Source organism: Corallococcus sp. Z5C101001 (assembly GCF_007352635.1).
Classification (GTDB): Bacteria; Myxococcota; Myxococcia; order Myxococcales; family Myxococcaceae; genus Corallococcus; species Corallococcus silvisoli.
Genome location: NZ_VKLU01000001.1, coordinates 566,834 through 624,504 on the forward strand (window position 1 = coordinate 566,834; position 57,671 = coordinate 624,504).

The 57,671-nt window shown below is 68.8% G+C and carries 43 protein-coding genes, 2 tRNA genes and 1 pseudogene (2 of these 46 running past the window's edge); 21 read left to right on the forward strand and 25 right to left on the reverse strand.

What is annotated here, in order from left to right:
- The 3 genes from FOF48_RS02395 to pru form a co-directional block, all read left to right on the forward strand.
- Positions 1–640: the final stretch of a fimbria/pilus outer membrane usher protein gene (locus FOF48_RS02395; RefSeq protein ID WP_143898318.1), read on the forward strand. The gene continues 1,706 nt to the left of window position 1, outside the view; the window shows 640 of its 2,346 coding nt (coding positions 1,707–2,346); the start codon falls outside the window, past its left edge; it ends in the stop codon at positions 638–640.
- A gap of 43 nt (positions 641–683) precedes the next feature.
- Positions 684–1,106 carry a spore coat U domain-containing protein gene (locus FOF48_RS02400; protein ID WP_235685297.1) on the forward strand — a complete coding sequence of 141 codons (423 nt, stop codon included), beginning with the start codon at positions 684–686 and terminating at the stop codon, positions 1,104–1,106.
- A gap of 274 nt (positions 1,107–1,380) precedes the next feature.
- Positions 1,381–1,908 (forward strand): fruiting body spore coat protein U, encoded by a 528-nt coding sequence (pru, locus tag FOF48_RS02405; RefSeq protein WP_143898322.1) that lies wholly within the window; start codon positions 1,381–1,383, stop codon positions 1,906–1,908.
- Between the two features lie 183 nt (positions 1,909–2,091).
- Here pru and FOF48_RS02410 read toward each other — a convergent pair whose 3' ends face one another.
- Together FOF48_RS02410 and FOF48_RS02415 are read right to left on the reverse strand one after the other, a co-directional pair.
- A complete protein-coding gene (locus tag FOF48_RS02410) occupies positions 2,092–2,907 on the reverse strand; it encodes a LytTR family DNA-binding domain-containing protein (protein ID WP_143898324.1) in 816 nt (271 codons plus the stop codon).
- The gene (locus FOF48_RS02415) at positions 2,900–3,991 is read right to left on the reverse strand and encodes a sensor histidine kinase (protein ID WP_143898326.1); all 1,092 of its coding nucleotides are present in this window, start codon (positions 3,989–3,991) and stop codon (positions 2,900–2,902) included. The genes FOF48_RS02410 and FOF48_RS02415 overlap by 8 nt, the downstream gene beginning before the upstream one ends.
- A gap of 622 nt (positions 3,992–4,613) precedes the next feature.
- On the opposite strand from FOF48_RS02415, the gene FOF48_RS02420 reads away from it, so the two are divergent.
- Positions 4,614–5,321, forward strand: a complete 708-nt coding sequence (locus FOF48_RS02420) for a hypothetical protein (RefSeq protein WP_143898328.1) — start codon at positions 4,614–4,616, stop codon at positions 5,319–5,321.
- A 39-nt stretch (positions 5,322–5,360) separates the two neighbouring features.
- On the opposite strand, the gene FOF48_RS02425 is transcribed toward FOF48_RS02420, so the two are convergent.
- A complete protein-coding gene (locus FOF48_RS02425; RefSeq protein ID WP_143898330.1) occupies positions 5,361–7,217 on the reverse strand; it encodes an SBBP repeat-containing protein in 1,857 nt (618 codons plus the stop codon).
- A 400-nt stretch (positions 7,218–7,617) separates the two neighbouring features.
- On the opposite strand from FOF48_RS02425, the gene FOF48_RS02430 reads away from it, so the two are divergent.
- Entirely contained in the window at positions 7,618–7,881 is a 264-nt protein-coding gene (locus FOF48_RS02430; protein WP_143898332.1) for a hypothetical protein, read from the forward strand.
- A gap of 109 nt (positions 7,882–7,990) precedes the next feature.
- On the opposite strand, the gene FOF48_RS02435 is transcribed toward FOF48_RS02430, so the two are convergent.
- Positions 7,991–8,488: a hypothetical protein gene (locus tag FOF48_RS02435; protein ID WP_143898333.1), complete on the reverse strand. Its 498-nt coding sequence runs from the start codon at positions 8,486–8,488 to the stop codon at positions 7,991–7,993.
- Between the two features lie 221 nt (positions 8,489–8,709).
- Complete coding sequence (locus tag FOF48_RS02440) at positions 8,710–9,588, reverse strand: aldo/keto reductase family oxidoreductase (protein WP_143899084.1); 879 nt, start codon at positions 9,586–9,588, stop codon at positions 8,710–8,712.
- 94 nt (positions 9,589–9,682) lie between these two features.
- Between FOF48_RS02440 and FOF48_RS02445 the strand changes: the two genes are divergently transcribed.
- From FOF48_RS02445 to FOF48_RS02490, 10 genes are all read left to right on the forward strand, one after another.
- Entirely contained in the window at positions 9,683–10,591 is a 909-nt protein-coding gene (locus FOF48_RS02445; protein ID WP_143898335.1) for a LysR family transcriptional regulator, read from the forward strand.
- A gap of 366 nt (positions 10,592–10,957) precedes the next feature.
- A complete protein-coding gene (locus FOF48_RS02450; protein WP_186001731.1) occupies positions 10,958–11,485 on the forward strand; it encodes an RNA polymerase sigma factor in 528 nt (175 codons plus the stop codon).
- Entirely contained in the window at positions 11,485–14,475 is a 2,991-nt protein-coding gene (locus FOF48_RS02455) for a CHAT domain-containing protein (protein ID WP_143899085.1), read from the forward strand. Before FOF48_RS02450 ends, FOF48_RS02455 begins: the two co-directional genes overlap by 1 nt.
- Positions 14,476–14,560: 85 nt before the next feature.
- Positions 14,561–15,232, forward strand: a complete 672-nt coding sequence (locus FOF48_RS02460) for a hypothetical protein (RefSeq protein WP_143898340.1) — start codon at positions 14,561–14,563, stop codon at positions 15,230–15,232.
- Positions 15,233–15,281: 49 nt separating this feature from the next.
- Complete coding sequence (locus tag FOF48_RS02465) at positions 15,282–16,751, forward strand: hypothetical protein (RefSeq protein ID WP_143898342.1); 1,470 nt, start codon at positions 15,282–15,284, stop codon at positions 16,749–16,751.
- 63 nt (positions 16,752–16,814) lie between these two features.
- Complete coding sequence (locus FOF48_RS02470; RefSeq protein ID WP_143898344.1) at positions 16,815–18,767, forward strand: SAVED domain-containing protein; 1,953 nt, start codon at positions 16,815–16,817, stop codon at positions 18,765–18,767.
- Between the two features lie 38 nt (positions 18,768–18,805).
- On the forward strand, positions 18,806–19,885 hold the full coding sequence (locus FOF48_RS02475) for a nucleotidyltransferase (RefSeq protein WP_143898345.1): 1,080 nt from the start codon (positions 18,806–18,808) through the stop codon (positions 19,883–19,885).
- Positions 19,882–21,624, forward strand: a complete 1,743-nt coding sequence (locus FOF48_RS02480; protein WP_143898347.1) for a ThiF family adenylyltransferase — start codon at positions 19,882–19,884, stop codon at positions 21,622–21,624. The genes FOF48_RS02475 and FOF48_RS02480 overlap by 4 nt, the downstream gene beginning before the upstream one ends.
- A gap of 3 nt (positions 21,625–21,627) precedes the next feature.
- Positions 21,628–22,107 (forward strand): Mov34/MPN/PAD-1 family protein, encoded by a 480-nt coding sequence (locus FOF48_RS02485; protein ID WP_143898349.1) that lies wholly within the window; start codon positions 21,628–21,630, stop codon positions 22,105–22,107.
- Positions 22,108–22,444: 337 nt separating this feature from the next.
- Positions 22,445–22,696 carry a hypothetical protein gene (locus FOF48_RS02490; protein WP_143898351.1) on the forward strand — a complete coding sequence of 84 codons (252 nt, stop codon included), beginning with the start codon at positions 22,445–22,447 and terminating at the stop codon, positions 22,694–22,696.
- Between the two features lie 154 nt (positions 22,697–22,850).
- On the opposite strand, the gene FOF48_RS02495 is transcribed toward FOF48_RS02490, so the two are convergent.
- The gene (locus tag FOF48_RS02495) at positions 22,851–25,712 is read right to left on the reverse strand and encodes a YncE family protein (RefSeq protein ID WP_235685298.1); all 2,862 of its coding nucleotides are present in this window, start codon (positions 25,710–25,712) and stop codon (positions 22,851–22,853) included.
- A 335-nt stretch (positions 25,713–26,047) separates the two neighbouring features.
- Between FOF48_RS02495 and FOF48_RS02500 the strand changes: the two genes are divergently transcribed.
- From FOF48_RS02500 to FOF48_RS02510, 3 genes are all read left to right on the forward strand, one after another.
- A complete protein-coding gene (locus FOF48_RS02500) occupies positions 26,048–28,762 on the forward strand; it encodes a LuxR C-terminal-related transcriptional regulator (RefSeq protein ID WP_143898355.1) in 2,715 nt (904 codons plus the stop codon).
- A gap of 78 nt (positions 28,763–28,840) precedes the next feature.
- On the forward strand, positions 28,841–30,451 hold the full coding sequence (locus FOF48_RS02505) for a sigma 54-interacting transcriptional regulator (RefSeq protein WP_143898356.1): 1,611 nt from the start codon (positions 28,841–28,843) through the stop codon (positions 30,449–30,451).
- 77 nt (positions 30,452–30,528) lie between these two features.
- Positions 30,529–30,957, forward strand: coding sequence for a hypothetical protein (locus tag FOF48_RS02510; protein ID WP_143898358.1), 429 nt, complete (start codon positions 30,529–30,531; stop codon positions 30,955–30,957).
- Between the two features lie 12 nt (positions 30,958–30,969).
- Here FOF48_RS02510 and FOF48_RS02515 read toward each other — a convergent pair whose 3' ends face one another.
- A complete protein-coding gene (locus tag FOF48_RS02515) occupies positions 30,970–34,581 on the reverse strand; it encodes a serine/threonine-protein kinase (protein ID WP_143898360.1) in 3,612 nt (1,203 codons plus the stop codon).
- Positions 34,582–34,863: 282 nt separating this feature from the next.
- Between FOF48_RS02515 and FOF48_RS02520 the strand changes: the two genes are divergently transcribed.
- Positions 34,864–35,259: a hypothetical protein gene (locus FOF48_RS02520; protein WP_143898362.1), complete on the forward strand. Its 396-nt coding sequence runs from the start codon at positions 34,864–34,866 to the stop codon at positions 35,257–35,259.
- Between the two features lie 256 nt (positions 35,260–35,515).
- Here FOF48_RS02520 and FOF48_RS02525 read toward each other — a convergent pair whose 3' ends face one another.
- From FOF48_RS02525 to FOF48_RS02535, 3 genes and pseudogenes are all read right to left on the reverse strand, one after another.
- The gene (locus FOF48_RS02525) at positions 35,516–35,986 is read right to left on the reverse strand and encodes an NUDIX hydrolase (protein ID WP_143898365.1); all 471 of its coding nucleotides are present in this window, start codon (positions 35,984–35,986) and stop codon (positions 35,516–35,518) included.
- The gene (locus FOF48_RS02530; RefSeq protein WP_370456540.1) at positions 35,983–37,173 is read right to left on the reverse strand and encodes a DUF2380 domain-containing protein; all 1,191 of its coding nucleotides are present in this window, start codon (positions 37,171–37,173) and stop codon (positions 35,983–35,985) included. Before FOF48_RS02530 ends, FOF48_RS02525 begins: the two co-directional genes overlap by 4 nt.
- A gap of 385 nt (positions 37,174–37,558) precedes the next feature.
- Positions 37,559–38,335: pseudogene (locus FOF48_RS02535) on the reverse strand (hypothetical protein); the annotation flags it as partial.
- Between the two features lie 522 nt (positions 38,336–38,857).
- Here FOF48_RS02535 and FOF48_RS02540 point away from each other — a divergent pair.
- Positions 38,858–39,442 (forward strand): hypothetical protein, encoded by a 585-nt coding sequence (locus FOF48_RS02540; RefSeq protein WP_143898368.1) that lies wholly within the window; start codon positions 38,858–38,860, stop codon positions 39,440–39,442.
- A 126-nt stretch (positions 39,443–39,568) separates the two neighbouring features.
- Here FOF48_RS02540 and FOF48_RS02545 read toward each other — a convergent pair whose 3' ends face one another.
- The 11 genes from FOF48_RS02545 to FOF48_RS02595 form a co-directional block, all read right to left on the reverse strand.
- Entirely contained in the window at positions 39,569–40,189 is a 621-nt protein-coding gene (locus tag FOF48_RS02545; RefSeq protein ID WP_143898370.1) for an HMA2 domain-containing protein, read from the reverse strand.
- Positions 40,190–40,201: 12 nt separating this feature from the next.
- Positions 40,202–40,441 (reverse strand): hypothetical protein, encoded by a 240-nt coding sequence (locus FOF48_RS02550; protein WP_143898372.1) that lies wholly within the window; start codon positions 40,439–40,441, stop codon positions 40,202–40,204.
- Positions 40,438–43,410 (reverse strand): HAD-IC family P-type ATPase, encoded by a 2,973-nt coding sequence (locus FOF48_RS02555; protein WP_143898374.1) that lies wholly within the window; start codon positions 43,408–43,410, stop codon positions 40,438–40,440. The genes FOF48_RS02550 and FOF48_RS02555 overlap by 4 nt, the downstream gene beginning before the upstream one ends.
- 165 nt (positions 43,411–43,575) lie before the next feature.
- A complete protein-coding gene (locus FOF48_RS02560; RefSeq protein ID WP_143898376.1) occupies positions 43,576–44,823 on the reverse strand; it encodes a hypothetical protein in 1,248 nt (415 codons plus the stop codon).
- 245 nt (positions 44,824–45,068) lie between these two features.
- A complete protein-coding gene (locus FOF48_RS02565) occupies positions 45,069–46,466 on the reverse strand; it encodes a hypothetical protein (RefSeq protein ID WP_255441827.1) in 1,398 nt (465 codons plus the stop codon).
- Between the two features lie 612 nt (positions 46,467–47,078).
- A complete protein-coding gene (locus tag FOF48_RS02570) occupies positions 47,079–47,288 on the reverse strand; it encodes a hypothetical protein (RefSeq protein ID WP_143898379.1) in 210 nt (69 codons plus the stop codon).
- A 26-nt stretch (positions 47,289–47,314) separates the two neighbouring features.
- Positions 47,315–47,388: transfer RNA gene (locus FOF48_RS02575), tRNA-Leu, on the reverse strand.
- Positions 47,389–47,415: 27 nt separating this feature from the next.
- Positions 47,416–47,490, reverse strand: a tRNA-Pro gene (locus FOF48_RS02580).
- A gap of 321 nt (positions 47,491–47,811) precedes the next feature.
- Positions 47,812–48,435, reverse strand: coding sequence for a hypothetical protein (locus FOF48_RS02585; RefSeq protein WP_143898381.1), 624 nt, complete (start codon positions 48,433–48,435; stop codon positions 47,812–47,814).
- Between the two features lie 114 nt (positions 48,436–48,549).
- Positions 48,550–49,134 (reverse strand): ThiF family adenylyltransferase, encoded by a 585-nt coding sequence (locus tag FOF48_RS02590; RefSeq protein WP_143898382.1) that lies wholly within the window; start codon positions 49,132–49,134, stop codon positions 48,550–48,552.
- Positions 49,135–49,142: 8 nt separating this feature from the next.
- Positions 49,143–49,391: a hypothetical protein gene (locus FOF48_RS02595; RefSeq protein ID WP_143898385.1), complete on the reverse strand. Its 249-nt coding sequence runs from the start codon at positions 49,389–49,391 to the stop codon at positions 49,143–49,145.
- A gap of 295 nt (positions 49,392–49,686) precedes the next feature.
- Between FOF48_RS02595 and FOF48_RS02600 the strand changes: the two genes are divergently transcribed.
- Positions 49,687–52,188 carry a carboxypeptidase regulatory-like domain-containing protein gene (locus FOF48_RS02600; RefSeq protein WP_186001732.1) on the forward strand — a complete coding sequence of 834 codons (2,502 nt, stop codon included), beginning with the start codon at positions 49,687–49,689 and terminating at the stop codon, positions 52,186–52,188.
- A gap of 17 nt (positions 52,189–52,205) precedes the next feature.
- Here the strand turns inward: FOF48_RS02600 and FOF48_RS02605 are convergent, their stop codons facing one another.
- The 4 genes in view from FOF48_RS02605 to FOF48_RS02620 are tightly spaced (at most 21 nt apart) and all read right to left on the reverse strand, a layout consistent with a single transcriptional unit that may run on beyond the window.
- The gene (locus FOF48_RS02605; protein WP_143898389.1) at positions 52,206–52,904 is read right to left on the reverse strand and encodes a S8 family serine peptidase; all 699 of its coding nucleotides are present in this window, start codon (positions 52,902–52,904) and stop codon (positions 52,206–52,208) included.
- Positions 52,901–53,164 carry a hypothetical protein gene (locus tag FOF48_RS02610; RefSeq protein WP_143898391.1) on the reverse strand — a complete coding sequence of 88 codons (264 nt, stop codon included), beginning with the start codon at positions 53,162–53,164 and terminating at the stop codon, positions 52,901–52,903. Before FOF48_RS02610 ends, FOF48_RS02605 begins: the two co-directional genes overlap by 4 nt.
- A 21-nt stretch (positions 53,165–53,185) precedes the next feature.
- Complete coding sequence (locus tag FOF48_RS02615; RefSeq protein ID WP_186001733.1) at positions 53,186–54,967, reverse strand: peptidase domain-containing ABC transporter; 1,782 nt, start codon at positions 54,965–54,967, stop codon at positions 53,186–53,188.
- Positions 54,968–54,984: 17 nt separating this feature from the next.
- A protein-coding gene (locus tag FOF48_RS02620) for a DUF1611 domain-containing protein (protein ID WP_143898395.1) crosses the window boundary here: on the reverse strand, positions 54,985–57,671 show its 3' portion. Its footprint extends 301 nt past the window's final position; the window shows 2,687 of its 2,988 coding nt (coding positions 302–2,988); its start codon lies beyond the right edge, outside the window; the stop codon is at positions 54,985–54,987.

Genomic DNA, 57,671 nt, shown 5'->3' on the forward strand with positions numbered 1-57,671 from the left:
GGTGGACTACGAAGGCGACGTGGGCCACTACGCGGCGGGCCTGGAGTTGCAACAGGGCAAGGCGGTGGGGCTGGCCGAGGTCTCCGGCGGACTGGTGGCCATTGGCGGTGGCATCCACGCCACCCGCGCGGTGGACCAGGGGTTCGCGCTGGTGCGCGTGGACGGCGCGGAGAACATCGGTGTCCTCCTGAACAACCACCTCATCGGGAGGACGGACTCCCAGGGTGAGTATGTGGTGACGCGGCTTCAGTCCTACAGCCCCAACCGCCTGTCCGTGTCGGACGAGGAGCTGCCGCTGGAGGACTACCTCCCGACGACGGAGCGGATGGTGGCGCCCTGGTTGCGCGGCGGCGTGGTGCTGGACTTCCAGAAGGAGTCGGTGCGGGCCTTCCGGGGCCGGGTGGTGCTCGCGTCCGGCACCGGCGCGCTCGCGTATGGAGAGCTGCGCGTCGACGCGGACGGGAAGCAATGGCTCTCGCCGGTGGGGGCGGGCGGGGAGTTCGAGCTGGTCGGCGTGCCCCCGGGCCGCTACGCGGCGACGGTCCGCCACCCCATGGGCCGCTGCTCCGTGGCCCTGGAGATCCCCTCCAAGGCGGGTTCGGTCATCGACCTGGGAACGGTGAGGTGTGTCAATGAATAGGCGCGCGGTCGTGACACGAGTAGGAGCCCTGGCTTTGGCGGGGATGTGCGGGTTGTTCCCCGGGACTGCCGGGGCCACCTGTCAGTTGAAGAGCATCGTCGGGGTGTCGTTCGTCAACTACACCAGCAGCGCCGTGTTGCCGCTCGACTCGGACGGGAGCATCAGCTTTCGCTGCGATGCCCAGCTCATCCCTGTCACCATTGACTTGAGCCAGGGGAGTTCGGGCAGCTACGTGTCCCGCACCCTGAAGGGGCCCTCCAGCAGCTCCCTCAACTACAATCTCTACACGGATGTGACGCGACTGCTTGTCTGGGGCAACGGGCTCTCAGGTACCGCGCACTACGGCCCGGTCATCCCGCTGCTCGGCGCGGACGTGACGCTCCCTGTCTATGGACGGATTCCCGCCGGGCAGAGCGTCGCCGCGGGCAGCTATACCGACACCCTCGTGGTGACGATGACCTTCTGAGGTCGCGCCGCTTCAGGGCGGGGGCGAGCTCGCTCCAGTGACGGCGGAAGCGGGGGCTGGGTGTCCAGCTCCAGACGGCCCTGGAGGACGAGTCTTGATTCAAAAGACAAATCAACCCCGAGAGTCAGCGGCGAAATACAAAGGAACGAACGCGCCGAGCGTGAAGTGGCGTGCTCCGCGCGGGGTTGTCCCTGGGCGCGGGTGACGCAACGTCCCAGGTTGCCATCGCCAGATGCGAACCGGAATCCACCGGCCGGCTGGTGGAGCGTGGTCAATGAAAGCATTCAAGAACACCCTCGCCGTCCTCGCAGTCGCCTCGTCACTCGCCGCCGTCTCGTCCGCTCACGCCGCCACCGCGACGGCCAACCTCACGGTGACGGCCACGGTGGGCTCCAGCTGCAGCATCAACTCCGGCGCGCTCAACTTCGGTAACTACGACCCCATCATCCTCAACGCGTCCACGGGCGTGGATCTGCTGGGCTCTGGCACGCTGAACGTGCAGTGCACGCTGCTCGGGACCGCGGTCGTCACGCTGGGGCAGGGGGCGAACGCGGCCGCGGGGTCGACGGACGCGGCGCCGTTGCGGCGGATGCTGAACACGTCGTCGACGAACTACCTCAGCTACTCGCTGTTCCAGGACGTGACGCGCCTCATCGTCTGGGGCAACACGGCCGGCACGGGCCTGCCGTACCTGGGCACCGGCTTGAGCACCCCGGTCATCGTCTACGGCACCGTGCCCAAGGGGCAGAACGTCCCCTCCGGCACCTACAACGACACGGTCGTCGCCACCATCACCTTCTGATTCGGGACGGCGAACATGCGTCCAAGGCTTGGGGCGCATGCCGCTCGCGCCGACGCAGGAGGTGTTCTTCCTTCCTGCGAGGGGGGCGCTGGAGCCGGGAGGGTCCCACCGCGGCCGGGTGGGGCGCTCCTCGGCTCCACGGGACAAGGAGCGCCCCCGAGGACCCTCTGCCTGCGTGCCTCTTCAGAATGACTGGCGCAGCAGGGCCTCCACCGCGGCCTTGCGGCCCGGACTCAGGCGCAGCCGCGTGCCGTCGCGGAGCACCACGACCCAGCCCTTGTCCACGTCGGGTTCGAGCTCGCGGATGCGCTCCACGTTGACCAGCGCGGAGCGGTGGACGCGCACGAAGCGCCGGGGATCCAGCCACGCCTCCACCTGCTGCAACGTCTCACGCAGCATGGGCTTGCGCGCTCCGGCGTGCAGCACCACGTAGTTGCCCTCCGCCTCGCACCAGTCCAGCTCCTCCACGGGGACCAACAACACCTTGCCGCCTGTCCTCACCGCGATGCGCTCCACCGGGCCCTGCGCGGCCGGGCCCGGCGGGGGTGGGGGAGGGGCCCGGTGCTGTTCGAGCAGGGACGACAGGTGCTTCAGCAGCGCCTGGTCCTTCCCCACGGCGCGCTGTCTGCGCGCGCGCTCCAGCGCGTCCCGGAAGCGCTGGTCGCTGAAGGGCTTGAGCAGGTAGTCCAGCGCGTTCGCTTCGAAGGCGCGCACCGCGTACTGGTCGAACGCCGTCACGAAGATGACGGGAGGCATCCGCTCCACGCCCACCGCGCGCAGCACGTCGAAGCCGTCCACCTCCGGCATCTGCACGTCCAGGAAGACGAGGTCCGGCGGCTCGCGCCGGAGCAGCTCCACCGCTTCACGGCCCCCCGCGCACTCCCGCACGCAGACGGACTCCGGAGCCTGGGCCAGCAGTTGTTTCAAGGTGTCCCGGGCCAGGGGCTCGTCGTCCACCACCAGGACGCGCCATCCCTCCCGGCGGTCAGGCTCATGCATGGGAAGGTCTCTCCAGGTCCGCCATGTCTTTCTTCCACTCCAGGAAGGGCAGCTCCACCTTCGCGACCACGCCCCCCTCCGGCAGGTCCTCCAGGGTCAGGCCATAAGGCTCACCATAGAGCTGTCGGATGCGGGCGCGGGTGTTGGTCACGCCAATGCCCGTGCCTCCGGCGCCGCCCGCCCCGAGCCCCGGTCCGTCGTCGCGCACCTCGAGCAGCAGGCGGTGCCCCTGCCGCGCGCTGCTCACGCGCAGGTGGCCGTGGGCCGCGCGCCGCGCGATGCCGTGCTTGATGGCGTTCTCCACCAGGGGCTGGAGGATGAGCGCGGGCACGCGGGCCTTCAGCGTGTCCGGCGCGGGGGCCAGGTGGACGTCCAGGTGCGCGCCGAACCGGAGCTGTTCAATGCCCAGGAAGCGCCGCACCAGCTCCAGCTCGTCCTCGAGCAGCACCTCGTGGTCGCCACGTCCCTCCAGGCTCGCGCGCAGCAGGTGTCCCAGCTCCGCGATGGCCTCCACCGCCTCCGGGTTTCGCTGCTGGCGGACCAGGCCCGCCACCGCGTTCAGTGTGTTGAAGAGGAAGTGCGGATCCAACTGGGCGCGCAGGGCCTGCAACCGGGACTCCGCGAGCCGCACCGCGAGGCGTGACTCCGCCAGCTCCCGTTCGCGCAGCCGGCGCGTCGTGCGCAGCGCGGTCCACGCCGCCAGGAAGAGCAGGTACTCGAAGTAGCCGAGCGCGCCCCGTTCGAGCAGCAGCCTCCAGGTTCCTTCGAGGAAGGGTACGCCCATGGCCCCCCATCGTTGGAGCGCCGCGAGCGCCCCCGCGAGCAGCAGCAGGTGCACCTGGACGAAGCCGGCCCCCGCCACCAGCAGCACCCCCAGACCGCGGCCCAGCCGAGGGCGCTCGAGCGGGACGCGCTGGAAGACAGCCAGCACCAGCGGCCCGAGCACGGCCCATGCGCTGTAGGGCACCAGGGCCAGGGCCCACTTGAAGAGGAAGTCGCGAGGCTCCTCGGCATAGGCGCGCAGGGCATGGGGGATGGCGCCCAGGGTGCCCGCCGCCATCCCCAGGACCCAGATCCGCCGCATCGTGGCCGGACGTGGGGACGGCTCAGCGACCGTGACCCCGTGATGCGTTCCCCCATGCGTCATGGTGTTCTCACAATCCCCTGACGGCAGCCTAGCGGAAGGCGTGGGGGCCGTGTGCGCGCTGGCGGAAAAGCCGAGCCCCCTTTCGGCTATCGTCCGCCGCGACGTGACCCGAAGCCCTCCGGAGCCATCCCCCGACGACGCGCCGCCCGAGTCGCGGGGCAGAACGGTCTACGCGCTGGGCGAGGAGGACGCCGAGGCGTTCGGGGCCCCTGGGGAGGCGCGTGGCCGACGTGCGTCCACCGCGCTCACGGCCCTGCTGGTGGCGGTGGGGCTCGCGCTCCCCGGGGTGGCGCTCTTCCTTCGCCCGGTGGCTCCCTCGCGTCCGGCGATGCCGGTGGAGGCGGCCTCGCGGCCGGAGGAGCCCCGCGCGCCGTCCGCATCGACAGACAAGGCCACATCCCCTGCTCCCACCGTGGAGGCCGCACGTCCGTCGCGAAGGGACGCTCCCAGCGCACCCCCTCGAACGGCCCAGAGAGTGGAGGGTGCCCCTCGCTCCCAGGGACCCGAGGCGCGGTCCCAGCCCGTCTCGCTCGAGCGTCTCCGGAGCACGTTCGAAGACGTGAGCCTCCCTCCGGCGGCGCGGTCCCAGGCGGCGCTGGAGCTGCTTGACGCGCATTCGACGCGGCAGCATTTCCGGTCGCTCATCCGGGATGCGGACCGCATCAGCCAATTGGAGCTGCCGATGTTCGAGGGCCGGGTTCCCGCCGAGTACGCCGCGTGGTCGAAGCTCAACGCCTACTGGGTCGTGGATGCATTCGACTCCGTGCTGACCGAAGGGCCCCGCTTCCTGAGCATGTATCCCGAGAGTCGCCTGGCGCCGGTGGCGGACATGATGGTTCGCAACGTCACCGCCCGGAACAGAGCCTGGGCGCGCGACCGGCTGGCGAAGCTGGGGGAGATTGGGAATGAAGATGCCGTCGCGGTGAGTGAAATCGAGCGCCTGGAGCGGCTTGGGCAGTCCACCGCCGAGGCCCGCCGGGCGAGGGCCTTCATGAACTGCAAGAGGCGTGGTGCCGCGAGGCTCTTCGCGGATGCCCTCGGCCCTTGCCGTGCCTTCATCGAGGCCTGGGGGGCGGGCACCCACGCGCAGGAGCTCGAGGAGGCCCGCACCGCGCGCCTCCTGGAGATCTCCTCCCTTGCCGGCCTGCGCCGCTACTCCGAAGCCCGCGCGCGGCTCGCGGAGTTCCTCGAGGCGGACCCGGAGGGGGCCCGCGAGAGCCCCGCCCAGGACATCCTCCAGCACATCGCCGCGGACGCCGAGGAGTGAATGCCCTCCCCAGCGCCGCGCGGTCCAAGCCCCCTGATGTCAGGGGAACGGGAGCTTCGTCACGAACGAGTCGGTGGTCCCGATGAGCGAGTTGCCGCCGAAGTTCCCGCTCGTGTACCCGCCCAGGTAGACGTACCCGTCAAAGGTCACGTTGATGCCATTGGCGTAGACGGCGGCCGGAGCACCCGCCGCGAACGCCGGGCTCTGCTGCACCACCGCCAGCCGGGTGCCCGCGGAGTTGAACTTCGCGACGTAGTTATGCGCCACGCTGTAGGCGGTGTTGGAGGGATTGCCCACGTCTCCCTGGCCTCCGCCGCTCACGTACACACCCGTGTCGTCGATGAAGATGCCTGACGCCCAGATGCCGTACGTCGCGCTGAACTCCCGGGTCCACACCATGTTGCCCGAAGGGTCGTACTTGGCCAGGTAGACATCCCCGCCGGAGGTGGTGTTGGGGTTGCCGCCGAGGCCGCCGCCGCTCTGGCCGGTCAGGTAGACATTGCCCGCGGCATCGGTCTCGCTGCCGTACAGCCAGACCCCGTTGCCGCTCGAGCCGAGCTGCCGGGTCCACTGCTTGTTTCCGGCGCCGTCGTACTTGATGACGAAGAGGTCCTGGGTGCCCATGAGGGGATTCCCATCCAGTCCGCCCAGGGTCCATCCAGAGACATAGACATTGCCGGATGCGTCAGCGGCCGCCCGCCGGCCGTGGGTAATCTTGCCGGCCACGCCCGCCTGCCGGGTCCACAGCTTGTTGCCCAGGCTGTCGAACTTGGTGACGAAGACGTCGATGGTACCGGTGAGCGTGTTCCCATCCAGGCCGCCGTAGGTGGACCCCATCAGGAAGGAGTTGCCAGAGGTGTCGAACGCGGTGTCGTAGCCCTCCGTGTTGAAGCCCGCGCCGCCGACCTGCCGGGTCCACTGGCGCGCGGCGGTGTAGCGGTACTTCGTCAGGAAGGCATCCCGGTTGCCAATCTTGGGCGTGCCGTCCACCGAGCCGTCGGTGAAGCCCGCCACGGCGATCTCCTCGAAGTTGGAGCTCGTCGCGATGCCGTAGCCCAGGGCCACGCTCCCGGGCGCTCCGATGGGCTTCGACCAGGTGATGACACCGTCCCAGTTACGGGCCTGGATGAAGGAGTCCATCAGGCCCACCATCGGGGCGCCGTTCACTCCGCCCGACGTGTAGCCCGTGACATAGGAGCGCCCCGCGGAATCTCCCGAGAGGTCCATGACCTGGGTGGGCGCCCCCGCGGCCCCGAAGGTGCGCGTCCAGACCGGCGTGGCGGGGTTGGTGACGCCATCATTGGCGCAGGTGATGAGCTCCAGCCTGCTGAGGGAGATGACGACGATCCCCGCCCGCGGGTCGTTGTCGTCCGTCACGTTCAGGCGGTACTTGATGTAGCTGGCGGGCGCGGCCAGCGTGAACTCGCGGCGGTCGTTGCCGGTCCAGCTGCTCTGGTTGGTGCGCGTGTCGAGCACGGTCCAGGTCGAGCCGTTCCAGCCATCGAACGTCCAGTTCTTTGGGGCGCGAGAGGTGAGGCCGGGCCCATTCCAGAACTCGAGCGCATAGCGATGGATGGTGGTCGTGGTGGAGGGCTGGTAGGCGATCCACGCGGGTGCCTGGCCCTCCGCGGAGATCCACATGGTGGTGGCGTTGTCGAAGGCCTTCCAGGCCTCGTAGTCAGCGCTGTAGACGCCCGAGCGCGTCACGGCGCCCGACGGTGTCGACGGGCCGGTCATCACCGGCACCATGTTGCCGCAGACGAGCGGCTGGGCCGTCGTGGCCAGCGGCGCCGCTGGCTCGGTGTCGGAGGTGTCCTCGCCCTGGCAGCCGGGCAGGGACGTCAGGAGCAGGGTGCTCGCAAGAAAGGTGCTGCGCAGGATGCTGAAGGCTTTCACGGAAACTCCTTGGCCGTCGCGCGAAGAGCGCACGACGTGCGAGAGGAATACCGATCCAGCCGAGACAGCCGGGGCGTTATGTGACGAAAGCGCCCAGGCGCGGGACGAGTCCGCCGAGGGGCGGGGCCGACCTTGGCTTGTCAGGGGGCTGTCTGGCTCCGCGCCCGTGAAACGTGAGGGGCGCGCCTCGACGAGGCAACGGCCAGTGCCGAAAGGAAGGTGCTTGGGCGTGAGCGAGGCGGCATGACTCCGCCGCGTTGAAAGCGCCCCATGAGACGGAAGCGGTGCGTCAACAATCTGTGAGCAGGTGTCAGCGCTGACATCATATTTCAGGTTCTCGGGTGTTTCTTGAAAGCCTGGAGTTTGTTAGGATTTGAAGCGCAACCCTGACGGAGGACGCATGCGAGCGAGCATTGTCGGTGGCCTGTCGCTGATGGCGTTGATGGCAGTGGGCTGTGGTGGTCCCGTGTCCCAGGAGGAGGGACCTGACCTGGCTTCGCAGGAGGCCACGATCCCTGACTGTTCCAACAGCCCGGACTCCTTGACCATGTACTTCAAGGACGCCACGTACACGGAGCAGATCGGTGGTCGGGGCTGCCACTGCGGCACGTGGGAGAGCTGGGGCAGGTCGTCGATCTACCAGCAGTACGTCAGCGATTGTTAGGTCGTCCGCGCCCTCTCCCGCGCCTGGAGCGGTGAACACTCCAGGCGTCAGGAGCGCTGAACGTCATGTGGAGGAGGGCATGGGGAGGCCACGCCCTCCAAGTCTTGGGTTACGCGAGGCTCGGGACCTGGCTCATGCCGAACGTCGGGTCTTGAAGCGAAGCCTGTCCGGCCTCTGCGTCCCCGCTGAGCTCCGGGACCGCGTCCGCCCCCTGCTCCAGCGAGCTGGAGTCGAGCGACAGGGGAGACGGGCCCGTCGAGCCCTGCGAGAAGCTGTCGGAGAAGGGTGAGCCGCCCGAGGCGCCCTGCGCGCCCGTGAGGCCTTGCACGCCCTCCGTGACGCTCTGGAGCAGCTGGGTGATGCTGCTCAGCACCGAGAGGGCGCCTTCGAGCAGCTTGCCAAGCCCTTCCGCCTTGCCCGCGCCGCCCGCGTCGAAGCCGTCCTGCTGCAGGGCCGCCATCAGGGGAGAGCCCTTGCCGCCCACCTTCTGACCGGAGGCGGCGCCCTCCGCCGGGCCGGAGAGGCTGGGCGGGCGGGAGACAGCGGACGCCTGGGCGGGAGCGCGGGTGAGGGAGGCCGGGCTGCTGCGAACGGAAGAGATGCTCATGGCGGGAGGCTTTCGGAAGAGAGGGAGTGCGGCGTTCAGCGACGAGGACACACATAGCAGCGGGCGTGCCAGCGCCTTGGAGCCCGTGGGGTGCGCGCAATCCGTTGATCTTGTTTGGAAGTGCGCGCGCCGGCGCCCCCGCCAACGTGCTCCCCCCTGGTGACCGCTGTCATGGGCTGATGTTCGCGGTCACCAGTGCCTCTCACCTTCCGCGGCGTGAGTCAGGCGGAGCCGGCGCCCGCGATGGAGTCCAGTGCCTTGAGTGAATCGTCAGGCAGGTGGAGCTTGTCCGCGGCGAGGTTCTCCCTCAGGTGCGCGACGGACGAGGTGCCTGGAATCAGGAGGATGTTGGGCGCGCGGCGCAGCAACCAGGCGAGGGCGACCTGCATGGGCGTCGCGCCGAGGCGCGCGGCGACATCGGACAGGGTGGACGACTGAAGCGGGGTGAACCCGCCCAGGGGGAAGAACGGCACGTAGGCGATGCCGTCTCGGGCGAGGGCGTCGATGAGTGCATCATCGCCGCGATGCGCCAGGTTGTACTGGTTCTGCACGCAGACGATCCTGGCGATTCTCCGCCCTTCCGCGAGCTGGGTGGGGGTGACGTTGCTCAGCCCGATGTGCCGCACCAGCCCCTTGCGCTGAAGGTCGGCCAGCACGGTGAGCGGTGCTTCGAGCGACCCTTCCGCGGGGCCGTGGACGCTGAACATGAGCCGGAGGTTGACCACGTCCAGCACGTCGAGCCCGAGGTTGCGCAGGTTGTCGTGGACCGCGCGGGTCAGCGCTTCGGGCGAGAAGGCCGGGTTCCATGAGCCATCCTGGCCGCGCTGGGCGCCGATCTTGGTGACGATGACGAGCTTGTCGGGATAGGGCGCGAGCGCCTCGCGGATCAGCTGGTTGGTGACGTGCGGGCCGTAGAAGTCGCTGGTGTCGATGTGGTCCACCCCGCTCGCCACGGCCTCCCGCAGGACCGCCAGCGCGGCGGCATGATCCCTGGGTGGGCCGAACACGCCGGGGCCCGCGAGCTGCATCGCTCCGTAGCCAAGTCGCTTCACATCACGGTCGCCGAGGGCGAAGGTGCTGGACTGATCGATACCGGGCATCATCCATCTCCTTTTGAGATGAGGCATCGATAGACGTATTCCGTCCTCGCGATAACGGGGGGCAACTCGAACAGGTTGTGCGGAGTGGCGAACAGTGAAGGTCGACCTGAGTGATTTGAACGCCTTCGTGGTGGTGGCGCGCGCCAGGAGCTTCCGCGAAGGGGCTCGGATGAGTGGCAGCAGTGCCTCCTCGCTCAGTGAGGCGGTCCGTCGCCTGGAGGCACGTCTTGGGGTCCGGCTGCTCAACCGGACGACGCGCAGTGTCGTCCCCACGGACGCGGGGGAGGGACTGTTGAAGCGGCTCGACCCCGCCCTGGTGGAGATGGAGGCCGCGCTCGATGTGGTGAATGGCTACCGCGACAAGCCGGCGGGCGCCTTGCGCCTCAATGTCCCGCTCAGCGCGGCCCGGCTGGTGCTGCCGGGCATCATCCCCGGGTTCCTCGCCGCCTATCCCGACATCCGGTTGGAGGTGATGATCGAGGACCGCTTCGTCGATGTGATCGCCGCCGGGTGCGACGCCGGCATCCGCTACGACGAGCGGCTGGAGCAGGACATGATCGCGGTGCCCATCGGGCCTCGCTTCCAACGCTTCGCCACCGCCGCATCCCCGGCCTACCTCAAGCGGCACGGGCGGCCGGAACATCCCCGCGAGTTGCTCGCCCATGCGTGCCTGCGCGGCCGGTTCGCGAGCGGCGCGATGACGCCGTGGGAGTTCGAGCGCGACGGCGAGGTGGTGCGGGTCGAGCCGACGGGGCCGCTCATCGTGCAGGCTGGCGGGGCGACGGAGCTCGCTGTCGACGCGGCGATCGCCGGGACCGGCATCGTGTACCTCTTCGAGGACTGGCTGCGCCCGCATCTTGAGAGCGGCGCCCTCGAGCCCCTCCTCGAGTCCTGGTGGCAGCGCTTCTCGGGGCCCTTCCTCTACTACCCCGGACGGCGACTCGTGCCCGCACCGTTGCGGGCCTTCATCGACTTCATCAAGGCCCCGGCGGAGGGGCCTTGATGAAGTCGCCCTCTGCGTCCTCTTCTATCGGTCGGGTAGTTAGATGCTGGACGCGGATAGCCGTCCCATGGCCCTCAGCCAGGGGACCTGCCGCCTGTCAAATCCCGGCGAACCCATCCCTGGCGTCCATTCTGCCCCAGCCCGCGCCTGCTCGAAGGGGCCGTGGTAACAAAATCGGTGCAGTGCGTCTGTGGGCAAACGACAGGTCCCATGCCCCCACTCGATGCTCCGCTGTCATGCGCCCCCCCCGCGCTGGAAGAGCCGTCTCCCGGACGTGTCGCCCCTGCTCAAGGGGCTCGCGTTGTCTCTCTGCCTTTCCCTATGGTGGGGAAGGACGGGCTACAGGGAGAGGACTACCCACACCCGATGAACACCGTTGGAAGTGGGCAATGGGCCAGCGAGTTCGCCCGAAAGAACCGGGCATGGCTTCTGGCGCGCGCAGAGGGCCTGTGTCGCAACAGGAGCGATGCGGAGGACCTTGTTCAGGAGGCGCTTCTGCGCTTCATCAAGAGATACGACGGGGTGGAGGCTCCTCCTGACCCGAAGCTCCCCTCCGCATGGCTCATCAAGACGATGACGAATCTCTTCTATGACCAATGCCGCAGGCGGAAGGTTCGTTCGCAGCGCGAGAAGGATCCCATCCTGACCGAAAGCAATCGGGTGGAACCTGAGCCCGAGGCGGGGTTGTTGTCCGACGACATCACCCTCGAGCAACTCAGTGAAGCCCTGGGGCAGCTGAACCCGACGATGCGGGCCACGTTCGAACAGCACGTCCAGGGCAAGAAGTATCGGGACATCGCGAGGTTCTTCGGCGTTCCGGTGGGTACCGTGTCCAAGCGGTTGCATGACATCCGCTCGAAGCTGCGCTCGTTCCTGTCCACGGGAGTCAACTGATGGCCGGCCCTTGTGACAACGTCGCGGCGTTCGTCGATGGAGAGCTCTCCTCCGACGAGGCCGAGGTTTTCCGCCAACATCTGCCAGACTGTGCGAGATGCCAGCGGGAAATTCCTTTACTCCTGCAGCTCGATTTTCTGGGCAGGGAGCTCGTCGAGCGAGCCCCGACACCGATGGAGGTCTTGCGGTCAGTCCCCTTTCCGCGGAATGGTTGGCGGCGTCCCGTCTCCCTGGTGGCGGCCTCATTCGCGGCGGGCCTGCTGGTAGCGATTGTCGGCGCGCGCTTCATTCCGCAACAGCCGTCGGCGCGTCTGGCGATCTCCCCGTCGGCCTATCGGCTGCTGGAGCCACGGCTCAGTCCTCCCGATGCCGATGTCTACCGCAAGCTCCCAGACCGACTGATGTCCAGTGGAGCAGGAGCGAACACCGAAGGCATCCCGCACGCCTTGCTGGGGGAACTTCGGACGCGCAATGACCTCCAGGAACTGTCCGCCGCGCTCCTGGCTCAGAATCAAGCCGTCCTCGCAGAAGAGGCGCTAGTGAAGCTGGACGGGCTGGCCGCTTCCGCTGAGAAGGAGTCGGACCGGGCTGCGGCCCTCCTCATCCTGTCCCGTCACGGTGAGGCCCTGAAGGCCGCGGATAGGGCCCTGGCGATGCGGCCGGGCATGCCGCAGGCGCTGTGGAACCGGGCGCTGGCGCTGCGAGAGCTGCATCTGCCGCGGCTAGCGGCGCGTGTCTTCGACCAGGTGACGACCTTAGGAGAGGCCGGCTGGGCGGAAGAGGCCTCCCGGAACGTGGCGGGCCTGCGTCGCGCCAGCATGGACGGTGAAGAGCGCTGGCACTCCGTCGAGGAGGCGGGACGGGCCTTGCTGGAGGGTGTCCCGGACTTACTTCCAGCGGGCTTCAGTCAGGCGCCCAGTGCGCGGCTGTATTTCTATGATGCTGTGCGGGCCGCGCCTGACCGGAGCCGAGTGATGGCATTGCTCCCCCTCGCGCAGTCGTTGGATGCGCGAGCCGGGGGGCAGGTCCTTCAGGACTACGTGCGCCGCATCTCCGCCGCGGACTTCTCGCGAAGGGCTCCGCTCGCACGGGACTACGCGGAGCTGGTCCGGGCACTGCGCGCACAGGCGCTAGGACTCCCGATGACGGAGTCCCAGAAGGATTGGTTGTCGGAGACCCGTCAGGCCGCGTTTGTCGCGACGCTACGCGCGTCCGGCGAGGAAGACGTGTTGTTGGGTGTGCTGGTGCTCACGGGAGCGGTCCGAGGTGACCTGCCGCGCTTCGAGTCCGCCGCGAGCACGGACCCCTGGTTCGCCCTGACCGTAGCCCGTGAGCGATCCGCAGAACAATGGCGCGGGCCCCATCGGGAGCAGGCTCTCCGAACATTGCTGGAGGCATATCGTCTCTTCTGCTCGATATCCGGTCTGGACTACCGCTGTATCCAGATCGATATCGACTTGTCAGACCGCTCCATCCAGCTCCATCAGCTCGCGGAGGCGAACAAGTACGCGGAACGTGGCAGACAGCGGGCTCGCGAAGGTAGCGAGTGGTTCCTGGAGCGTGACCTCCTGTGGAACCTGGCGCAGTCCGCCAAGTTCGCGGGCACCGTGCCCCATCTGGCGCGTGCCTATTACAGCGAATACCTGGAGCGGGAACCGGGGAACCTGGACGCGCGTCGCGCCGTGTACCAGCACCTCGCGGACATCGCCTGGAACGAGCTGAGCGTGGACGAGGCGCGGATGGACATGGAGCTGGCGCTGGCGACCGGCCGGCCCCTTCCAGTCAGTGGTGCCTTCACCCTGGCGGACCTCGCGCGCCTCAAGAGCGGCCCTGGAGACGAGGCCCGCCTGACTACCGTGCTGGAGTCGCTTCCCGCGTCAAAGCCAGACGAGCGCTGGGTGGCTGCGCATGCGCTGGGACGGTTCGTCATCGAGCACGATGTGATTCGGGGGCGCGCACTGCTGCGGGACCTCCTTCAGCAGGTGGCCGGCCCCGCGGACACAGGCAACCCGACGGCGCGGCGGGTGCGGGCCTACAGCTTCACCTCTCTCCTCTTCGAGGCGGGCAAGCGGGGAGGATTTGAGGAAGCCTTGGGCCTCTTCTCCGAGGAGCGTGGAATGCCGTTGCCAGCCCGGTGCCTGCTGGCCGCCACGGTCGACTCCGAACGGACGCTGTTGATCGTCCGGGGTGCTCAGGGAGAGCTCGTGGGCGACTACGACGACTCCAGGCGTCAACGCCTGCCATCCCGCGTCGAGGGGCTCGTCAAGAAGGAGGAGCTGTTAGCGCCATTGCGCGCCTGCGAGCAGGTGGAGGTGCTCGCGCGCCCCCCGTTGCATGGACGTGTGGGGCTCCTACCGGCTTCGTTCGCGTGGAGTTATCTGACGCGTCGCTCGACGGCACGGATTCCACCGAAGCCGGGGCCAGGCCTCCACCTCGTGGTTTCCGAAGTGGAGCTCCCTGCTGAGCTCTCGCTGCCGTCCCTGTCGTGGACTCCCAGCTTCGGTCCGGACGAGAAGCACCTCTTGATATCAGGGGCCCGGGCGACCGCCGCCAACGTGCTCGCCGCCATGGAGGACGCCACGGAGATCGACCTGGTGACCCATGGGAACATCCATGACTCCGCGAGTACCTCTTATCTCCTGCTGGCGCCTGACATGGAGGGGCCGGAGCTCACCCTGTCGAGGATTCGCACTACCTCGCTCCGGGGGGCGCCGTTCGTGATGCTGGCTGCGTGCAAGGCGGCACATACGACCTACGCGGTCCACGAACCGCTCAGCATCCCCGCTGCGTTCTTCGAGATAGGCGCGCGGGGTGTGCTCGCCGCGACGCAGGACATCTACAACGAAGAGGCCAATGCTTTCTTTAACGATATCCGCGAACGCATGCGCTCCGGCGTCCTCCCCGCCGTCGCCCTTCGCGATGTGCGGCAGGAGTGGCTGGGCGCGGGGCGTGGGACGACCTGGGTGAACAGCGTGCTGCTGTTTGAGTAAGGCCGTGAGGTAACAAGACAGGTCGAGTGCGTCCTAGCGCATGGGTGCTTCCTTGAAATCGCACCCATCCCGAGAGGAGCCTGACTTGAGCACGCCGCCACTGCCGTTCCACGACCTCCGCTTCCCGACGAACGAGCCCTTCTGGACGGGGCCGGAGGACTCCCTCCGAATCGTCTTTCTCACGCCGGCCACGCCACCCTCCGAGTTCGTGGCGTTCGGGGTGCTTTCGACGAGGGAGGCTGTCGACGTGCTCTTCGTCGCCCGCGGCAGTGTGGAGGAACACCTGGTGGAGTTCATCGAGCGGATGCAGAGGGAGGACGCGGGGGTCGAACTGCACGAGCGGCCGCCCGTTCCAAAGGAACTCCTGGAGGAGTACGCCTCTCTCCCTCCATATGAGGGCAGCGAGTACGAGGATTCCCCCAGGACGCCGGTTCGAGGCTTCGTGGTTCGGAGCGATGTCACCCCCTATGAGCGGCTGCGCAATGCCCCGATGTGGCCGGAAGGCGCCGGCCTCACGCGGTATCTCTACCTGACACCACTCAGCGAGCCGACGACATTCCTGGCTCTTGGCGTTGTGCGCCCCTCGAACTCAGTCGTCGTCGCCGCGACGGGCCGACTGAGGGAGGAGCTTGGGGCGTTGATCACGCAGGCTCGGTGGGAGCAGTCCCGCGTCGAGATGTATGCGCGGCCGCCGCTGCCCCAGGAGGTGCTGGGACTCTACCTGGAACTGCCGCCCGAAACGGCTCCGCTTCCCTAACGGTTGGCCCCTGCTCGCAGCCCCCTATCCTGAAAGAGGAGGACACCCCATGTCTGCTGAACTGCTTCTGGCACATGCAGATACCCACCAACCGGTGCTCATCGAGGGGCTCGGGGAGGATGCCTTTGCCGACGCTCGACCTCCCGGCCCGGCCCAGACTCCGAAGTACCTCCGGGCCGAACTGGGGAGCCTGGATGACCTGCTCCTGCAGCGCTGGGGCATCGTCGTACCCGAGGGACCCGAGGGAAGACATCTGTTGGAACTGGTAGCGCCGCTCCGGGAACTCCGGCAGCGGGAGCAGGGGGGAGAGCCCATCCTGACGCTCTCCGTCCGCTCTGGCCTGACGGGCGCAGAGGCCCACGCGTGGAAGGCACAGGGACTCGGCAGCGAGAAAGTATCGGAGGAGGACCGTCCCCGCTACCTGCTGATCCTGGGGGACCTGGACGCGGTGTCGCTGGAGGTGCAGCAGGCTCTGGCCACGGACTCGCTGGTGGGGCGGATCGCGTTCTCTGACGATGCGGGCTACCGGGCCTATGTCACCAAGGTGCTGCGCTGGACGGAGGCTTCGGGGGGCGCGAAGGCGGCACGGTTGCTCTTCTACACGGCGCGAGACGGCACCTGCGCGACCGACCTGGGGCACCGCAAGCTCATGGCTCCCTGCCTGGAGTCCAGCGAGGAGCGGCGGCGACAGGGCCGGCTGCGGATCCATCCTCCCGAGGTGCTGGACGAACTGGGGTACGGGCAGGGGACAGCCGTGCAGCGGATGCTGGATTTCACCGCCAGAACCGAGCCGGGGGTGCTGCTGAGCCTGAGCCACGGATTGGGTATGCCCGAGCAGGGGTGGAGCTCGCCGGAAGAACAACGCGCGCTTCAGGGCGCTCTGCTGCTCACGAGAGATCAACGGCTCACGGCCGAGGATGTCGCGTCCGTGCCATTCATGTCGGGGGGCATCTGGTATGGCTTCGCGTGCTTCAGCGCGGGCACTCCAACTCGCAGTGCGTACGCACCATGGCTGCGAGATCTCCCCAGCGTGACTCCGAACGCGAGTCGCGTGGTCTCGCTGTTGCCGAAGCCGGGGGAGCGCCCGTTCGTCTCCGCGCTCCCTCAGGCAGCACTGGCCAATCCCGCGGGGCCTCTGGCGGTGATGGGCCATGTGGATCTGGCATGGTCTTCAAGCTTCAACGATCACGGGCGTGGCCGGCATGCCCGCTTCTTTGGCGTCCTGGGCGCGCTCGCCGCCGGGCACCGGGCGGGCGCTGCCTTGGCCTCGCTGATTCGAGCTACCAACGAAGCAAGCATCGTGTTGAACGCGGGCTACCACGAGGAGCGGAGGATGGGGGACGCGGGGCAGTTGCCCCGATTGCCTCCGGCGGAGAGGGCCTACCAGTGGTTGCTGTACCACGACCTCGCCAGCCATGTGCTGTTGGGGGATCCCGCAGTCCGGCTGCCATTGGCTGCTTTCCCTGGGGGGCATCCTGGCGCCCTGGGAAAGCATGGCCGGAGTCGGAAGGCGAGGTAACAAACGCTCCAGCGCGCGTCTGTTGGGCGAACCCGCCACGAGATTTCGGGAGCCCCCTCGCGCATGAGCCCCACGGACCACCCTCTGGAAATCACCCTGGAGTTCTCCTGTCGCAAGGATGGGTTCGCCTGGAAACGCAAGACCTATTTGGTCAAGACCGCATCGGGTGAGCTCGACTCCGTTTCCCTGTCCTGGTCCAAATTCCGGAGCGATCTGGAATCGCTCAGATCGGCGATGCCGGGGTCGGCCGTCGTCGAAAGGTTGGGGAGGCGCCTCCGAAAGCTAATCCGCCCGACAGGATGGGCCCAAGATGAAGCGGTCATCACCGATGCGATCCGAGTGGGACGCCCGGTCCATCTCACTGTCCGTGCGGACAACGCGGATGAGATATTCAACCTGCCCTGGGAGATGCTTCAACTGAGAGGTGGGGGCTCAATTGGCACATTGTCAGGGTGCCTCGTTCAGTATGAGTGTGGCTCCAGTGTGCCCAGGGACCCATTGCCTCATCCAACGGGCAGAATCCTGTTTGCCTATTCCAAGGCAGGTGGAAGTTGGGTCCCTTACGAAGCCCATCTCGAAGTCATCCAGGAGGCATGTCAGCTGTCGGGACTCCATTTTGATCCGACCGAAGATGTTCTTTACGGCGTTACCCGCAAGACCCTCTCCGAGAAACTGACAGCGGAAACAGACCGTCCCATCACGGTTCTTCACCTGCTTTGCCATGGCTCGAGGTTGGACGACTCGGAAGGGAGCGCATATGGCCTCGCTCTGGACCCCGTCGACGCCTTGGAAACTGAACCCGATGTCGTTGATGCCACGAGGCTGAGAGCAATGCTCTTCGCATCACCGCGCAATGCTCTACGATTCGTCATGCTCTTTTCGTGCCAGGGAGGAGACTCTGGTACGCCTGCTCATTCGGTGGAAAGCGTCGCAAGAATGTTTCACAGGCAGGGAGTGCCGGCCGTGATCGCGTCCCGGCTACCATTGAGTTGCCCTGGCTCCACCGTGCTTGCACAGGCGTTGTATCAGTCGTTGCTCGTCAATAAGGAGAATCTGCGCACGGCCCTCTCAGTTGCGCGCAAGCGGCTGTTGGCGGAGGAGCGGTCCTTCGACTGGATCTCACTTCAGTTCTACGCCAGGGCGAAAGACGAGGCGGCCCTCTTTCCATTTAGTGAGCCGCCCCTCCGGTCGAAGGCCGCCGCCACGATGCCGGATCTCATGCTCATCCGTCATGAGGCCTATAGCAGGGCGCATGGGATGCCTACTGCGGAAGATGCTCCAGCCCTCTTCGCCAACAGACATGTCCGGCCACTCATCACCTTCGATCAGGCGTCAGCGCTCTCCGAAAGGAGATGGGAGAATTTGGCACCCGAGGTTGCGCGTCTCGCTTCTCGAGACGGCGTGCTCCGACGCGCTTTCGATGAGCGGGATACCGATATCCTCTACTTCGGCTTTCCGTATGTTTCCTTCGCTGTGCTCGCAGGATACTTGGCGAAGACCCGCCCTGTGCATGTCATCGACTACGACAGAGCCCGAGGGCGCTTTGCCTGGAATCAGGTCGTGAAGGACCCGGCTCCACTCCTGAAGGTGGAGTGCGTCTCCAAGAAGAGAGGTTCCGCGGCCCGGGTGCGCCTCTCCCTTTCCGCCAAGGTTCAGAGTCAAGCCTGCGAGGCGGTTCTGTCCGCTTCGGATGTTCGACTGGATCTCCACTTCATGCTGGAGGATCCCTCACGGGGCATTGTGAACAGGGAATCCCAACTCATGGAGTATGCGCATGACATCCGGGAGGCGATTGATAAGCACCTCGCGGGCAATTCCGAATTCAAGAGCGTGCATGTCTTCGCCGCCGTTCCCGTGAGCATCGCTTTCCATCTGGGGCGTGCGCTGGCCGCCACGGGACTGCCGGAGTGTTTTGTCTATAACTACGACGCCCAGGACACTCCTGCCTATAAATGGCGTTTGAGCCTTCAGGCCGCGTCCACAGGTAGGCCGGCGATCACTGTCTTCCCGTTATGAGAACTGTCTGCGTTGTCAATCCAAGGAGGGTCCGCAAGATGGCTGTCATCCAGGCCCAGTTGATTCAGTTCGACAACAACATCCGGCTTACTCGCTTTAGCGAGAATAGGGAACTCAGGGAGAAGCGCGACATCATCCTGGACAAGCTCCGGGACCGGTTCGCGGCGCTGAGGAAGTCAAGGGGGAAGGAGATCCCATACTTCGAGTCCATCAACCAGGGGAGCTATGAAATGGGTACGGGGATCCACCCCGCCAAGGGAGATTACGACATCGACGTGGGATTGAAGTTCAACCGCGCTACGTCCAAGTACCCGAACCCCGTCGACCTGAAGCGCCTGGTTGCTGACGCGCTGGACGGGCACACCGAACTCGGCACCGAGATTCGCCGCTCCTGTGTCACCGTCAGCTACAAGCGCGACGGAGAACAGGCCTTCCACGTCGATCTCGCTGTCTATGCCTATGAAGACCCTGACAGCGACCCGAAGAAGCTCTTCATCGCGAAGGGAAAGAAGGATGCCGAAGCGAAGGACCGCTGGTGGGAGGAGTCGGATCCCGAGGGGCTCACGGATTGGGTGGCGACGCGCTTCGAGGTATCCGAGCAGCAGGTCCAGTTCCTTCGAGTCATCCGTGCGCTGAAGCGGTGGAAGTCAGAGAAGTTCAAGATGGACGGACAGAACGCTCCTTCGGGGATTGGCCTCACGGTCGCCGCCGGACAGTGGTTCAGGCCCCAGGTGAGGGAGGACTCGTTCATGGGCGTGACCGCTACGGATGATCTCAAGGCGATGCAAGACTTCATTGCCGTGATGGTGAACCGATTCATTCCGTGCGGGCTCAGCGAGAAGGGCGCGCCACGGTATCGGCTCCATGTCTTGCTCCCCGTCGCTCCGAGGAAGGACATCTTCGAGCGGATGTCCGACGGTCAGATGACGACCTTCCGCGACCGGCTCATCCAGCTCCAGGAGCGCCTGACCCATGTGGTGAAGGAGACGGATCCGGTCGAAGCTTGCAAGTTGATGCAGAAGGAGTTCGGCGAAGAGTTTCCGGTGCCCGACAAGGGCGGTACCGGTCGTCCGGGCGGGCGTTCCATCATTTCAAGTGGGGTGGCCGCCGCATCATGACCTTCACTGCGAATCTGTCGATGTCGGAGCGGAGCTCCCTGCTCGAACAGTTGGGGACTCGCGGGTTGCTTGAGGGATGTGCACAAGTCATCCGCCTGCCTTCCTTGGAGCGTGACCTCGGGGAGCGTGGCCTGGAGGTCACTGTCTCCGGGGACATGCGGGTAGGGGCGCATTTGTTTCGATTGCAGGTTCGCCTGCCACTTGAGTTCCCGTTGTGCCTTCCCGTGGTCCACTTGATGGAGGTCACACCGCCGATCGTGATTCCCCATCTCGTCGAGGAGCGACGAATCTGCTTTACGTCGGATGCGAATCTTCTCGACCAGAAGGATCCCTGGGGCATCCTCCAGGAATCACTCGGGATGGTGCGAGAGCATCTTGTGCGTATGCTCAAGGAAGCCTCCTCTCAGGATTTCCTGCGTGAGGCCGTCGCCTATTGGGGGAAGCTGTCGAAAGGCGAAACCATCGATTGCGCCGTGACGGCAGGTGGCAAAGTAAGCCAGGTCACGGCGTTCTACGCGGGGGCTCGTCTCTATGCCGTGGCGGACGATGCCAGCACCTATGCGCAATCCCTGCCCGAGCGACGAATTCGTGAGCTCTCCCAACGCAAGGCGATCTATCTCCCACTCGATCCGGGAGCGGTGGAGTTTGCGTTCTGGCCCGGCGAGTTGGCGAAGGCGGGAGGACTCTGGAAGTACGTGAGGGCGATGCCGGAGGGGGAGTGCCGTGCGCTGGTGGGATGCCTCGAACGCTGCGCTGGCGACGAGCATCTGGTCGTCATCGGACTGCATCGACCTGACGAGGAACGTGCGCTGGTGGGGATCCAGTTCTCGAACATCCGGAGGGGCCATCCGCTCCTCGATCAACAGGCCGAGGCCCGTATCACTCCCATCTCGATGCGGAGACGGGATCTTGCCTTCCTGGCACCTCGTGGTGGTGCGGGGATTCAGTTGCGAGATCGGCGTGTGCTCATCGCGGGGTGTGGGGCCGTAGGAGGATATGTCGCGCTCGCTCTGGCACGCGCGGGGGTCGGACATCTCTCTCTAGTCGACCCAGATCTCTTCTCCCTGGAGAATACATACCGACACGCTTGTGGCATGGCCCGGTGTAGTGAGTGGAAGCCTTCAGGCCTGAAGGCAGAGATCGAGCGCACGGTTCCCTATGTCTCCGTGGAGTCAAAGCGCGCGAGGATCGAGCGGCTCATCCGTGAGCAGGAGTCATGGGTTCAGGGGCATGACCTAGTCCTATCGGCCCTGGGGCACCCGACTCTTGAACTCGATCTGAATGAGTGGACCTGGGGAATGCCGGAACGGCCCGCGGCCCTTTTCACATGGCTGGAACCATTGGGCCTTGGGGGGCACGCGCTGCTGACCCATGCCCGGAGTGCCGAAGGCCCGGCGCCTGGCTGCCTGGAATGCCTCTACCGCCGAACGTTCGAGGGGGGGCCCATTGAGAATCGTGCGGCTTTCGCGGCTTCTGATGTGAGCTACACCCGGGATACCTTGGGGTGTGGCAATCGTTACCTTCCTTTCGCGGATCTCGATGCCCAGCGCACCGCCGAACAGGCGGCCCGGATGGCCCTGCTCCTGCTCCGGCGTGAAGCCGCTGGCGCTCCACTCGTCTCTTGGAGGGGGGACCGTCGGGCTTTCGAGAGTGCAGGGCATCGTGTTACCCCACGCTTCGAAAAGGGGGCGGGTGAGTTCGACTACATCCGGGCGGGTTGCCCTGTCTGTTCGGGGTGAGCCATGGAAGGGCTTGTTTTCCGCCGCGCCAACGACACTCGGGTGAAGGTCGATACGCTCGCGCTCGAGCAGATGATCGCCTTTCGTCAGGTGACCGCGCGGCACCCCGAGGGCGGCGGGGTATTGCTTGGCCGGTTCCTCGTTGACTGTGATGACGTCGTGGTCGATGAAGTGACGGTTCCAATGCCCGGAGACAGGCAGAGGCGCCTTGCGTTCTATCGGAGCCGCATGCCCCACCAGCGGATCATCGACATCCGTTGGCGTGAGTCCCAAGGCACCTGTCAATATCTAGGGGAGTGGCATACCCATCCGGAGTCCCGACCGACACCTTCCTGCGTGGACCTGACGGATTGGCGTCGACGCCTACGCGAAGATCACTTCGCGAGCAGGTCCATTCTCTTTCTCATCGTCGGGATTCACGAGGTGCGCGGTTGGGAGGGATTCCGCCATTCATTGGAGATTCATTCACTACGCCAGGGTTGAAATCCGGCCCAGTCTCCTCTCTGAGTGCGAGGAGACTAACTTTCTTCCCGGCATGCAGTGTGCGGGGCCGAGTGCCCCCGCCTCGGAGGCCTAGCCCACTTATACACTTGGTACCTGGCTGGCGAACGTGGCTTCGAAGCTCAGATTCCCGGGGCCTGGAGTGGCGAACGTTATCTTCCATGGGCATGTCTTCACCGACTACTTCACGCTGACTGGAGGCGGCTCCTCTCCTCTTGAGCGTGATGCCAACGGTTCGTTCGTGCACGAGGCAGCCACGGCCGTGCCGAACTCCTTCTATGCGTTCCTGTCAAGTCTTGCGTAAAAGACGGATGGCCTCATGACCCTCGTCCGCGCCGCAGCGCCGGCGCCCCGCTCCATCGCGGGTGACACCAACGGCGACTTCTGCGTCGATGGCGTCGACTACAACCTTGTCCTGGCGAACTTCGGCCGCACGGTTCCTCGTGGCAACCCTGACGCGGACCTCAACAAGGACAAGGTCGTCAATTACGACGACTACAACCTGGTGTTGTCCAACTACGGGACAGGCCCCAGTTGCACTCGTGGTGTCATCACGGTGTCCAAGGACTAAACCCACACGCTTGGGTTTCGAACGGCCTCGGTCATCACGCCGAGACGATGTGAAGGCGACGCGCCCCTTCGCTCAGCAAGGGGCTGTCCTTCGAGTTCAACCAGGCCGCCTCTGTCGAAGACAGAGGCCGGCCCCTTGCCGAGCGCCCAGCCCGCTACTGGCCGTCAAGCCTTCCATCCAGGTTCCGGTCGAGCGCGATGCGCGTGCCGGAGCCCGGAGGAACCGCGGTGAAGGTCACCTCCTGACCCAGCGTGTTCGCCAGCGCGCGGAGGGCCTGGGGGGTGATGTTGGCGGTGCCGTCGTCGGGCTTCCACGTGCCGGCCACGCGGTCGAACAGGAAGCCCTTCACGCGGGTCCCGATGGCGGCCTTCGCCACCAGGTCGGCCTCGTACGTGGAGCCGCCCAGGAGCTTCGACACGAACGGCGCCTTCGCACGGGCCACCAGCAGGTCGATGCGCGGCCCCACCGCGGCGCCGTTCGTCGACGTCAGCGTCACCTGCTGACCGACGATGGGCGCCAGGTCGGAGTCCACCGCCATCATGTAGGCCTCCACGCCCCGGCGGTCGGTGTCGTTCCGGAAGCCCACCAGGGGCCCGCCGATGCTGGTGTTGGAGAAGACGATGGCGCTGAAGAAGCGGAACAGCGTGTCCACCGCGCCGTCATGCGTGAAGCCGAAGCCGCGGATCTGATCGCCCGTGGGCCCGCTCTCCGGGTGCTGGAAGAAGCTGTTGTCCGGGAAGCCGAACATGCCGACCTTCGTGTACATGTTGCGCACGTGGGGAATCTTCATGATCTGACTGATGCCCTCGAAGCTCGAGTGGCCGTCGGTGCCGAAGAAGCCCTGCGCGGCGTCGATGGCGTGACAGCCGTTGCAGCTGAAGCCGGTGTTGGTGCCAATCGCCAGGCCGTCCACGCGGCGGCTGCCGAAGAAGAAGTCGCGGCCCGCCGCCTGCGTCGAGGTGAGCGAGTTGTCCAGGTTGCGGATGGGGTTCGGCGGCAGCTGCACCTGGAGCTGGAAGCTCGTGAACCGGTTCATCTCCGCCTCGGTGGGCAGGGTGGCGCGGCCGAGCAGCCCCTGGAAGGCGACGATGAAGTTCTTGAAGGAGAGCGCCTCGTCGTAGGCGCTCGCGCCGAAGAACCCGGTCGAGCGGTCTCCGCGCCAGTGCATGGCGCCCGAGTTGGACATGCCGCGCAGGGTCTGCGTCGTCATGGGCCCCTTCATCGGATGGAAGGAGTCCTGGTTGCCGGTGCCGTTGATGTCCGAACTCGGGTGGCCGGTGAACAGGCGGAAGGCGCCAATCTCGAGGCTGCTCGCGAGGCGCTTGTCGATGGCGTTGGTGGACACCGGGTCGTCCGGGTTGCCCAGGTCCCAGGCGATCTCATCCTTGTCGCCGAAGATGTGGCAGCTGGCGCAGGAGGCCTCGCCGTTGGCCGAGGAGAAGTTCGCGTCGTAGAGGAGCGGGCGGCCCTGCACGACGGAGTCGGGCTCGGGGTTGTAGAGCGCGGCCGCCGCCACCTGTCCCTTCGTGGCGAGGTCGATGACCTTCACCGCGTTGTCGAAGCGGGTCATCACGTAGAGGCGGTTGCGCGCCTCGTCCAGCACGAGGCCGCTGGGGCCGCCGCCGCTCACGGGGATGTAGTTGGCGCTCGCCGTCCTGGGGTTGAAGGTATCCGCCTCCAGCGCCGCGGTGTCGAAGACGCCGACCTTGCTGGAGCTGAACGCGGCCACGTACAGCTTCGCGCCGTCGCTGGAGATGGCCATCTCCGTGGGGGTGGAGAGGCTGTGGTTCTTGGCCGTGAGGTCGAAGCCGGGGGCGCCGGCCAGCTTCGAATAGTCGAGGTGCTTGTTCAGGTGGCGCGGAGACACCGACGTCCCCTTGATGACGGTGATGCGCATCTTCGCGATGTTGCCCTGCACCGTGCTGCCGCCGAAGGCACCGGGGCCCTCGAAGCGGGTGAGGTTGTTGGCGTCGCTGTTGGTCGCGTACACCACGCCTGTCTTCGGGTTGGTGGCCAGGTTGAAGACGGTCGTGCCCACGCCGGTGTAGAACGCCTGTTGTTGCAGGCCATCCGCGTCGATGGCGAAGACGTCCTTGTCTGGCAGGTTGAACCGCACGCCGTTGTTCCAGTCGCGGCCGAGCGTGTCCTCCCATCGGCCGCGGGTGCTGTTCCATTGGACGATGAGGCCCGTCTCCGGGGCCTTCGCACCCTGGGCGTTCGTGGCTGGACCGGGCAGCCCGCCTGGGAAGAGGTTGTTGCCCCATGGGAACGTGTCCGGCAAGACGAGACACACGCCCGCGTTGCCGAAGCCGTTGCAGACGCTGTCCATGTTGATGGTCGTCGTCCGGTTGCCGGACTGGGCGATGGCCGCGTACACCGTCTTCTTGTCCGGGCTGACGGCGAGCGACCGCGGGGTGTCTCCGAAGAGCGTCAGGATGCGGACGGGCGTGCCCCCCAGCGTCGTCCCGAGGGACGCGGGGTTGAAGACCCAGATGTCCGCGCGGCCCACGCCGGGCGTGCTGAGCTGCGGATCCCCCGCGCCGGGCACGGAGGCGATGGACGGGTCCGTGCGCTGCTGGCCGCGGTGCGCGGTGGAGATGAACGCGTGGCCGTTGGCGCCGGCGAACACGACGTCGCGCGGTTCGTCACCCACGAGCAGCGTGCGCACCACGTGCGGCGTGCCGCTCACGCTCACCACGCTGATGCTGTCGGACAGGTGGTTGACGACCCAGACCTCGGTGTCGCTGCGCGCGGCGACCGACACCGGCTCCAGGCCCACCGGCACCTCCGCGACGAGCGACAGGCCTCCGTTCGTGACGTTGAAGACCGCCAGGCGGTTGTCTGGCGTGTTGACCGCGAACAGCTTCGTCCCGTCGGGAGAGAGGGCCAACGGGCGCACGTGCGCGCTCTCGAACTCGATGAACGAGGGCGCCTGGGCAGCGGCACGCGAGGAGACGAAGAGCGACACCGCGGCGCACAGCAGACGGGCGTGAGCGCGCCACCGGTTCTTGCTCATTCCCGCTAGGGGGTGACGGACCATGGGGATCTCCAAGGGAGCGAGGAATAACTGCTCAAGTTGAATTACCAGTGAGCGCCGCGACATCGCCCCCTCCGAAGGGAGGGGGACGCAGGCGCGCTGGGGGGACCTCCACGGGGTCTGGGTGCGCCTGTGACGCGTCGCGGTGTTCTCTGCTCGACGCTGGGGGCGTGAGGGGGCCGGTCCTCGAGTGCGTCGCCCGTGGTCTACTGGGCATTGCCATCGGTCGCAGGGGGGAGGTGCCCATGCCGAGCTCTCGAATGGCTCTGGGGAGCCCTGTCGCGCCAGGGGGCGTCGTGGAGCGCCCTGGGCCGATGGGCGACCCGGTCTCACACCTGCTGCCGACGAAGCTCTCGCCGCCGAGGACGGCGTCGGTGCTCGTGTCGCGGAGCGCGGCGCTCCGGAAGATCGACCGCGGGGTTGGCGGCAAGCTGGTGTTGGTGACCGCGCCGTTGGGCTCGGGCAAGACGACGCTGCTGACGCAGTGGGACCGCGAGGCGCGAGGGTCGCGGCTGCTCGCGTGGCTGTCGCTCGACGAGCGGGACAACGCGCCCGAGCGCTTCTTCTCCTACCTCGTGGGGGCCATCCGCCGCGCGGCCCCGGAGTTCGACGCGTACATCGCGAGCCAGTTGGATGCGCAGGTGGCGCTCCCGCTCGACCATGCGACGACGGTGGTGCTGCGGAGTCTTTGGAACCTGGGGCGTGAGCTCGTCGTGGTCCTGGACGACTTCCACGTGCTGCGGGAGGGCGCGCTGGTGCGGGCCTTCTCATACCTGCTGGACCACGCTCCGCCGCACGTCCACTGGATTGTCTCTTCGCGCAGCCCTCCCGAACTGGACCTGGCGAAGCTGAAGCTCACCGAGCAGCTGGTGACGCTCGACAGCCGCGACCTGAGCCTGGATGGGGAGGCCATCCATGAGCTGGGCCAGCGCCTGTGCGGCGCGGCGCTCAAGCCCGAGGATGTCGAGTACCTGCGCGCGCGCACCGAGGGCTGGGTGGCCGGCGTGAAGCTGGCCCTGCTGACGGCGGGCGAGCATGCCAGCGTGAGCGACGCGCTCCGCAAGGCCATTGGCTCGAACCACGACGTGGCCCGGTACCTCGCGGACGTGCTGCTGCGCGAGCAGACGGCGGAGGTGCGCGCGTTCCTGGTGCTCAGCTCGGTGGTGGACCGGCTCAACGGGGCGCTGTGCAACGCGCTCCTGGGCATCACGCATGGACCGGCGCTGCTGGCGGAGCTGGAGCGGGCGCAGTTGTTCATCCAGCCGCTCGACACGCAGAACCAATGGTACCGGTTCCACTCGCTGTTCCTCGACTTCCTGCGCACCCAGCTCGCGTGCACGTACGGCGACCGCCTCCCCGGGCTGCACCGCGCGGCGAGCGAGTGGTTCGCCGGGAACGCGCTGCCGGACGAGGCGCTGACGCACGCGTTCGCCTCGGGGGACCGGGGCTGGTGCCTGGAGCTCACGGCCCGCTGCGCGGAGGCGTGGATGCGCGAGGGCGAGATCGCCTCCGTGCTCCATTGGACGGCGAAGCTGACAGCGGAGGAGACCTTCCGCTCGCCGGCTGTCTGTGTGGCGCGCATCGCGTGCCTCATCCTGTCCCGCTGCTTCGCGCCTGCCTCCCTGGCGCTGCAGGACGCGCAGCGCCGGCTCCAGACGGCGGGGGCCGACCCGGAGCGTGAGCGGCTGTCGCGGCAGCTCTCCCGGCTCGCGCTGCTGCACGCCGTCCTGTCGGACTCGGCCCCGGGCTCCTGCGTTGAACTGGAGGAGTCACCCGGGGACGAGGCGCCGGATGTCTTCATGGCGGGAGCGGTGCTGGCGGCGAAGGCCTACCAGGCGCTCCGGCTGAACCGGTTCGATGCGATGCGCCGGCTCGCGTCGGCCGCGCGCGAGACGTTGCAGGGGCTGAACCATGCATACCTGGTGGGCTACACGGACGTCCTCATCGTGCTGGCGGACCGGGCGCAGGGGCACATGAAAGATGCGTCGGACCGGTGCGAGGCGGCGTTCGAGCGCGCGAGCCGGGGACGGCGCAACCCGGTGTGGGTGAACGCGGCGACGGCGCTGGCCAACACCCGCTATGACCAGAACCGTTTGGATGAGGCGGAGGCGCTCTGCATCGAGGTCCTGCCGCTGCTGTCCCAGGCGGCGGTGTTCGAGACCTTCGCGGTGGCGTACCTGGTGCTGGCCCGCATCAAGTCGATTCGAGGCAAGTACGCGGAGGCCTGGCAGTTGCTGGACTACCTGCACAGCGTGCTCGAGTGCGGACACCAGACGCGCTTCCTGGCCCATGTCTGTGGCGAGAAGATCCGCCTGGGGTTGGTGGAGCAATCCCCCGCGCGGGTGAAGGCGGTGGCGCGGGAGTTCGGCCTGGGAGAGCGGATGCGCCGGGGCGAGTGGCGTGAGCGACGCTTCTACGACGAGACCTGGGAGCAGCTGGGGGTGGCGCAGGCCTGGGTGTTGATGGCGCGGGGGCGGCACGACCGGGCGCACGGGCTGCTGGAGACGCTGCGGGCCAGCGCGCATGAGGCGGGCTGTGTCGCTCGGGAGACGGCGCTGCTGGCCGCGCTGGCGGTATGTCATTGGCGTGCCGGAGCCCCCGCGGCGGCGTTCGCCGAGGTGAACCGGGGGTTCGCGCGGGCGCCGCGGTTTGGCTTCAGCCGGGGCGTGTTCGACGAGACGCCAGGGTTGCAGGAGGTCATCGTCGCGGCGGCCACGCAGCGGAAGCTGAGCCACGTCCTGCCGGCCCGATACACCGAGCGGTATCAGGACCTGCTGTCCCTGGGCAGCGGCGGGCCGGTGGGGTTCGCGGCACTGCCCAGCGCGCCGCTGGAGCCGCTCACCGAGCGGGAGCTCCAGATGCTCAAGCTGCTGGCCCAGGGGCTGAGCAACCAGGAGATCAGCCAACGCTCCAACGTGGCGCTCTCCACCACGAAGTGGCACTTGCGCAACGTGTTCGCGAAGCTCGACGTGACGACACGCACCGCGGCCATCGTGAAGGCGCGGGAGCGGTTGGAGCGCAGCCTCTGAGGACATTAGGGAGAGCAGGGGACTCCCCACGGGGGCCTCGGAGCGCTCCATGTGCGGGCATGGTAGAAACCGTGGCTCATGTCCCGCCACGGGCCTCGTGATTCCCTGTCTCCCTCGGGCCTGGCCGAGGTCTCGACGGCCGTTGGAGACAACCCGCGGGTCGCGGCGTCCGCCGATGAGTGGGTGCCAGCCCTGACCCTCCTCTCCCATCCCATGGCGACGCGGGCGGGAGCGCGGCTTCTCCTGGACGCGGTCCTCGCGGGCCGCGACGTGGAGGTGTCCCGCAACGGTCCGAACTTCACCCGGCCCGGAGAGCCCTTCGGCCAGCCGCTGGCGGACCCCTTCGTCAGCCGGGTCCCCATCGTCTTCTCCGCGGGAGAGGCCGGGAGGATCCGGCTGCGCGTCGGCGAGGGTGGAACCCGGGTGTCGGTGAACGGCGGGCTCGTGACGGGCTGTGAGTTCACGCGGGAGGAGCTGGCGGCGGGCGTGCCGCTCGACGTCGCCGGACGGCTGGTGTTGCTGCTGCACCTGTCCTCGCGCCAGGTGGGTGCGCCCTCGGACACGCTGGGCATGCGGGGCGACAGCCAGGGCATCCGGCGTGTGCGCGAGCACATCCTGCGCATCGCCGACCTCCAGGTGCCGGTGCTGATCCGGGGTGAGACGGGCACGGGCAAGGAGCTGGTGGCCCAGGCCATCCATCAACACGGTCCACGACAGGGCCGCCCCTTCATCAGCGTGAACCTGGGCGCCATCCCCAGGGAGCTGGCGGCCGCGGAGCTGTTTGGCGCGCAGCGGGGCGCCTTCACGGGTGCGACCCGCGACCGCGAGGGCTTCTTCCGGGCGGCGCACGGCGGCACCCTGTTCCTCGACGAAGTGGGCGAAGCCCCTCCCGAGGTCCAGGTGATGCTGCTGCGGGTGCTGGAGACCGGCGAGCTGTATCCGGTGGGTGGCACCACCCCCATCAAGACGGACGTGCGGCTCATCGCGGCCACTGACTCCCACCTGGAGGAGCACATCCGGGATGGGCGCTTCAAGGCGCCGCTGCTGCACCGCCTGTCTGGCTACGAGGTCCGGCTGCCACCCCTGCGCGAGCGGCGTGAGGACCTGGGGGAGCTGTTCCTGCACTTCGCTCGGGAGGAGCTGGAGGCCATTGGCGAAGCCCACCGCCTGACGCCCCGTGACCCCTACGCCGAGCCCTGGCTGCCGGCCTCGCTCGCGCTGCGCCTGCTGCGCTTCGCGTGGCCCGGCAACGTCCGGCAACTGCGCAACCTCACCCGCCAGCTCGTGATTGGGAGCCGGGGGCAGCCGGTCCTGCGGCTGGATCCGCGGCTCGCAGGGGAACTGGAGACCGCCGTCGTGGAGACCCCGGTCGCGAAGCCCCCCGCGGCGGTCGCCCGGCGCAAATCCACGGACATCACGGGCGAGGAGCTGCTGGCGGCGCTTCGTCAGCACCAGTGGGACCTCAAGTTGACGGCGGACCGGCTCGGCATCCCGCGCTCGTCCATCTACGATGTCATCGACAAGCACCCGAACATCCGCAGGGCGGGGACGCTGACCGCGGAGGAGATCACCGCCTGTCATCAGGAGTGTGAAGGTGACCTGGACGCGATGGTCCGGCGCCTGGAGGTCTCCAAGCGGGCGCTCAACCGACGCATCAAGGAGCTGGGCCTGAGCACCCGGGGCTCCTGACGCCGTGGCAGGCCCCATGCAAGGAATTGCCGGGTCCGCTCGAGGCCCCGGGTCGTCGGGTCGAAAGGAACCGTGCCATGCCGAAGCACCAATTGATCCTCTCCAAGTACGTCAACGATTCGCATCCGGTCCGCTCGCTGGGGACGCGGCTCGAGCCCGTCCTTCAACTGGTGATGAACAGCGCCCGGAGCGAAGAGGCGCTGAATGACCCCAGCCTTTGCCTCGTGATGCCTGGAGACGTGCTCGAGGTCGTGGTCGCCTCGAACCCACGCGAAGGCGTCGTCCTCTGGATCCTCGAGTCCGACAGCACCGACCAGGGGGGCGACTGCATCGACCTGCTCGACACGGAGGTGATGCTCCTCCCGGTGGACACCTTGTTTGCGCCGGAGCCGGGAGAGCAGCGCCGCAGGCTGTGGATCAGCGAGCAGGGGCAGGAGCCGCGATTCCCCCCGAAGGACACGACAGGCAACGCCGGCACCATGGTCGCGACCCCGCCCCCTCCCTGACGCGGTCTCGCATCACCGCTCGGGTCTTGCTCGGGCACCCCGCAGGAGGCCGCCCCATTCGCGTTGAAAGCCTGGGTTGGCGGTGAGCGCGCGGGAGAGTTCCTCCACGGCCTGTTCGCGCCACGCCTGTCGCTGTCCGGCCTCGTCCGGGGGGAGCGCCGCCCGGAGCGAGAGGAGCGCGCCTCGCAACAGGTGGGCGTCGGGCCAGTCGGGGCGTGACGCGATGAGTGGATCGACCTGCTCCAGCGCTTGTTGGAGCAGGGGGCCCGCGTCCTGCTTCGCTTGCATCGCGCGGGCGGCCCAGCGCCGGAGGAAGTGCCCGAAGCCCAGGTTGAAGTCCTGTCGCTCTGGAGCCAGCGCGATGCCCTTCCGGAACGCCTGGGCCGCGGCCTCGCAGTCCTCGGCGCGTGAGCCGGAGTACAGCGCCCGGGCGCCCAGCGTCTCCCCCAGGAAGTACCACGCGTCGGCCTGGTTCGGTTTGCGCGCGAGCGCCTGCCGCAAGGGCTCCTCGGCGCGCGCGATGCTCGGGCGGGGATCGCGTCCGTGGTCGAGTTCGAAGGTGGCCCGGGTGGCGTGGACCATGCCGCGGTTGGCCAGCGTTCCGGCGTCCTCCGGGAGCCAGCGCAGCGCTTGCTGGAGGGCGAGGTCGGCCGCGCGCACGCTCGCGCGGGGATCCTCTCCGCGCGCACGTTGGTAGAGGGCGCGCTGGGCGAACACCTCCCCGAGGTTGATGTAGCCGTACCCGCTCTTCGGCGCGACGGCCACGGCCCGCTCGCAGGCCGCCTGGGCGCGGGCCAGCACGGGGGTGGGGTCCGCTCCGTGGTCCCAGTCCGCCTGCGCCTGCTGGAGCAGCGTCAGGCACAGGCCGTTGTGGAGCTGGGGGATGCCGGGGCCGAGCTCGATGCCCTTCCGATACAGCTCCGCCGAGCGCTCCAGCGCCGAGGTGGGTTCACCGCCCCGGACGTGGAGCCGTCGGGCCACGAGCGCATGCGCCAACCCCGCGTAGAAGTAGGTCACCACGTGCCCGGGGTTGAGGGTCCGGGCCTGGTCCAGCGCCGCCACGGCCTGGGAGAGATCCGCGTCCGCATCCGCATCCCGGGGCTGGGTGGCGCGGGTGTAGAGCGCGATGCCCAGGTTGAGCCAACCCTCCGGCACCCGCCCGTCGAGCCGCACCGAGGCGCGACAGGCGTCGATGGCCTTGCCGTACTGGGGCAGCGGATCCGCGCCCACCTGCTCCTCGTAGTCGGCCCAGGTCTTGTGGACGAGGCACAGGTTGAGGAGGAAGCCCGCGTCCCGGTCCTCGGGAGCCAGGCCCTCGAAGCTCTCGACCGCCGCGCGGAGCTGCTCACGTGGGTCCTGGGAGTGGAGCTGACGGAGGTGGCCCCAGATCCACCAGGCCTGCCCCAGCTCGAGCCGGGCCTTCGACAGCGAGGGGTCGAGCTCCAGCGCATGCCGTGCGGCTGTCACCGCCTTCTGGGGGAGCGCCTCGTCGTACTCGCCCAGGTTGCCCTGGTACTCGGCGAGCCGGCGGTGGAGGCGGGCTTCCAATACCCATGCATCGGAGTGGTCTGGCATCGCGGTGAGCGCGCGCGCGACAGCCTCGAGCCCTCGCGTGTAGGGGGGCAGGACCGCGCCCTTGCCGTAGACCTCCAGGATGAGCGCGCCGAACTCGAGCTCGCCCTGGGCCGTGTAGAGGGAGGCCACGCTCTCGCCGCTCGCGACCGCCTCCGCGTAGGCCTTGCGGCCCGCCTCGAAGTCCGCCGCCGCGGCCTCGGGCTGGCCCAGGTTCCAGTGCCGCATGGCGCGGGCCTGGAGGATGTCGCCCTTGAGCTTGAGCGCTTCGTGGAACCACGAGAACCCGGGGCCGAGCGTGGCCAGTCGCGCGAGGGCGTCGTCCCACCGGTCCTCGTAGAAGGCGAGCAGCGCCGCGACATACGCGGTGGAGGGGACCTCGGCACCGTCGCTCTGGCGGAGCCAGTCCCGCGCGGGATCGCGATAGCGGAGTTCGGCCTCGCGCTTGAGGACCTCCCTCCGCTGGGGGTCGCGCAGGCGTTCGGCTTCCAGCAGTCGCGCCTGGTATTCGTGGCCCGTGACCAGCGCCAGCGCATAGGCCACCCGGGGTTCGCGGAAGCCTCGCGCCCAGGCGGTTTCGAGCGCCTCGCGGGCTCGCGCCTCGTCTCCGAGCGCCAGGTAGCCACGCCCCAGCGCATAGTGTCCGGGTCCCGCGGCCTGCTCGCCGGCCTCCTGGATCTCCGCCGCGAGCGCCGCCATGCGCGTCCGGATGGCGCGCTGATCCACGCGGGTGTCATGCAGCGGCGACAGGTCCGAGTAGCGGGCCAGGGCCTCGATGCGCTCGACGGACTCCGTGAACCGGCGGGCCAGGCGCTCCCGTGTGGCGGCCTCGCGGCGGGCCAGCCCCGCTTGTCCCAACGCGAGGAGCACGAGCAGGGTCGCCACGAAGCTCACGGACGCCACGAACCGGTGCCGGCGCAGCGTCCGCAGCAGCCGGTACCCGGGCCCGTGCGCGCGAGCCCGCACCGGCTCGCCGCGGAGGAAGCGCCCCAGCTCGTCCGCGACGGCCCGGGCCGAGTCGTACCGGGCCGAGCGCTCCTTCTCCAGACACTTGAGCGCGATGGCCTCGAGGTCCTTCGGGATGTCGGGATCCACCGCGCGAGGGGGCCGGGGCTCCGTGTGGGCGATGTGGTTGAGCACCTCCAGGCCATTGGCTCCGGGGATGGGCGGCTGGCCCGTCAACACGCTGTAGAGGGTGGCGCCCAGGCTGTAGACATCCGCGCGGCGGTCCAGGCGGATGACCTCGCCCCGGGCCTGCTCGGGTGACATGTAGTGGGGCGTGCCCAGCACCGCGCCGGTGGCGGTGGCGCCCTCCTTCCAGTCCCGCGCCAGCCCGAAGTCCATCACGTAGGGGCGCAGCGTCCCGTCCTCCGCGCGCTCCACCAGGATGTTGGAGGGCTTGAGGTCCCGGTGGATGAGGCCCACGCGGTGTGCCTCGTGCACGCCCTCGCAGGCGGCCTGGAGCACCAGCGCCTTCTGCTCGAAGGACAGCCCGCGGGCGAGCGTGCCCAGCGACTGTCCTTCGATGAACCGCATGGCGATGTAGACGCGCCCCTGGACCTCTCCCACCTCGTACACGGGGCACACGCGCTCGTGGTTGACCCGTGCCTGGGCTCGGGCCTCGGAGAGGAAGCGCCGGGTGAGCTCCGGGGCATCACCGCGGACGAACTTCAGGGCCACGTTCCGGTTCAGCCGTGGATCCCTCGCGAGGAAGACGCGCCCCATGCCTCCTTCGCCGAGGAAGCGCACGCACAGGTAGCGCTCCCATCCGGGGATCGGGAAAGCGGAGGGCTCGGGGGAGGGGGCTGGCGGAGGCGCGACGGGGGTGGTCGCGTCCTCGACCCCGGAGCGCGAGCGGGCTGCGGCGTCACCCCGGACCAGCGCCATCATCGAGACAAGGGAGTCCTCGGACAGGCGGCCCTGTTCACGAAGCAGGGCCAGGGGCCCGCGTTCCGTGCGCTGGACCTCCTCCCGCAGTGCTCCTGCTTCCTGCTCGGAGAGCAGCCCCTCCGCGAGGGCCACGCGCAGCTCGGCCTCGAACTCCTGACGCATCGAGCGACGCCCCCAGGCAAGGCGCCCATCGTACTCGCAACGGGCCAGCCGTGGCCGGGGTGGACCCGGGAGGGCACGGCACGTCACCGGCATGTCGGCGACATGTCGGCGCGGAGGGGAGCCAGGGGACGGGCTCCTTCCTGGAGGCCGTCCTCCTCGGAGGGCTCCACCGGAAGCGCCAGGTCCGGCCCTGGCGCGGCCCCTGCAATGTCACGCATTCGCGGCGGCATCGAGTCGCCGCGAACCGTTCATCCCATGCATCACGCCTTGGAGAAGACAGCCATGAAGCATGCCCTGACCTTCGCAGCCCTCGCCGTCTCGTTCTTCGCCACCCAGGCTTCCGCCCTGGAGCTGGAGAACGTGCGCGCCCTCTTTCCGCGGGCGTTGGCGGCCCAGCAGTGCCCCGCCGGGTCCCAGCCGGCCTACGTCACCATGGCCTATCAGGGCATGACCGGCCAGGCGATCTGCGCGGCGAACCAGAACGGCCCCAAGAGCTGCGTCGCCGCGAAGTTCGTGGCCATCCGCGCGGACAACACCTATTCGGTCTGGCCGGCGTATGACGTGTCCTGCTCCACGCCGGTCGTCGGCGCCTGGCCGTGGGGCCGCATGCAGCTGGCGCCGGACGTCCTGGACACGCAGTGGATGCACCCCGACATGCACGTCATCTGCTGTCAGTAGCTCCTCGGGTGACGGGAGGGGCGTCGCACGGTCCCGCGACGCCTCGCCCGGGCAGGCCGACTCCTTGGCCATGCGCTCGGAGCCCGTGTCGCTGGGATGCAGGCCCTCCACGGTCCGCTCGCTGCTCATTGCGTCAGGGGGCTGGGGCCCTCACCGCCGCCTCGATATCAATTCGATGTGCCCCCCGAACCCCGCTGGAGGGGCACACGGGGCACATGGCGATTCCTTCATCGGATCGAAGGGGCGCCGCTTCCAGTCAAGCTCCCTCGTCGGGGAGGAGTGTCCGAAGAAGCTCGTCGTCAGGGCCGAGCGGGCGCCATCCAGCGGGGGGGGGATTGGCGCGAAGTGCCTCCCTGGCCAGTCGAACTCTCCCCTTATGGGTTTCTGGGGTGTACGCCGACCACTGGCTGAACACGAGTGCAACCTCCATCCGAGCGTCGTCGTCCAGCACGGCTGGCCAGCCGGTTGGGAGATATGCGCACAGTTCGCGCACGAACTGCCCGCGAACGAGGCGTGTGACCTGATGGCTGCGCTCCGCCTCGGCCACCAGTCCTCTGAACACCTGCACACCGGCAATGTCCTCGCGACCAAGCTCCTCGGCCAGCGCCACCAGCGAAGCGGTAGGGCGGGCCTCGGCAAAGGCAGTGAGCGAGTCGAAGCCGTGTTCGTGGACGCGCTCATACAGGCGGGCCTTCCAGTTCCCCTGCCATGAACGTCCGTCGGTCATCGGCTTCTCCCCTTAGTGAAATTCATCGGGATGTCGTAGATCTTCATGTTTTCTCCGACGATCCTCAGGACCGTATTCCGCGTCAACCTGCGTCCAGCTTCGGCCTCGGCGTCGCGCAGTAGCTCCATGATCAGCCGATTCCACTCACCGGGCCATGTGCGCCCCAGCTTCCAGTTTCCCCCACCGTGAATCGCCTCGTGGTGGGCCTGCTCCAACCGGACGCAGAACTGGTCGATGTCCATGTCGCCCTTGAAGCCGCGATGCTCGAACCACTCGCGGTGCTCTTGCGGCAACACATGGTGTTTCGGGCCGTCCGACATGCCCGCTCCTGCCCTGCCGGTTTCGTGCATGCCGCGCACTTCGGGGCTGTCCCCCAACGCGTCGCGCACGCCCTTGGGTAGGTCCTGATGCGCCTGGGCCATCATGACCTGTCCACCGTGAATGCGGACGGCCGCGCTGACGGCAGGAACGGAGAGGACGCCCGCCTGCACGAGCCTTCGCATCATCTCCACCCACTCGGCGGAGACGGCAATCCGCGAGCCCACCATGACTCCACCCGAACTCATCACGAGGCCCACGCCGAGCGTGGCGGGGGCGGAGGGAGGGAGCCGTGGGAGCGACATCTTCAGCGTGGAGATCATGGCGACCATCTCCAACGCCTGCATCGCCGCGATGACCTGCCCGCCGAGCTTCATGGTCGAGCGGGTCTCTCGCTGGAGCGTGTCGAACTCACGGGTGAGCTTCCCCATCAGTTCAGGCATCGCGAGGGCCGCCGCTTCGACTCGCTCCGGGTCCAGTGAAGAGAGGTCCGCCAGCGTGGGCTCCATCATTCCCTGCACGCGATGAAGGTCTGCGAACAGCTTCTCGACGCTGCACATCGGGCAGTTTCTGAAAATGGCGTCAGCGAGGTGGAGGAAGTCAACCCAGGTGGCAAGCAGGAGGGTCCCGAACTGGGCCGCCTGGAGCTTCGGCCCTGTCATGCGCAGCAGGCCCAGCTCCATGTCCGCGTCGCCGACGTCCGAGGCCGCATCCGTCAACGCGGTGGCACTCCCGAGCGCGTCACGAAGCCACGTCAACTGAGTGGAGCCCTGGTCGAGGTATCGCGTGAAGACGCCGGCGAAGCCCCATCCCACGAGGGCTGGAGGACGGGACGCCAGTTTGGAGAGCGCGGCTTCGCTGCTGTCCATGGAGCCCCGCACCTCTCCGATGGCCGCGAGGACGGCTTGACGTGTCAGGGCGGTGCTCCGCCCCCTGCCCCCGACGGCTCCATCCCTGCTGCCGTACCCCGCGCCGGTCGCGTCGTCGCGTGGCCCCTGGCGGCGCAGCAGCCGTTGGTACATCCCAGGCCCCGAGATGGAGGACGGTGGGGAGCGCAATGCGCGTGGAGGCTCATCCCCAGGAGCCGCCACCCACGCGGGCGAGGGGGACTCACTCGGCGCGTAACTCAAGCTCAGGCCATGCCCGGGAGCCTGTGGCACGGAGGCGCATCCCGTGGCCAGCATCACCACGGCCAGCAGCAGGGCCTCAGCGCGCATTGTCCACCCCCAGGCCCACCGTGGCGAAGGCCCCCTGCACCGCCACGGCAGTGCCGTCCAGGTGCGCCAGCGTCACCGAGGGCGCGCGCCCTCCGACCCGTCCCCAGTCATGCACGGCGGAGAGCGCCAGCGTGTAGCGGCCCGGCTCGCGGGGTTGGTCGAAGAGGACGTGCTGCACGTCCAGCGCGACCTCCGCCCCCATCAGGCGCGCGCCCAGCACGTCCGAGGCGAAGGCTTGCGTGTAGAGCGGTCCCAGCGTCCCGGTGAGGAATCCTCCCGCGGGGTGGTAGTCGGGATTGCTTCGGTTGGAGTAGCGCCGCACGAGGTGCGCGGACAACAGGCTGAAGGGCTCCAGCGCACCGAACCAGACGCCCACGGGCGCGTTGTCCGAGCCCAGCTTGAGGGCACGCACCACCTGCCCCCAGTCCGAGAGGCTGTCCCAGTCCTCCCTCCGCACGAGACCCGTGTCTTTCCCTCCGCCCCAAAGATGTAGCCGCACCGGGGCGCCCAGGTTGAGGCCGAACTCCGCGCCTCCGTCGAGAATGAGCGTCGGCTCCACCTGCACGAAGCCTTGAGCCGTGCCCATGCCCGCCCATGGCTGAAACGTCAGCGTCGTCGCCTCCACGCGCGTCAGGGAGTGCAATCCACTGGCCCGGGGCACCTCCCGGGCTTGGCGCTCCGGTGGCGGCTCGGTCATCGCTTCGCTTGGGCGTGCGTCCTCCTCCATGGACCGCACCTCCGTGGCCTCCTCTGCCCATGCAGTCGCAGGCACCACCAGCCACAGCCACGCCGCCCAACTTCGCGTCATCCGCATCCAGGCCTCCTGTGAATGCCTCCGGCGAAGAGAGGAAAGGACACACGTCTGACGTTCAGCCCGGTACCGGCCGGCTGCGCATCGCTGCTCGGGGATGAGCAGGTCGTCCCCAGGCGGAAGTCCCATGTGTGAAGCGCGTCAGAGGTGGAGTGGGGGATGAGCGGGCTGAAGGCCGCGGTGAACCACAAGCAGACCCAGGATGCGATTCACCCGCGTGCAGCCTGCGAGGACCTGCTCCTTGCTCAAACATCAGGCCGATGATGCGCCATGTCATCGAGAGATGGGTCAAAGATGATTCAAGCTCGGAGAGAGCTGTCGAATTGGTATTGCTAGAATTTTACTGTTTGTTTAAAATCGGCCGCGCGAAGGGAGTCGGCCTCTCGCAGGCGGCTCCGTCGCACTTGCCCCCACCGCAGCACTCTCCAGGACCCGACGCCCATGTATTCGCACCCCCTCCGTACTCGATTGAGCTCCACGCTGCTGCTGTCCGCTCTGCTTGCCGCCTGTGGAGGCGCTGAGCCGATGGCTCAAGATCCGCGGGGCACTGCCTCCGCGGCGCTCCAGGTCGAAGACCCAGGGGGCGGCGGTGACACCGGTGATACGGGAGGCGGCACGGGGGGCGGCGGTACGGGTGGGACGACCCAGCCCCCACCTGCATTCGCGTTCCTCACGAGCACCGTCTACTACGACAATGGGGATCAGCCCAATTACAGCACCCGGTGTAACAACGGCTATACGCCGTTCGTGCCCAACTATCACTGCTGTCAGCCGGGGTATGTCATGACGGGAGTGAGCGTCAATGACAACATGTTCCGGTGCACCTTCGTCAATGCCCAGCCGTGGTATTACAACCGCGTGGCTGACAATGCGAATGGCACCCATCGCAATGGCATGCACGTGTGTCCCCCCAACTACTTCATGGTCGGCATGAGCGCGCAGGACAACGTGCTGATCTGCCAGCCGGGTATCCCCGGGACCGTCATTGAGTCCGTGGATGCAAATGGGGCGACCCGTGACACGGGGAAGAACCTGCACATGTGTCCGCTCGGGACCGCGATGACGGGAATCAACGTCAACAAGAACGACTTCAGCTGCGGGCGCTACTGAACGCAGGCTGGCGTTGACGGAAGGTTCCCTGGCTTCGCCCAAGGCGCTCAAGGATCCGTGGGATTCGCGCGGTCCTTGAGCCCTGGACGGATCGGCATGCGGGAGCGTGTGCCGCCCCGCCTCCGCTCACGCGTCGTGTCGGGGAGCCCCGGCGGTGTCCTGGCCATGCGGTGCCTGGACGCCGCTGTCGGAGTGACGCACCGGTGAAGGGGTCTTCCGGATGGCCACGCCCTCCATGGTGATGAAGGTGCGAAAGGCCCACCAGCCCAGGTTGAACCATGGCGGGCGGGTCAGCCTGCCCGTCACGGCGACCTCCACCGCGCCCGCCACCGCGAAGCCCATCGCCGCCAGCGCGCCCAGGTCCAGGCGCCCCTCGGTCGCACGCAGCAGGTCCACGTTGATGCCCTTGACGCACTGACTGGCCGCGCGCGCCACGCCGCTGCCCTCTGAAAGCGCCCGCAGCAGCAGCACCTCCTCCTCGGGCGGCTCCTCCCCGGGACGCAACACCCGGTCCACGCCGGTGCACCGGCGCACCTCCTCGAGCAGGTCCTCGACCCCCAGCTCCTGGGGGGCGTGGATGCACAGCACGCTGCCGGTGTAGGGCCGAACCTGCACCTCGCGGATTCCTTCCACTCGCAGGAGCTCGTCCGCCAGCACCGTGGCCTCCTTCGCGTCGTGCCGCAACCACGGCAGCCGCAGGCGCGTGCGCCCCGGCGAGGTATGGATGAGGTGGATGACCCTCTGCATGCTGCTCCCTCCCTAGGCCCGGGCCTCGCCCGCCGGCCGCGTACGCTCGCCCCCACGGGCCCGGGCCTTCGCTTCGGCCATCAGGTCCTCGAGGTCCTCGTGCTTCATGGCGGCGCGCGCGGCCACCATGTCGACGAAGCGGTAGCCCGCGGAGGCCACCTCCACGAGCAGCGGACGCAGGTGCTTGCCCAGCAGCATCGTGCTCGCGCCCGCGCCATAGCCCAGGAGAAAGGATGGAAGGTCGAACTTCACGGGGTTTCCTCCAGCAGAGAAGTTGCGTCAGTCATCACCCGCCGGCCCTCGCGGCGCCGCACCCGGCGCACCGCCTGGCCACCCCACGCGGGCAACACGCCCAGCAGCGCCGGGAGCGCGAAGCCCACGGCCACCCCGCCGAACGTCAGCGGCGTGGGCGCGGGAAGGCGCAGCACGCGCCGCAGCGGGGGGAAGGTGAGCGCCGCCATGTGCACCGCCGCGGCCCCGCCGATGAAGACGGGCAGGCGCCACTCGCCGTCCGAGGGCACATGGCCCCGCGTCTCCCTCGGAGCCCGGCACACGGCCGAGTAGCCGAGCTGCACCGCGGTGAGCGTCCCGAAAGCCAGCGGCGGACCGCCCAGCGCCAGCGCCAGCCCCCCGACGCCCGCCATCAGCAGGCCATCCCGCGCCACCTGTCGCGCCGCCCGGTGCGTCAGCAACGGCATCCCTGGCGGCGCGGGCGGCCGGTCGAGGATGGCCGGGTCCCCCGGCTCCATCCCCAGGGCGATCCCCGGCAGGGTGTCCGTGAGGAGGTTGATCCACAACAACTGTAGCGGCGTGAGTGGATCCGCGAGCCCGAGCACGCCCGCGCCCAGCACCAGCGCCATCTCCGAGAAGTTGGTGGCGAAGAGGAAGCGCAGCGCGCGGCGCAGGTTGTCCTGGACGATGCGGCCTTCGCCCACGGCGGACATGATGCTGCGCAGGTCCTCGCTGGCCATCACCACGTCGGCCACCGCGCGCGCCATGTCGCTGGAGCCCACCCCCACCGCCACGCCCACGTCCGCGGCCTGGAGCGCCGGGGCGTCGTTGATGCCGTCCCCCGCCATGGCGACGATTTCGCCCCGAGCCCGCAGCGCCTTCACCAGCTTCCGCTTGTCCTCCGGCGTCACGCGCGCCAGCACCGCGGTGCGGTCGAGCCTCCGGGGAAGCTCGCCGTCCGGAAGCTCCAGCATCTCCGCCAGCGACTGCGTGGTGAGCGTGTCGCCCTCCAGCCCCACCCTGCGGGCGATGGCCTCCGCCGTGCGGGGCTGATCTCCCGTCAGCACCACCGTGCGGATGCCCGCGCCGTGCGCCTGCCGCACCGACTCCGCCGCGCCCTCGCGAAGCGGATCCCGCAGGCCCACGAAGCCGATGAAGGTGTAGCCGTCCGTGGGCGCGGGCCCTCCGCCCTCGGCGAACCGCCGCCATGCCAGCCCCAGCACGCGCAGCCCGTCCGCCGCCAGCGCGTCGTTGCGCCGCGCCAGCCGCTCCCGCTTCCGCGCGTCCAGCGGCCCCTTCGAGTCCCGCTCGCACATGGCCAGCACCTGCTCGGGAGCCCCCTTGACGAAGGCCAGCTCGCCGCCGCCGGGCGCACGGTGGACGCTCACCACGTAGTGGATGCCCTCGGAGCGCTCGCGCAGGTGGCGGCGAGGGAAGGCGAGCCTTAGCGCGGCCCCGTCCAGCCCCGCGGCGTGCGCGGCGTCCACCAGCGCCTTCTCCGTGGAGCTGCCGGACACCACCAGCTCCTTGCCGCTGCGGTGGACGTCCACGTCGCTGTTGAGCAACCCCAGCGCCAGCGCCAGCGTGGGTGGGTCCTCCAGCACGGCCTGGGGCCTGGGGCGCAGCGAGGACAGCTCCAGGGGCCCGTCCCCCACGTCCAGCACGTCCAGCCGCATCTCGTTGCGCGTGAGGGTGCCTGTCTTGTCCGTGCAGATGACGGTGACCCCTCCCAGCGCTTCGGCGGCGGAGACGCGCCGCACCACCATGCCGCGCGCGTGCAGCCGCTGCATGGCGCGCACCAGCGCCGCGGTCGCCACCAGGGGCAGGCCCTCCGGCAGCGCCGCCACGCCCAGCGCCACGGCGCCACGCAGCACCTGGACCCCGGAGCGGCCATGCGCCACCCCCATCGCGGCCGACAGCGCGGCGGCGCCCACGGAGCCCACCGCCACGCGCCGGTTGAGGTGGGCCAGCTTGCGCGTCAGCGGCGTGGGCGGCGAGGCCTCCTGGGCCACCAGCTCCCGCACGCGCGCCAGCTCCGTGTCCGCCCCGGTGGCCACCACCATGGCGCGCCCATGCCCCGAAGCCACCGACGTGCCCGCGAACAACAGGGACGCCCGCTCCGCCAGCGGCGCCCGCGCATCCACCGGCGCGGCCTGCTTGGGCTGCGGCTCGCTCTCGCCGGTGAGGGGCGCCTCGTCCGCGGAGAGCCGGTGCGCGTCCAGCACGCGCACGTCCGCGGGCAGCATGTCCCCCGCGCGCAGCAGCACCACGTCCCCCGGTACGAGGTCCGCCACCGGCACCGTGAGGAGGACGCCGCCGCGCAAGACCTGCGCCGAGCCCGCCTCCAGCTTCTGCCACGAGGCGAGCAACTCCTGGTTGCGGCGCTCGATGCGGTAGCCGATGCCCGCGTTGAGCCCCACCACCGCGAGGATGGCGGTGGCCTCCAGCGCGTCTCCCGCCACCGCGGAGAAGCCCGCCGAGCCCAGCAACAGCATCGTGGGCACGTTGGCCAACTGCGAACCCAGCATGGCCAGACGCGAGCGCGGCTCCTCCGCCACCACGATGTTGAGGCCGTATCTCTTGAGCCGCCGCGCCGCCTCCGCCGAGGAGAGCCCCTGCTCCGAGCAGTCCAGCCGGGCTCGCACCGCGTCCAACGTCATCGCGTGCCACGGCTCCCGGGGAGCGCGCTCCGTGCCTCGCGCCGGGCGGGCCTGGCGTGGAGCGGGCCAGTGGACCTGCTCGTCCGGTTGCTCGCGCAGCCGGGACAGCAGCGGGGCCTCTGGCGCGTAGCGCACGAGCAGGCGACCGGTGCGGGGCTCGGCGCTCGCCTCCTCAATGCCGGGCCAGGTGGAGAAGGTGCGCTCCAGCCGCTCTCCGAGGAAACGGTTCCACCGAAGGCCGGGGACCTCCAGGCGCAACCGCCGCGCCGCGGTCGAGTGGCGCACCACCCTCGCGGGCGCGGCCTGCCCGTCCATGAGGAACACCACCATTCGCACCCCCGACCCGGCTTCCAGGAGGTGGGGACGGCAACCCCTCCGGACAAGGCGGCCCGACGCGCCGGGGGAAGATGATGGTGTGACACCCGTGGGCCAGCGGTTCCGCCGGTCAACATCCCGCTCTATCGCCAGGGCCTGATGGGACGCGGTGGAAGGCCTTCAGTGGAGGCGAGTCGACGCCTCTTCGGCCCTCGCCGCTCGCCGCTGGGCCTTCGCGTTCTTGCGTCCGGCCGGCTTGCGTGCGCGCGGCTCGGCGGCGGGCGCCGGGGCGGCGAACGCGTGCGCCACGCCTTCCTTGCGGTAGCGGTGCACCAGCGTGTCCAGGTGCCCGACGTCCATGGGGGTGTGCAGGGCCTCCGCGGCCTTGCGCAGCAGGTCCCGTTCGGGCGCGGACGCGCAGAGGTCCGCGGCGGAGAGCTGGTTCAGTGACCACATGAGGACCTCGCGCGACCGGGCCGGTGCCGCGCGCAAGCGCTTGAGCCACGCGGAGGCGTCCTCCACGAAGAGGCCCACGGCTTCCCGGCGCCGCGCCGGGGAGAGTCGGGCGAGCTGGTGCGTGAGCACGGCGGACTCTTCCTCACGGAGACGGCCATCGGAGATGAAGAGGAACCAGGTGCTCTCCAGCAGCAGGCCTCGACTCTCCGGGGCTACGCGCCGGATGGCGGCATCCGCGTCCTCCAGCGCGCGGCGAAGTCGCACGTAGCGCAGCACGGACCTCCCCAGATGCCGGGTGCGCCGCCAGTTGGCCACGGAGCACGTCAACACGTTCAGGAAGGGCACGAGGTTGCGCGCCACGCTGTCGCCCAGCAGCTTCGCCCCCAGGTCCTCGCCCAGTTCGGCACCCTTCGCATGCACCAGGTGCTCCACGCGCCCCAGGCCGAGCGTGCCATCGTCCTCGTCCTGCTCCGCCCGGCCCCGGATGATGGCGTAGAGGCGTGAGAGGTCGGCGGGGTCCTCCGGGTCGAAGCGCACGCGGAAGGCGCTGGCCAGGTCGCACGCCATCCGCAGGTTGATGAGGGCATGCACGAGCATCTCCGCCGTGACGACGAGGCCCGCGGCGGGGATGGCCACCACCAACCCGGGGATGCCCGCGTCCGCCGCGACCACGGTGAGGCCAGAGGTCGCCGAGCCGCTCCCCGCTCCGGAGAGGAAGGCGGCCATGCAGGCGCGCTGGATGATGGCGTCGGTGGCGTCAGCGGCCGTGCCCTTCGCCGCGGCGGCCGCGTTCAGCACATGCGCGTCGTAGTGGCGCAGGTAGGTGGACAGCAGCTTGGTGAACCAGCGCCCCGTGCGCAGGTCGCCGGGGGACAGCTCGTGCGTCAGCGCGCCCACCAACTGCCAGGAGCGCTGGAGGAGCGCCGCGCCTTCCTCGCGCTCTCCTGGGGTCAGCTGCGTCGTCTCCGTCATGGTGCCTCCCGTGCGGCGTCGCCTCGCGAGGACGTTAGGCACGCACGGCAGGCCTGGCAGGCCCCGCCGCCGGGGGGCCGGGAAGGGCATGGCAGCACGCGCAGGGGCCAGTCGATTCCTGGATCGCCCCCTCCACCCCCAGCAGGGACGGGCCGGCGGCGCGAGGTGCGTGACATCGCCTCAAGCCGCCAGTCTCGTCCACCGCTGCGTCATGCTCCTTCGCGGCCCGCTTCCGTCGTGCACGGCTACTTCGGAGCCACCGGCCCCGGTGGGCAGGAGAAGCTGGCTGGCGCGGACCAGAGTTGGTAGTCGCCCGTGTCGTCGCCGGCGAAGAAGAGGACGCGGCTGCCCAGGCGGGCGAACCCATCCGGGTTCGAGCCATAGGAGCCCGGGCCGATGTCCGCGAGCAGTCCCGTCGTCCCTGGAGTGCCCTGGGTGAACCAGGGCTCGACATACGCGCCGTCCACCGACCCGGCGAAGAGGACGGGGCCCGCTCCCGTGGCGAACAAGGGGGAAATGTATTCATCCCCCAGGCTCAACGGATGGTGGAGCAGGCGCGTCCCGGTGGCCGTGCCATCCGTCACCCACAGCTCGACGTCACGCGGTGCGGGGCCGAGGCTGCTGATGGCCACGGTGAAGTAGAGCTTGCCTCCGGACGCGGTGGTCCGCTGGAGGTACGGAGTCGCATCCGGGTCGCTCGCGTAGCGATTGGGCAGGCCCGTGATGAAGGTCTTGCCTCCTCCGCTCAGGGAGACCCGCTCGACGCGGAACTGGTTTGTGGCGGCGTCATCCGTGGCTACGTACACGAAGGAGCCCAGGGCGCCGAGCAGGGACACCGGCCTGCCGAAGGACTCCAGCCGCACGGTCCCCGCCGGGGTGCCATCCGTCTTCCACACCTCATGGTTGGGCCCGTCATCCACCAGGAACAGGCCCAGGTTCCCCGCATGTCCCAGCCGGTCGATGTGGATGGCGTCCGCATCCAGCTTCTTGACGAGCGACGTCCCGGCCGTCGTTCCGTCGGTGCGCCAGAGCGAGGTCCCCTGGGACGCCGATGAGAGGAACAGGTGCAGCGCGTTGCCCACCTTGAGCGAGGCGTAGCTGAGCTGCGAGCCCTGGGGCAGGGTCGCCACCTTCACGGTGCCCGCGGCGGTGCCGTCCGAGCGCCACACTTCGAACTGGGATTGCACCTCTCGGATGAAGACCAGGCGGCCGTTCACCGCGTTGACATGCGTCAGGAAGGTGCTGGCGGGGCCGGGCGTCAGGTCCTTGACGAGCCGGGTCCCCGGTTCCGTTCCGTCGCTGACCCACAGCTCCTGTCCGAATCCCGGGGTGTCGATCTGGAAGAAGATCTGGTTTCCCACGGCCACCAGTCCGTAGAGCTCCAGGGGAGACTGGACGCCGGAGAAGAACACCTTCACGGGGGAGGTGCCCGCCGGCGTGCCATCCGTGCGCCAGAGCACCGTGGGTCCATTGGACAAGGCGGCGGCGAAGAAGAGCTTTCCCTGGGCGCTGACGAGCTGCTCATCTCCAGAGGCCCGGCCACTGATGATGACGGGGCCCGTCCCCGAGGGAGTGATGACCTTCACGCGCGAGGCGGTTCCGGGAGGACATGCCTGCTGCGTCACCTCCTGGCCGTCCGTCACCGGCGCCCGTGAATCCACAGCGTCAGGGGAAACGCCACACCCGGCGAGCGTCAGGCCCGCAATGACACACCAACTGATTGCCCGCATGTCTTTCTCCTCTCCTGCCCAAAGGGGCAGACGGTGGGTTGGGCCGCGCGGACCGCCAATGGGGACTCGAGGGCTGTCGGAATATCCATCCATGAACAGGTCGTCCAAGAATCCCCACGGCCCGAAGGCTGTCCGGATTTCCGATATCGCAGACATACATGAGCCCCGAGGCGGCCGAGGTCGCATGGACCTCGACATCGGAAGAGCGCTCCACCGTGTCGGCGTCCCAAAAAATCGCTGAAGGTGCCCCCGTTTCCGCGGTCTCACTGCCACTTGGGTGTGGAAGGAGCGCGAGCGGTGCTATCTCCAGACGCGCCAGTGAACACCCGGAGCGGGGCGGCTCCTTGGGGGGCTGAAGCCTAACTGTCGATTGAAGCCGCGGCCGCTCCTCGAATGAGAAGAAGCCCCAGCCACAGCACCGCCCGCGAGCGCTTGCTCAGCGCTCGCGCCTCCTGACCGCACTCTGGTTCGGTGTGCAGAACCCGGTCATGACCGCCGGGGCCGACAGTTCGGTCGAGTTGGAGGTCAGGAGGTCTTCCGGGCGCGGGCCTCCGCGAGGAGCACGTCCAATCCCTTGAGCAGCTCACCGTCCTCGATCGAGAAGGGGTCGCTTCGTCCCTTCAGCCTTCGGGCCGTGGCGTTGGCGATGGCCTGACCCACGCGAAGCGACGGGTCTTCGGCCAGCAGCTCCAGGAGGGTCTGCAGGACCTGCTCCGGATGTCTCGTGGCGTTCATGTCACCGTGCTCGGTAGGAGATGATGTGCCGAGGGCGGGATTCGAACCCACAACCTCCGCGTTCTGAGCGCGGCGCCTCTCCCAGTTGGGCTACCCCGGCATGTATTGAATTGAGATGACTGTGAAGTCGGGATGACTGGATTCGAACCAGCGACCTCGCGCGCCCGAGGCGCGCGCTCTGACCAGACTGAGCTACATCCCGATGGAGGGTGGAGCGTCGAGGGAGGACCCGGACATGACAGAGGCCGGGTCCCCCCTCGGGAGCCCGGCCTCTGTCCATGCACTCCCCGGCGTTACCGGGTGTGGCGCAGGGTCAGGTGCCAGGCGGACTGCCGCGGAACGACGCGATGGCCAGTTCCAGGCTGTCCAGGGGCGGGTCCATGTCGGCAGGTAGCTTCGGGTTCAGCTCGTCGCGCGTCGTCATGGGCACCGCTCCTTTCATCCACTCCTGACGCGCGCGGAAATCCCTTCCTGACAACGCCGCGCGTGCCCTTGGTTCGGGCACGCGCGGGCCTGTCAGCGGTCACTGCACGCCGGGCGCCCTGAACACCTGGCCGTCGCGGCCTTCCAGCATCAGGCTCGCCTCGTCCGAGCGGCCCACGCGCAGCTCCACCCGGGGCTGTCCGCGCCGGTCCACCAGGAGCAGGCCCGGCGAGCCCTCCTCGTCCGCGCCCAGGATGGCGCGGGGCCTGCCCGTCACGTCCGCCAGCTCCAGCCGCGATGAGCCATCCACCTGGAGCCCCACCGAGAACAGCTCCGCGCCCCCTGCCTTGGACAAGGTCAGTCGCGGCGCCTCGTCCGAGAACACCATCAGCTCCGCCAACGACTCGCCCTCCGCCGTGGAGAAGCGCAGGCGGGGCGAGTCGTCGTCGCCCACGCCCAGCAATGCTCGGGGACGGCCCTCGCTGTCGTTCAGCACCAGGGCCGTGCCGCCAGGGAGGTTCGCGTCCAGCGTGGCCCGCGTCCGGCCCCGTGCATCCTTGAGCACCAGTCGGGACGCGACCAGCTCTCCGGAGGGCAGCGCCGGCTTACGCAGGGCCGCGGTCCCCAGGCCCATGCCGGCCAGTACGCATGCCGCGAGCGTCAATCCCTGCCATCGCCGGAGGCGGCCTTCCAGCCGCTCCATGCGCGCGTCGAGTGCGTCCATCGTCGCCTCCTGTCCCGGCCATCGTGGCGGAACGGAAGGAGGCTAGCAGGGACCGGTGGCACCCACGCGTGTCCGGCCCGCGCGATGTCCACCGGCCCCCGGACCCAGCAGGCGTCACTCCGGCTGGGCGACCGGCGTGACGGCCTTCAGGTTCACGAGGGCGCCTTGCTTCACGCCGTGTTTCTGGAAGTCCTGCACCGCCCGCGCGAGCGTCGCGGCCAGCAGGCCCAGGAACGGCAGGTGTTCGCCGCCCTCGCAGGTGGCCTGTCCCTGCGTGTCCTCGGCGTCGGGCGTGAAGTGTTCGTCCCAGCGCACCAGTCCAAACGTGCCGTCCGCGGACACCGCGCCGTGCACCAGCGGCGTTCCTGTCTTCCGCGCGTGCTCACTCAGCAACTGGCGGCTGTCCTGGTTGTCGAAGGCGTCCACCAGCAGGTCCGCGCCCCGGCACAGCGCCTCCACGTTGTCACGCGTGAGGCGCACGCCGAAGGACTCCGCCTTCACGCCGTGCAGGTTGTGCAACTGGAGCTTCAGCGCCTCCGCCTTGTTCTTGCCGACGGACGGCTTCACGTACGCCTGGGAGAGCAGGTTCTTCGACTCCACCCGGTCGAAGTCGATGAACACCAGCGTCGCATCCAGGTTGCGGCACAGCAGCGCCGCCGTGGAGCCGATGGCCCCCACCCCGCAGAAGATGATGCGCATGGTGGCCCTCAGCAGGCCCCGAAGGGCACCTTCGGACGCAGGTAGATGCGCTCCTCGCCACGCGCGCCCCGGAAGCGGTCCACGACGTAGTGCTGGAAGGCGTCGTCCCCCAACTGGAGGCGGCGCAGTCCCGGGACACCTCCCGAGCGCACCAACTCCAGCGCGATGCGGCGTACGTCCGCGTCGCTGATGAACCGCTCCAGCTCCACGGGGACGTCGGCGGACAGTCCGTCGAAGGTGATGTTGAGCGTCGTCATGGCTTCGTGCCTCCTGGGAAGGGAACCCCGCCCCGGGACGGAGGCCCTTCGTCCTTCCTGACATGCTCGACTTCGCGGAGGCCGCTCACGTGGGTTCGGAGCGATACTGGGGCCGGCGCCCCACTGGAGCGGGGGATCGAGGACGGCAGACATGCGCGGGCGACTCATCGGGGTGTTGGCGGTCCTGGTCGGATGCGGCCTCGCGCTCTTCTGGGGCCTGCGTTCCAGCGGACCGGAGGTCCTGGATGAACGCGAAGGATTCCCCAGGTCCCCGCGAGAGGCGCTGGAGGGGCCTGTGCCCGCTCTGGCGCGCTCCTCGGTCACCGAGGACGCGGGCCGTACGCCGCCATTGGCGCGGGGGCCCAGCGAAGCGGACGGCGTCCTGGACGTGGAGGTCCTTTCGGGCGGGCGGCCTTCTCCGGGGGCCGATGTGCGCCTCTATTGGCGCGGGGAGCGCGGGGCTGGGGATACGGCATGGCGGCTCGTGGGCTCCGGCGTCACGGATGCGATGGGGCACCTCCGGCTCGCGTCCGGTCCTGGGGGTTATCTGGTCGCGGTGCGCGCTCCGGGACTGACTCCGTTGCTGCGCGACGTGGTGCGCCCCTATGGCGAACCTCGCACCGCCCTGCGGGTCTTGCTGGAGCCAGGACAGGTGCTCACGGGGCGCACGGTGGTGCACGGCACGAATGAACCGCTCCCGCTCGTGGAGCTGGGCCTCACGGCGCACGCGCGCGAGCTGGCGCCCTGGCAGCGCGCCGAGGCGCCCGAAGAGGAGCGCGTCCATGTCATGAGCGACGAGCGCGGGAACTTCCGCGTGGAGGGGATCGCGGCGGGGGCGTATCTGCTGGAGGCCCAGGCGCCCGGGCACGCGCGCTCAGTGCGGAGTCTCGTGCGGATCCCCATGGAGGGCCCGCTGGTCGTCGCGCTGCGGATCGCGGGTGTCATCGAGGGCTTCGTCGTGGACACCCGGGGCCTCCCAGTCGCGGACGCCGAAGTGCAGGTCAGTGGCACTCCCGCCCAGACGGTGGCGACGGGGGCGAATGGGAGCTTCTCCGTCGAGGTGGAGCCCGGCGCCCACACCGTGTCCGCGCGGCGCGGCGAGGAGTCCGGTGCGCTCGATGCGCCTGTCATCTCCACGGCGGGGAGCACGGTGCGCGACGTGCGGATCCAACTGGGGCCCGGCGCGGTGTTGGAGGGGCGTGTGGTGACGCGGGCCTCGGGAGCGCCGGTGGTGGGGGCTCGTGTCGATGTGAGCCTTTCAGGCGGAGAAGGGGACATGGGCCACGCCCTGTCGGACGCGGAGGGCCATTTCGTGGTGCGAGGGCTCGCTCCCGGCAGCTACGACGCGAAGGTGGGCGCCTCGGGGTTCTCACCCACCGTGCGGCGCGGGCTGACGGTGGCGCAGGGCGAGCGCTTCCCCTTGGAGTTCGTGCTCTCGCGTACCGGGTCCGTGGAGGGCTTGGTGCGCGATGGGGTCGGAGGGCCCGTGCCGGGGGCGTATGTGTCGGGCCGCAATGAGTGGGTCGATGGGATGGAGACCGCTCCGGTCGAAGCCCGCACCGACGCTTCGGGTCACTACCGGCTCGATGGGCTCGTCAAGGGCCGCGTGTCCGTCTCCGCCCGCCGTGAGGGCGCGACGGTGGGGGTCCTGCAGTTGGTGGATGTGGGAGAGGAGGGCTCTGCGAGAGCGGACTTCACGTTGGAGGGGACAGGCACCGTGGAGGGCGTGGTGCGAGCGGCCCGGGGGGCGCTTCCCCGCGAGCCGCTGACGGTGACGGCATTGGCGCTTGGTGACGCAGGCCTGGAGACCCCGGGCGTGGGCATGGCTGACGTCGGCGCGGAGGGCACCTTCCGGATGGTCCTCCCACCGGGCGGCTACCGGCTGCTGATCATGTCGAGCCGCCGGTTCACTCCGGGCGAGCAGAAGCAGGTGAACGTAGAGGAGGGGCGGACCGTCCAGGTCGAGTTCACCTGGGAGGAGAAGCAAGAGGCGGACGCGTACCGGGGCATCGTCCTCGAGCCGCAGGGGACTCCCTCTCCAGGGGCCATCATCACCCTCACCGCAGTGGAGGGACATGCCATCCCCTTGATGATGGCGCCCGCGGATGAGGACGGACGCTTCTTCATTCCTTCCTCCCGTGCGAGTGGGCTCTCCGCGCTCCGAGTGATGGCGCGCGCGCGCAATGGCGGACGCTCGAGTGACGCCATGCCCCTGAACGACGACCAGGAGCTGGTGTTGAAGCTGCGTCCCGCGGCCTCCATCCGGGGGCGGGTGGTGCGCGAGGGCGAACCCGTGCGGGGCTTCACCCTGGCGCTTCAGCTCCAGAAGGGCTTCCTTCCGGCGGGGCACGGCCCGTGGGAGTTCACAGGTGATCGCTTCGAACTGAAGGACGTTCCGGCGGAGCCCGTGACGCTGGTGGCACGGACGGCGGACGGTTCGACTGGTGAAATCGATGCCTCTCCCAGCGCGGGAGCGGCGCTTACGATGGACATCCCCCTGACGACCTGGGCCACGGTGCGGGGCCGCGTGGTGGACGCGGCCACGAAGGCGCCCCTTCCCGACGCGTCCCTCCTCATCGAAGGCGAAACGAGCCTGACGGGCTCGCAAGCAAACGCGGAGGGACGGTTCGTCATTAACGGGATGGGCGCGGGAGCGTACGTCCTCGTCGTCACGGGTGGCCCGTCCCGGGAGCACGTGACCCGCTCGGTGAGCGTGAAGGCAGGAGAGGTGCTCGACCTGGGCGACATCGCCCTGGGCGCGAGGCAGCCTCCTTCAGCAGCACAGCCATCGCCGTAAGGAATTGAAAGCGTCGCTCAACCCTGCCCGCGCCGCCAGCCCGGTGGGCAGCCCTCGCGCAGCACACTCGCGGCGGCCATCGCGCAGGCGAAGCTGGTCGTCATGGGGGCCTGCCTCCAGCGTCCTCCCATGTAGAGCTTCACCCCGCGCTCCTTCACCACATGGTCGACCTTCACGTCGGCGCCGACCTGCTCCATGAGCGCGGAGTCCCCCACGGACACCACCGACTCCAACTGCGCGGGCAGGGTGGGCATCGCCCCCGCGGAGCAGAGGATGAGCGCGCCTCGCGCCACCGCGCGGTCCACGACCTCACGCATCGGCGCTTCCAGCGCGCGCTGGGTCGTCCCGAGGCTCAGGTTGAGCAGGTCCACGCCCACCTCGTCGAGCATCCATCCCAGGGCCTCCACGAGGCACAGCGAGTGGCCACGCACGCCCTCGTCGAGGATGCGGGCCACGTAGAGCTCCACGTCCGGCCAGGGACGGACCTGGTCGTGGAGGATGCTCAGGATGGCCGTGCCGTGTCCGTTCGTGTCCTCCAGGTCCAGCGGGCTCGCCCCGGCCCGCCACGCCTCCAACTCCTGCCGCTCGTAGCTGCTCGCCTCCAGCACCTGCGCCTTCAGGTCCAGCGTGAAGTGGGCCGCTCCCGCGAGGTGGATCCCGTGGTCACGCACGAAGGCCGCCTCCACGCCGCTGTCGATGATGCCCAGCTTCGTCATGGCGCCGTGCCTCCTGGCTCCGAATGCCTCCAGTGCTGGAGCTGCTGGAACACGTATTCGCCCAGCGACACGGACTCCATCCGGGGCGGGCTCGCGTCCGGCACGGACACCGTCAGCCGGACGAACGAACCCGCCAGCAGCATCCCCCCACCGAGGCCCGCGATGAGCAGGAACGTGAGCGTGCCAATCCGCCGCACGATGAAGAGTCCGGGGTGGTCCGGGTCCTCCAGCAGTGGCAGCCGCGAACGCTCGTTCTCCATGACCGGTGTCCTCCCGCCGCGCTAGGCGGCGTCCGCCTCGCCCACGCCCGCGCGGAACAAGCGTTGGTACGGCGCGCAGCGCGCAAGCAGCTCCGCGTGCGGGCCCCGGCCCACCAGCTGACCTTCCGCGAGCAGCCACACCTCGTCGGCCAGCGGCGCGTTGGCCAGCCGGTGGGTGATGAACAGCACCGTCTGGCCCCGCTCCCGGGCCCTCGCGAGCAGCGCGCGGACAATGGTGGCCTCGGTCTCCACGTCGAGCTGGGAGGTGGCCTCGTCCAGTAGCAACACGGGCGCGTCGCGCAGCACCGCCCGCGCCAGGGCCAGCCGCTGCCGCTGCCCGCCGGACAGGCTCGCTCCCGCCTCGGCCACGGGCGTGTCGTAGCCCTGGGGAAGCGCGGCGAGGACGGACTCCAGCCCGCACAACCGGACCGCGCTCCGCAGCGCCTCGTCGGACACGGCATCCAGCCCCAAGGTGAGGTTCTCGCGCAAGGTGCCGTGGTACAGCTCCACGTCCTGCCACACCACGGCCAGCTGCCGGCGCAGCTCGGAGAGCTCCAACGTCCGCGCGTCGTGCCCGTCATAGAGCACGCGCCCCTGGCCGGGCTCCTCCAGCCGCGTCAGCATCCTCGCCAGCGTCGTCTTCCCTGAGCCGCTCGCCCCGACGATGGTCACGACCGCCCCGGGCTCGATGCGCGCGCTCACGTCGCGCAACACGTCCTGGCCCGGCGCATAACCGAAGGACACGCCCTCCAGCTCCACTCCCCCCTCCAACCGCCGCGACACCGGGGCGGGGAGCACCAGGGCGCGGGTCGGGTCCTGCTCCGGCGTCTCCTGGAGGTATTCGAAGAACCGCCGCAGGTGGATGCCGCGCTGGTGGACGCTGGTGATGAAGGCGATGATCTCGATGACCGGGCCGCGCAGATACGCGGCGTAGGCGATGAAGGCCACGAAACCTCCGAGCGTCAGCTTTCCCTGGAGGATGAGCCGCCAGCCCAGCCACGTGAAGAGCGCCGTCTGCGCGGCCTCCACCGTGCGCTCGAACAGCCGCAGCATCCGCTCCACCCCGTGCGCTCGCAGGTGGGCCCGCAGCACGGACCGCATGAGGCCCGCGGCACGCCGATAGATGAATGGCTCCAGCGCCAGCACCTTCGTCGTGCGGCTCTGCCGCAGCGTCTCCACCTGAAGGGCGCTGAGCGAGCCGTGCATGCTCATCACCTCCTGCCATGCATGCCCCATCGCGCGCCCCATCACGAGCGGCACCGCCACCACGAACGGCAGCGAGGCCAGGGCCGCCAGCGCGAGCTCCCAGTGAAGCGAGGCCAGCGTGAAGGGGATGACCACCAGGAAGGTGGCCTGTGAGAAGGCGAGCCGCAGGAAGCCCAGCACCAGCGACATCCCCGCCTTCGCGTCCTCGAAGCGGCTGGTGAGCTCCCCCACCTGCCGCCGCGAGAAGAACCGATCCGGCAGGTGTTGAAGGTGGTTGAAGAGGTAGAGGGCCGCGGAGCTCTCCAGCTTGAGGGTGAGGTACGCGGAGTAATAGCCCAGCAGCGCCTCCGCGAGGGCCGCCGCCACCGACGCGGCGAGGATGCTCACCACCAGGACGTGCAGCAGGTCCAGGTCCCGCGGGGATGACACGTGGTCGAACAGCAGCCGCGTCAGGAAGGGCGGAACCAGGCAGAGCAGGGTGATGACGGGGCCGAGCAGCGCGCCTCGTGCGAGCGAACCCCACGCGGGCCGCAGCAGCCGCAGCAGCGCGGCGAGGTACCGCGCCGACTGCCGCAGGCTGGGAGGGGCTTCCTGCATCGCGCCGCCGGTTTCCATCACAGGTGCGTGAGCACGCTCCGCGCGAGCGCGTCCACTTCCTCGGGGATGGCGTGGACGCGCAGCCCGGTGTGCGCCTCCATCCGCTGCCGTGCTCCCTCCAGCACTTCGTCCCGGACGCCCAGGAACCACGTCTCGGTCCACCGGCTGCCCAGCAGCTTGCGCCCGCCCATCATCGCCAGCCCCACCACCGCGCAGGGCACGCCGCGCTCCCGGGCCAGCGTCTCCAGGTACTCGCGCGTCGCGACCACGTCCTCGGGCCTCGTGTCCACCGACACGGTGAGCACCACCAGCCGGGGGAGGAAGGTCTCGTAGATGAGCGTGGAGGTGTTCGCCCGGCGGTCCAGCCCGGCCGGCGTGTAGAGCAGCCCGTTCTGCCCGCCCGTGATGACCAGGTCGCAGCCCCGGGCCAGCTCCGCCATGAGCCGCCGCTCGAAGGCCAGGCGCTGGGGAGGTTCCACGCGCAGCACCCGCGAGTAGCCGGTGTCCGCGCCCAGCAGGATGCCCGTGGGCTCCGTGGCGTGGTGGCGCACGCGCACGTGCTTCGCCAGCGCCTCGCGCAGGTAGACCTGCGTGGTGAACTTGCCCTGCACCGTGTCCGTGCCGAAGACACCCAGCACGTTGGTCGGCCCGTAGTCCACCGGGCCCGGGTGGGCGAGCGCATCCTGTTCAGGCACGGCCACCCGGTAGAAGAGCGACGGATCCGGCTCCAGCCCGTCGAACAGGTCGTAATAGAGGATGTCGTCGTAGAGCGACACCACCGGCAAACGCTTGCGCGTGGCCACCTCGAGCAGCGCCCGGACGTGCGGCACCTCCGACTCGAAGTTCAGCGAGCAGGTGAAGATGACCGCGTCGAAGTCCTCCCGCGCGATCTCCGCAGGGTCGCTCTTCACCGGCACGGACAGCGCTCCGGCCTGGATGTACGCGCCCGCGTCGCCCAGGGACACCGTGTCGTCGAACACGACGGAGGCCGGCGCCACGCCCTGGTCGCGGAAGCGCAGGAGCGCGTAGCCCTCCTTGTTGTATTTGAAGACGGCGGCCCGCCTGCCTCCCAGCACCTCCATCGCCTGCGCGCGCCTGTAGAGGTGGCGGCTGCGCAGCGTGGGCGCGGGATGGACGGGGAGCCGCTGATCCCCCTCCCAGATTTCGCCCAGCTTCCGGTAGAGCACCTCCGGGTCGTACTTGGGATAGGTCCGCGTGTCCGGCGCGATGAGCAGGGGCACGCCGTAGTCCGGCATCTGGAAGGTGTGCTCGCGCTCCGAACCCTCCACGCGCAGCGCGTAGCGACCCTGCGGATGGAGGAGGAAGTACTGGAACGACACGCGCAGGCCCGCGACGTCATGCACCTCGGGGTCGAGCGTGAGCTCCCGGCGCGCGCCGGTGTTCGCCCCTTCACCCGACAGCCGGCGCAGGTGGAACGGCGGCGCCTCCTCCGCGCCGGGCTTCCCCACGTGGATGAGCACGCACTTGAAGGGATCCACCGGGAAGGACGTGAGCAGCTCGGGCGTGAAGGCCGACAGGCGCGACACGACGCCCGCGTAGCGCTCCAGGAACAGCGCGCGCGCACGCTCCCGCTGGCTGGGGTCCGGCATCATGAAGAGCAGGTCGCTGCCGCCGAGCACCTCGAAGCGGCGCCACGTCTCCCGCGTCTCCGCGTCCACCGGCTCCGGGAGCTGGGCCTCCACGAGCTTGATGAGCGCGTACATCCAGGCGTTGCCCGGCGTCAGCCAGTGCTCGCTGTAGAAGTCCCGGCCCCACGTTGAATAGTAGAGCCGCGGCAGCGACGGGGGCTCGGGCGGCGGCGGCGCGGCGGTGGGCGCCTCCCGGGGCAGGGCGGGCTGCGTCACGCCGTCGAGCCACTCGATGCCCTCGTGCCACCAGTGGCCGAACAGCTCGGTGTCGAAGGCCAGCACGAACGTCTGTCCGTCCTGCACGAGCTGGCGGCGCGACTCCAGGAGGTCCCAGAACGCCTTCACGTGCTGGGACACCTGCGCGCGGGCGGCCTCCACGTCGTAGAGCGCCTTCTCGCCCAGGCCCACCTTCTGGCCGCTCACCGCGTGGTACTTGAGCCCCGTCCACACATGCCCCCGCTTGTTCGCGGGAACGGGCACGCCAAGCTCGTCGAAGTACTCCGGCCGGACGTCGAAGCCCACGTCCCGGAAGAACTCGCGGTAGACGGGGTGGGCCGGGAAGGTGGCCTCGGGTGACTTCCAGAGGTGCAGGCCGATGCGGTAGTCGTGGACAAGCACCTCCAGGTCCTCGTGGCGGAACACGCCGCTCGGGTCCTGGGGCTGGGAGGCGCCAATGCCATTCAGGCTGAGCGCGGTGCGGCGGATGCCGTGGCGCGTGAGCACCCGCTCCACGCCGGGCTGGAACGCGCACTCGGGCAGCCAGAAGCCGTCCGGCTCGCGGCCGAAGACCTCCTGGAAGGACTCCACGCCTCGCGCCACCAGCCGGTCCGCGACGGCGGGCTCGAAGAAGGGCAGGAAGTTGTGCTGCGGGGAGGACGTCCACAGTTGCACGCCCGGCAGCCGCGAGCGCCCGAGCCGCGCGAACACGTCACGCAGGCCGTGCTGGCGGAGGAACGCCAGGCTGTCCTCCACGCGCCGCAGGTACATGCCCGCGGTGCGGTGGAGCCGCGCGAGCGCTTCATCCGAGTGCGCCTGCGGGAACTTCTCGTAGCGGT

Bases quoted from the DNA above. Each gene is read 5' to 3' on its own strand.
- FOF48_RS02465 (WP_143898342.1), top strand. From the start codon at position 15,282: ATGTCTGCTGAACTGCTTCTGGCACATGCAGATACCCACCAACCGGTG.
- FOF48_RS02545 (WP_143898370.1), bottom strand. From the start codon at position 40,189: ATGCAGAGGGTCATCCACCTCATCCATACCTCGCCGGGGCGCACGCGC.
- FOF48_RS02570 (WP_143898379.1), bottom strand. From the start codon at position 47,288: ATGAACGCCACGAGACATCCGGAGCAGGTCCTGCAGACCCTCCTGGAG.
- FOF48_RS02475 (WP_143898345.1), top strand. From the start codon at position 18,806: ATGGCTGTCATCCAGGCCCAGTTGATTCAGTTCGACAACAACATCCGG.
- FOF48_RS02410 (WP_143898324.1), bottom strand. From the start codon at position 2,907: ATGCATGAGCCTGACCGCCGGGAGGGATGGCGCGTCCTGGTGGTGGAC.
- FOF48_RS02440 (WP_143899084.1), bottom strand. From the start codon at position 9,588: ATGCCCGGTATCGATCAGTCCAGCACCTTCGCCCTCGGCGACCGTGAT.
- FOF48_RS02510 (WP_143898358.1), top strand. From the start codon at position 30,529: ATGCCGAAGCACCAATTGATCCTCTCCAAGTACGTCAACGATTCGCAT.
- FOF48_RS02555 (WP_143898374.1), bottom strand. From the start codon at position 43,410: ATGGTGGTGTTCCTCATGGACGGGCAGGCCGCGCCCGCGAGGGTGGTG.
- FOF48_RS02415 (WP_143898326.1), bottom strand. From the start codon at position 3,991: ATGCGGCGGATCTGGGTCCTGGGGATGGCGGCGGGCACCCTGGGCGCC.
- FOF48_RS02540 (WP_143898368.1), top strand. From the start codon at position 38,858: ATGGCTCAAGATCCGCGGGGCACTGCCTCCGCGGCGCTCCAGGTCGAA.
- FOF48_RS02520 (WP_143898362.1), top strand. From the start codon at position 34,864: ATGAAGCATGCCCTGACCTTCGCAGCCCTCGCCGTCTCGTTCTTCGCC.
- FOF48_RS02595 (WP_143898385.1), bottom strand. From the start codon at position 49,391: ATGACGACGCTCAACATCACCTTCGACGGACTGTCCGCCGACGTCCCC.
- FOF48_RS02480 (WP_143898347.1), top strand. From the start codon at position 19,882: ATGACCTTCACTGCGAATCTGTCGATGTCGGAGCGGAGCTCCCTGCTC.
- FOF48_RS02605 (WP_143898389.1), bottom strand. From the start codon at position 52,904: ATGACGAAGCTGGGCATCATCGACAGCGGCGTGGAGGCGGCCTTCGTG.
- FOF48_RS02495 (WP_235685298.1), bottom strand. From the start codon at position 25,712: ATGAGCAAGAACCGGTGGCGCGCTCACGCCCGTCTGCTGTGCGCCGCG.
- FOF48_RS02560 (WP_143898376.1), bottom strand. From the start codon at position 44,823: ATGACGGAGACGACGCAGCTGACCCCAGGAGAGCGCGAGGAAGGCGCG.
- FOF48_RS02470 (WP_143898344.1), top strand. From the start codon at position 16,815: ATGAGCCCCACGGACCACCCTCTGGAAATCACCCTGGAGTTCTCCTGT.
- FOF48_RS02525 (WP_143898365.1), bottom strand. From the start codon at position 35,986: ATGACCGACGGACGTTCATGGCAGGGGAACTGGAAGGCCCGCCTGTAT.
- FOF48_RS02515 (WP_143898360.1), bottom strand. From the start codon at position 34,581: ATGCGTCAGGAGTTCGAGGCCGAGCTGCGCGTGGCCCTCGCGGAGGGG.
- FOF48_RS02435 (WP_143898333.1), bottom strand. From the start codon at position 8,488: ATGAGCATCTCTTCCGTTCGCAGCAGCCCGGCCTCCCTCACCCGCGCT.
- FOF48_RS02430 (WP_143898332.1), top strand. From the start codon at position 7,618: ATGCGAGCGAGCATTGTCGGTGGCCTGTCGCTGATGGCGTTGATGGCA.
- FOF48_RS02530 (WP_370456540.1), bottom strand. From the start codon at position 37,173: ATGGACAGCAGCGAAGCCGCGCTCTCCAAACTGGCGTCCCGTCCTCCA.
- FOF48_RS02455 (WP_143899085.1), top strand. From the start codon at position 11,485: ATGGCCGGCCCTTGTGACAACGTCGCGGCGTTCGTCGATGGAGAGCTC.
- FOF48_RS02400 (WP_235685297.1), top strand. From the start codon at position 684: ATGTGCGGGTTGTTCCCCGGGACTGCCGGGGCCACCTGTCAGTTGAAG.
- FOF48_RS02500 (WP_143898355.1), top strand. From the start codon at position 26,048: ATGGGCGACCCGGTCTCACACCTGCTGCCGACGAAGCTCTCGCCGCCG.
- FOF48_RS02450 (WP_186001731.1), top strand. From the start codon at position 10,958: ATGAACACCGTTGGAAGTGGGCAATGGGCCAGCGAGTTCGCCCGAAAG.
- FOF48_RS02610 (WP_143898391.1), bottom strand. From the start codon at position 53,164: ATGGAGAACGAGCGTTCGCGGCTGCCACTGCTGGAGGACCCGGACCAC.
- FOF48_RS02615 (WP_186001733.1), bottom strand. From the start codon at position 54,967: ATGCAGGAAGCCCCTCCCAGCCTGCGGCAGTCGGCGCGGTACCTCGCC.
- FOF48_RS02505 (WP_143898356.1), top strand. From the start codon at position 28,841: ATGTCCCGCCACGGGCCTCGTGATTCCCTGTCTCCCTCGGGCCTGGCC.
- FOF48_RS02490 (WP_143898351.1), top strand. From the start codon at position 22,445: ATGACCCTCGTCCGCGCCGCAGCGCCGGCGCCCCGCTCCATCGCGGGT.
- FOF48_RS02590 (WP_143898382.1), bottom strand. From the start codon at position 49,134: ATGCGCATCATCTTCTGCGGGGTGGGGGCCATCGGCTCCACGGCGGCG.
- FOF48_RS02485 (WP_143898349.1), top strand. From the start codon at position 21,628: ATGGAAGGGCTTGTTTTCCGCCGCGCCAACGACACTCGGGTGAAGGTC.
- FOF48_RS02585 (WP_143898381.1), bottom strand. From the start codon at position 48,435: ATGGACGCACTCGACGCGCGCATGGAGCGGCTGGAAGGCCGCCTCCGG.
- pru (WP_143898322.1), top strand. From the start codon at position 1,381: ATGAAAGCATTCAAGAACACCCTCGCCGTCCTCGCAGTCGCCTCGTCA.